We start from the raw sequence: 57,671 nt of genomic DNA, 5'->3' as shown, positions 1-57,671 counted from the left end.
GAAGTCGGCGACCATCCGCCACGGCGTGCGGGCGATGGCGGCGGTCAACCAGTCGACCGTGCCTTGGTGCACCATCATCGTGCGCAACGCGTTCGGCGTCGCCGGCGTCGTGCACCAGCCGGCCAACCGCTATTCGATGCGCTATGCCTGGCCGTCGGCCTATTGGGGCTCGCTGCCGCTCGAAGGCGGCATCGAGGCCGCCTACCGCGCCGATATCGACGGGTCGGATGATCCGGCCGCGAAGCTGAAGGAGATCGAGGACCGCCTCAACAAGCTGCGCTCGCCGTTCCGCTCCGCCGAGAAATTCTGGGTCGAGGAGGTGATCGACCCACGCAAGACGCGTTCGCTGCTGTGCGAGTTCGCGCGATTGGCGGAGCCGATCCGCAGCGTAGGTCCGCCGAGCAACATGTCGACGCGGCCGTAGCGCACCGATGGTAGGGTGGGCAAAGCGAAGCGTGCCCACCACAGATGTCGACGATGCGGAGAGATGGTGGGCACGGCGCAAGTGCGCCTTTGCCCACCCTACGGCAGTGGTTATGCCGCCACGGGCTTCGGCCGCGAGATCGCCAGAACAATCAACGCCGCCACCACGCAGAGCGCACCGGCGAACGCCGGCAGATAGGTCTGCAGTACCGTCCGCGACAGGCCCGCACCGAAGGCGGCGACACCCGCCCCCAACTGATGGCCGGCAAAAATCCAGCCGAACACCAAGTTGGCGCGTTCGGGGCCGAACCGCTGGGTAGTGAGACGCACCGTCGGCGGTACGGTCGCGATCCAGTCGAGTCCGTAGAACATCGCAAACAGCGACAGGCCGTAGAGCGTGAAATCGGAGAACGGCAGAAACAGCAGCGATAGGCCGCGCAGCCCGTAATACCAGAACAGGAGCCAGCGATTGTCGTAGCGGTCCGACAGCCAGCCGGAAGCGATGGTGCCGACGAAATCGAATATGCCCATCGCAGCCAGCAGGCTCGCCGCCTGCACCTGCGGAATGCCGAAATCGAGGCACATCGGAATCAGGTGAACCTGGACCAGGCCGTTGGTAGAGGCGCCGCAGATGAAGAATGTGGCGAACAGGATCCAGAACACGCCCGATTTCGAGGCATCGCGCAGCGTGCCGAGCGCCGCCGCCATGATCGGAGTGTTGTTTGGGGGAGGCGCCGGCAGCGGCTCGGTGCCTTCGTCGCCGAACGGCCTTAAACCCACATCGCTTGGCCGGTCACGCATGATCATCAGCACGGCGAAAGCCGCGACGCCGAGCATCACGCACACCAGCGCCAGTGCGATCCGCCAGCCATACGTATCGGTCAGGCTCGCCAGCAGCGGCAGGAAGGCGAGCTGCCCGGTGGCGACGCTCGCGGTCAGGATGCCAACGACGAGACCGCGGCGCGCCACGAACCAGCGTGCAGCAATCGTTGCGCCCAGCACCAGCGCCGTCATGCCGGTGCCGAGCCCGATCACCACGCCCCACAGCAGCATGAGCTGCCAGACCTGTGTCATCGCCAGCGACGCCACCAGGCCGGAGACGACGATCAGCAGTGCCAACAGCGTCACATTGCGCAGGCCGTAGCGGTTCATCAGCGCGGCAGCGAAGGGCGCCATCAGCCCGAACAGAATGAAGCGGATCGACAGCGCGGAAGAAATCTCCGCCGTCGTCCAGCCGAATTCCTTTTGCAACGGCACGATGAAGACGCCGGGCGCGCCGACCGTGCCGGCGGAGATCAGGGCGGTGAGGAAGGTCACGGCGACCATCACCCAGCCGTAATGGATATTGCGGCGGGCGAGGGCGGCTGAAAGCCAATTCGAGATCATTGGTCCTCGGGGAATTCGGGTGGGAAAGTTTGCTTAAGGCGGCTTTACGTATTCTGACGTGACGTTGGTCCGACTTGAATGTCGTACTTCCCTCATTTCAGGACACGACGACGCCAGCGGCAATCCGCGCAAGCCGGATATTGAATTATGAACATAATATTATACGCGGCGGTATCGCAACCAGGCAATCCGATTAAAAAATCTCACCGTCCGCATGAGAGAATTGATGGATCGGCAGGCGCGAGCCGCCGCTATTGCAGCCCGTCAAGGGCGGTCTCGATGGCCTTCCGGAAGGCCGCGACATCGCCGAGTTTGTGGCCGAGCACGAGCGCAAGCCGGGTCAGGAACAGCGCTTCACGCTCGGGCCCGGCCTGGTCGATCGCCATCGCAAGCGTCTCATAAGCGGTCTCGAAGTCCTCGAATGGCATGGCGCTCATGGCGTCTCGCTTCCCAGGCAAAGGCTTGCGGTTTTCAGGATCTCGTCGGGAGCGACAGACTTCCATCGCCCGGCAATGTGCAGATCGGGCCGCAGCAGGTAGAGCGTGCCGGGATCTGCGGCGAATAGGCGGGCGATTTCGCCGTCTTGATCCACAAGGGCTTTCGTTTCGGACGCAGGGCGACGCGAGGCGACCAGCACCGCAACGAAGCGCTTATCGATCCGGCTGAGTTGCGCCAGCAGCGCCGCCTGTTCGGCGGTGAGCTTCTCCTCGCAGAACAGGATCGCGGTCATGCCGTTGCCGGCGCGATCCAAGAGGTAGGTTCCGTCGGAGAGCTTGGAGTTCGGCGCGGCGCTGCCGCAACGAGGACCGCCGACGAATTCGGCATCGCGTCCGGCATAGGGCGTCAGCGGGCTTTCCGAATAGGTATAGGGCTGCATCTGGCGCGGATTGGCGAGCCCACGGGGAAATTCATGCTTCAAACTGAGCGACAAGGCCGCCTCGCGCGCCAACCGCCAGCCGCGCGTCGGCGGCGTCATGAAGCGCGTGCTCTTGGTGGCATTGGCGAACACGTCGAGCGTGGCGCCGCGCCGCTCCGGCGAGTAGCTGTCGAGCAGCCGCTCATCCGCCTCGCCATGAAGAACGAGCGCCAGCTTCCAGCCGATGTTTTCGGCATCTGCCAGGCCATTGTTCAGCCCGCGCACGCCAAAAATCGGCACGATATGCGCGGCATCGCCGATGAAGAAGACGCGGCCGTGCCGGTAATCGTCAAGGCACAAGGTGTTGGCGGAGTAGACGCTCCACCATTCGAGGTCCCACGGTGCGGTGTGGCCGATATCCGCAAGGATCGCGCCAACGCGGGCGCGGAGGTTTTCTTCCTTTAAAGCCTCTTCCTCGCTCTCGCCTTCACGGAGCTGGTAATCCACGCGCCAGATATCGTCCGGCTGCTTGTGGATCAGCACCGTGCCGCCGGGATTGCCGCTTGGTTCGAAAAAGGCGCGGCGCTCGGTCGGAAAATCGTGGTCCATGCGGATGTCCGCGATCACATAGCGGCCTTCGTAGTTGTCGCCCTTCAGCCGCAAGCCGAGCATCGACCGGACCTGCGAGCGCGCCCCGTCGGCGGCCAGCACATAGTCGGCATCGAGCCGATAATCGCCCTCTGGCGATGAAATCCGAACCGAGACGCCATCATTGTGACGCTCGATGGCCGACAGTTCGCTCTGCCAGCGCATGTCGACGAGGTCGCAGGCCGCGACCGCATCATGCAGGAATTTCTCGATATACTGCTGCTGCAGATTGTACATCGGCAGATATTTTTCGCCCGGCGGTTGCGGCATCTCCAGCCGAAAAATCTGCTCGCCGCGATAGTAGCTGCGGCCGAACCGCCAGCCGAGCGCCTTTTTGACGAACGGCGTGACCGCGCCGAATCCGCTCCAGGATATGCATGCTCGGCCGCGCGATGCAGATGGCGCGGCTGCCGTCATTAAAGGTATCCTTGCGGTCGATCAGCACGCTCTTGATGCCGCAGCGCGCCAGCACCAGCGCCGCCGTCATGCCGATCGGGCCAGCGCCCACGATCAGCACCGGATGCCGCGTCGTCTCGCCGTCAAGCTCGGGGACGCGCCGTGCCGCAAAGCGGGGATAGTCGAAATAGAGCGACTCCAGCGGTCCCTTGCCGGCAGGCCTCATGCCTCCCTCCGTCTATTTCTTGCGGTCGAGAAATCCCTGCATCAGCCGCTGCGGCTCGCCGGTCAGGAACGATTGTCCGAATACGCCGACACTTAAGTTGACGGATTCGGTCAGCGGCAGTTCCTCCCATTGCCGCAGCAGCGCCTTCTGCGAACGCAACGCTTCGGGTCCGCAGTCGAGCAGCGCCTTCACCGTATGCTCGACCGCGGCATCGAGCCCGCCTTCCTTCACGACCACATCGACCAGGCCCCAGGCGAGCGCGGTGGGCGCGTCGATATTTTCCGCCGTCATAACCAGCCAGCGGGCGCGGCCCCAGCCGATCAGCCGCGGCAGCAGCGCGGCATGGATCACCGAGGGGATGCCGACGCGCACTTCCGGCATGCCGAATTTGGCAACGTGGGCCGCAATCCGGAAATCGCAGGCGGCGGCGACTTCCAACCCGCCACCGAGACACCAGCCGGGAAGCCGTGCGATCACCGGCGCCGGAAAGTGGCGCACGGCCTCGCAGAGGTCGCGCAGCCGCGTGATGAAGGCTTCCGCCGACTTCTGGTCGAGGCGCGCCATCTCCTTGATGTCGGCGCCGCCGATCATGCTCTTCTCGCTCTGTCCGGCGAGGATGATCGCGCGAATGGTTTTGTCGCCGGCGAGCCGCTCGAACCCTTCGCGCACGCCGTCGGTGACGGGGGAGGAGAGGATGTTGAGAGGGCCCGCATTGCAGATCGCGAGGCGAACGACGCCTCTGTCGTCGCGGTCGATGCCGCAATGAGGATTGAGCATTTCCATTCTGTTTTTCCGGGCTTGTTCTGGTCGGTGATCTCACTTCCGGGACATTGCGCCGGCTTGTCAAGGGCGGGCGAGGGGCGTTGCGCGACCGCTTGCACCGATATAGAATTATGATCGTCATCTAAAGGGCCGCCATGACCATAACCGAGACTGTCGATCTGTTTTCGTTCGATACGCGCAGGCATCGGGTGGTGGAATGGCAGGCGCCGGGGCCGATTGCCCGGGCGGCATCCGGAATGTCCGGGCTCGAGACCATGTGCGCGATCCGCGACGGCATCCTGCCACCGCCGCCGATGGCGCGGCTGATCGGCTTCGAGATGCGCATCGCCGAGCCCGGCCGGGTCGTGATGGAACTGGATCCGGATGAAAGCCTCGAAAACACCATCGGACTGCTCCACGGCGCGACGGCCGCGGCACTCCTGGATACTGCCATGGGTTGTGCCATCACCACCATGCAGCCGGCGGGGCAAACTTCGGTCACGCTGGACCTCAAGCTGACCTATCTGCGGCCATTGTCGGTGCGCTCGGGCGCGATCTCGGCGGAAGGCGAAGTGATAAAGTTCGGCCGCCAGACCAGCTATGCCGAAGGCTTCGTCCGCGACCGTGCAGGCAATCTTGCAGTGCACGCGACCGGAACGTTCACGATGATCGGCGTTGAAAAGACGAATTAGATGCAGCTTTTCCTACGCGCAACTGCTATTATATGACCAGGGACATTTAATGGGATGCGTTGATGCGTTATTCGAGAGAGCACAAGCAGGAGACCCACGCACGGATCGTGAAAAAAGCCTCGGTGCGGCTTCGCGAAAAGGGCGCGCATGGCATCGGCGTCGCCGACCTGATGAAGGAAGCGGGGCTGACCCATGGCGGTTTCTACGCGCATTTCGATTCCCGCGAGGCGCTCGTCATCGAGGCTTTTGCCTATGCGATGGACCGCTCGGTCGAGCACTGGCGAAAAATCGCCGCTGAAACGCCGCCTGAAAAGCGGCTGTCGACGATCATCGATTCCTACGTCTCGACGGTTCATCGCGACGATCCCGGCCGCGGTTGCGCCGTTACGACGTTAGGTGCCGAGATCGCCCGGGAAAGCGCGAAGACGCGCAAGGCCTTTGCCGCCAAGCTGGAGCAGTTGATCGATGTGATCGCCGACCAGATTCCCGACGTGCCGCGCAAGACGGCCCGCCGGCAGGCCATGGGTACGCTGGCGACGATGATGGGCACCCTGGTGATGTCGCGCGTTGCCGGCAGCGGCGAACTGTCCGACGAAATTCTCCTCGCCGGCCGCGAGGCGGCGCTGACGCGTGCCGAGGCGAAGCCGGCCGCGAAGAAGACGCGGGCGAAGGTGAATTGATCGCGGAATCGTAGGGTGGGCAGAGTGCAGCGTGCCCACCATTCCAGCCAACGCGCCGAAAGATGGTGGACACGCTTCGCTTTGCCCACCCTACAGCTCACCGCCCGCCAAACAGCGCGCGCTCGCTCTCCACCGTCTCGTGGATGTAATCGGCCACCGCCCTGATCCGCGCCAGGTCCTTGCTGTCGGCGTGCATCAGCATCCAGAACGTGCGCGAGATCCTGACCTCGTCGGGTAGCACCGCACGCAGTTCGGGATGCGCCTTCGCCATGAAATGCGGCAGCACCGCAATACCAAAGCCGGCAATGGTGGCGTTGAGCTGCGCGATCAGATTGGCGCTGCGGAATTTGGCCGAGATCTTCGGCGAAACTTGGGGCAGGTAATCCAGCTCCGGCGTGAACAGCAGTTCCTCGATATAGCCGACGAAGCGATGCCCCGGCAGGTCGCCGCGGGAAGTGATTTTCGGTGCCCGGTCGAAATAGGCCGGCGCCGCATAGAGCCCGAGGCTGTAGTCGAGCAGCTTGCGCCCAACGATCCGGCCCTCCTTGGGCATGGAGAGGCTGATCGCGATGTCGGCCTCGCGCTTCGACAGGCTGAAGAGGCGCGCGGTGGCGACGAGCTGCAGGTCGAGATCGGGATACCGCTCGGTGAATTTCAGAAGCCGCGCGGCCAGGAAATGGCTGCCGAACCCGTCGGGGGCGCCGATCCGGACCGTACCGGTGAGCTGGGCGCGCGAGCCGCCGACCGCCTCCTGGTTCGCGACGATGGTGGATTCCATCGCCTCCGCGCTGTCGGCCACGCGCTGGCCGGCTTCGGTCAGGAGGTAGCCGGTCTTGCGGCGGTTGAACAGTTTTGCGGAGAGATGCCGTTCCAGCCGGTCGACACGGCGGATCACGGTGGCATGGTCGACCGATAGCTGCTTGGCGGCAGCGGAAACCGAGCCGCCGCGGACGATCGCCAGCACGAAACGGAAGTCATCCCAGTCGATCGTCTTGGTGCCTTGATCCAGCATTTCCGCACATCTATGGTGCAATATATCGGACTTGTATCCCAAGAAATGCAGGTCAAAAAGGGGCTCGAAAGCGATCCCAGACGGGACCTTAGGGAGATCATTCATGCGCTCAATCGGACACTTTATCGGCGGCAAAGAGGTCAAGGGAACGTCCGGCCGGACGGCCGATGTGTTTGAGCCGATGACCGGCGACGTCCAGGCCAAGGTGGCGCTGGCCTCAAGGGCGGAAGTTCGGGCGGCCGTCGAAAACGCCGCGCTTGCCCAGCCCGAATGGGGCAACACCAATCCGCAGCGCCGCGCGCGGGTGATGATGAAGTTCCTCGAACTGGTGCAGCGCGACTATGACAAGCTCGCCGAGCTGTTGGCGCGCGAGCACGGCAAGACCGTTCCCGACGCCAAGGGCGACATCCAGCGCGGCCTCGAAGTCGCGGAATTCGCCTGCGGCATTCCGCATTTGATGAAGGGCGAATACACCGAAGGCGCCGGCCCCGGCATCGACATCTATTCCCTGCGCCAGCCGCTGGGCGTCGTCGCCGGCATCACGCCGTTCAATTTCCCGGCGATGATCCCGATGTGGAAGTTCGCGCCCGCGATCGCCTGCGGCAACGCCTTTATCCTAAAACCTTCGGAGCGCGATCCCGGCGTGCCGATGCGGCTGGCCGAGCTGATGATGGAAGCGGGGCTGCCGCCTGGCATCCTCAACGTCGTCAACGGCGACAAGGAAGCCGTCGACGCCATCCTCGACGACCCCGATATCAAGGCCATCGGCTTCGTCGGCTCGACGCCGATCGCGCAATACATCTATGAGCGCGCCGCCCAGACCGGCAAGCGCTGCCAGTGTTTTGGCGGCGCCAAGAACCACGCCATCGTGATGCCCGACGCCGACATGGACCAGACGGTCGATGCGCTGATCGGGGCTGGTTACGGCTCGGCCGGCGAACGCTGCATGGCGGTCTCCGTCGCCGTTCCCGTCGGCAAGACCACCGCTGATCGCCTGATGGAAAAGCTGATCCCGCGCGTGGAGTCGCTCAAGATCGGCACCTCGGTCGATCCGTCCGCCGATTACGGCCCGCTGGTGACGCGCGAAGCGGTCGAGAAGGTGAAGAACTACATCGATATCGGCATCAAGGAAGGCGCCACGCTTGCCGTCGACGGCCGCGGCTTCAAGATGCAGGGCTATGAAAAGGGCTTTTATCTCGGTGGCTCGCTGTTCGACAACGTCACCAAGGACATGCGGATCTACAAGGAAGAGATTTTTGGCCCGGTGCTCTCGGTGGTTCGCGCCCACGACTACAAGGAAGCCCTCGCACTGCCGTCCGAACATGATTACGGCAACGGCGTTGCGATCTTCACCCGCGACGGCGACGCGGCGCGTGACTTTGCCGCCAAGGTCAATGTCGGCATGGTCGGCATCAACGTGCCGATCCCGGTGCCGATCGCCTACTACACCTTCGGCGGCTGGAAGAAGTCGGGCTTCGGCGACCTCAACCAGCACGGTCCGGACTCGGTCCGCTTCTACACCAAGACCAAGACGGTGACCTCGCGCTGGCCGTCCGGCGTCAAGGAAGGCGCGGAGTTCTCGATCCCGTTGATGAAGTAAGCCCGCGAGCGAGAGCAAGATGCAGTTCGCTCTCAACGAGGATCAGATCGCGGTTCGCGACATGGCGCGGGCGTTTGCGGCCGAGAAAATCGCGCCGCATGCGCTCCGTTGGGACGAGGAGAAGCATTTTCCCATCGATGTGATGCGCGAGGCCGCAGGCCTCGGCATGGGCGGCATCTACATCAAGGACGATGTCGGTGGCTCCGCGATGACCCGTTTCGACGCCGCCCTGATCTTCGAGGCGCTGGCGACCGGTTGTCCGACGGTGTCGGCCTTCATCTCGATCCACAACATGGCGTCCTGGATGATCGATGCCTATGGCAATGACAGCCAGCGGCAAAAGTGGCTGCCAAAGCTCTGCACCATGGAACTGCTGGCAAGCTATTGCTTGACCGAGCCGGGCTCCGGCTCGGACGCCGCGGCGCTGCGCACCCGCGCGGTACGCGACGGCGATCACTATGTCCTCAACGGCCAGAAACAGTTCATCTCCGGCGCCGGTGGCGGCGACCTCTATGTCGTGATGGTGCGGACTGGCGGCGAGGGGCCCGGCGGCATCTCGACGCTTGTCGTTCCGGCCGAAACGCCCGGTGTCTCGTTCGGCGCCAACGAGCGCAAGATGGGCTGGAACGCCCAGCCCACGCGCGCGGTGATGTTTGAGAACGCCCGCGTGCCGGTCGAGAACAGGCTGGGCGAGGAAGGTATCGGCTTCAAGATTGCAATGGCCGGCCTCGACGGCGGCCGCCTCAATATCGCGGCGTGCTCGCTCGGCGGCGCGCAGAGCGCGCTCGACAAGTCGCTCGCCTACATGAAGGAGCGAAAAGCCTTCGGCAAACGTCTCGATGAATTCCAGGCGCTGCAGTTCCGCCTCGCCGACATGGCGACCGAGCTGGAAGCGGCGCGAACGTTTGTATGGCGCGCGGCGGCTGCGCTCGACCGCAAGGATGCGGACGCCACCATGCTGTGCGCGATGGCCAAGCGTTTCGGTACCGATGTCGGCTTCGAGGTCGCCAACCAGGCGCTGCAGCTTCACGGCGGTTACGGCTACTTGAGCGAATACGGCATCGAAAAAATCGTGCGCGACCTGCGCGTACACCAGATTCTGGAAGGCACCAACGAAATCATGCGGCTGATCGTGTCGCGCAAGCTGATCGAGGGCGCGCGATGACGGATGCGGCCATTGCAGACGGCGACCTGATCGCGCGCAAGGAAGGCTCAGTCGGCATCATCCGCCTGAACCGGCCGAAGGCGATCAATGCCGTGACGCTGGAGATGTTCCACGACGTCGACAAGGCGCTCGATGTCTTTGAGGCGGATCCCGATGTGGCCGTGATCGTACTTGAAGGCGCGGGCGAGCGCGGGCTGTGCGCCGGCGGCGACATCCGCGCGCTCTGGGAAAGCTCCAAGGTCAGGGGCGATCTCGGCAAGATCCTGTGGCGCGACGAATACATCCTCAACGCCCGCATCAAGAAGTTCCCAAAACCCTATGTCGCTTTCATGGATGGCATCGTGATGGGCGGCGGCGTCGGGCTGTCGGCGCATTCGAGCCATCGCGTCGTCACCGAGAAGACGAAGCTCGCGATGCCCGAGGTCGGCCTCGGCTTCTTCCCTGACGTCGGCGGCACCTGGCTGTTGTCGCATTCGCCGGGCGAGATCGGCACGTATTTTGGATTGACCGGGCAGACCATGAACGGTCCGGATGCCATTCATGCAAAGTTTGCCGATGCGGTGGTGCCGTCATCAAAACTGACGGCCTTGCGCGAGGCATTGACGAAGGTGGCGTCAAGCACGACGTCGGCTGACGTCAGGAAGCTGATCGACGGCTTCTCGACTGGAGAAACGGCCGGGCCGGTAGCTGCGCAGCAGGCGAAGATCGACGCGTTGTTCTCCCACGATCGCATGGAAGACATCTTCGCGGCGCTGCAGCGCGATGGCTCGGACTTCGCGCAGGCGACGCTGAAGACGCTGAACGAAAAGTCGCCGCGCGGCATGGTGGTGACGCTCAAGCTGCTACGGCTGGCGCGCAACGCGCGCTCGCTGGAGGAATGTCTGGTGCGAGAATATCGCGCCGCGCTGGAAGTGTTCGCGAGCGACGATTTCCGCGAGGGCGTGCGCGCGGCCGTAATCGACAAGGACCGCAATCCGAAATGGTCGCCGCCGAGAATCGAGGACGTGACGCCGGAAATGGTCGCGCCTTATTTCGCCGAGATCGGCGCCGACGAACTCAGATTTCCCTGATCAGAACAAGAAAGTTTAGCGGAGGATTCGAGATGGCAAATATCGCATTCATTGGCCTTGGCAATATGGGCGGCCCGATGGCGGCCAATCTGGTCAAGGCCGGCCACAAGGTGACGGCGTTCGATCTGGTCGAAGCCTCGCGCGATCAGGCCAAGGCCGACGGCGCAGGGATCGCCGAGAGTTCGGTCGCTTCCGTCAAGGGCGCCGATGTCGTTGTCACCATGCTGCCGGCGGGCAAGCATGTGCTGTCGGTCTGGAACGAAGTGGTCCCTGTCATGTCCAAGGGCACGCTGATCATCGATTGCTCGACCATCGACGTCGAAAGCGCCAAGCAGGCGCACGCGCTGGCCGGAAAGCACGGCATGCTCTCGGTCGATGCGCCGGTCTCGGGCGGAACCGGCGGCGCCAAGGGTGCGACGCTGACCTTCATGTGTGGCGGCGAGGAGAAGGCCTTTGCGGCGGCGAAACCGGCGCTGGAGAACATGGGAAAGAAGATCGTCCATTGCGGCGGCGCTGGTGCGGGGCAGGCGGCCAAGATCTGCAACAACATGATCTTAGGGATTTCGATGATCGGGGTCGGCGAGGCCTTTGCGCTCGCCGAAAAGCTTGGGCTGTCGCATCAGGCGCTGTTCGATGTCGCCTCGACCTCATCGGGGCAATGCTGGGCGCTGACGTCCTATTGCCCGGTGCCCGGCCCGGTGCCGACGTCGCCCGCCAACAACGATTATAAGCCGGGATTCGCGTCGGCCCTGATGGTGAAGGATCTGACACTGGCGCAGGATGCGGCGAAGGCTGCAGGCGCGGCGACGCCGCTCGGCAAGCACGCGCAGGAGATCTACAAGGCCTTCGACGCCGCGGGTCACGGCGGGGTGGATTTTTCCGGGATTATCCAGCACGTTAGGAGTCTCGCTGCGAAATAACGGAGACCTGATGACGACCTTCCAGGAAGCGCGCGCCTTTCTGCTCAAGCATCGCACCGACTACGATGCGGCCGTGAGGGGATTTCGCTGGCCCGATCCGGTTCCATTCAACTGGGCGCTCGACTGGTTCGACGCGGAGCTCGCGCGCAATCCTGACAGCCGGGACCGCCCGGCGCTCTGGATCGTCGATCCCGGCGACAAGGAGACGAAACTTTCCTTCGCCACGCTGTCGCGCCGATCCAATCAGGTCGCAAACTTCCTGCGGGCGCAGGGGCTGAAGCGCGGCGATCATTTGTTGTTGCTGCTCGGCAATGTCGTGCCGCTGTGGGAGACCATGCTGGCGGCGATGAAGCTCGGTGTCGTCGTTATCCCCGCCACCACGCTGCTCACGCCGGACGAACTGCGCGATAGGCTCGAGCGTGGCAGGGCGCGGGCGGTGGTTGCCTCGCAGGATCAGGTCGCGAAATTTGCGGGCCTCGGCGGCGACGGACTGGTGCGCGTCGTGGTCGGCGCGACATCGAAGCACGATGGCTGGCTGCCCTATGAACAGGCCGCCAGCGCCTCGGACGACTTTACCCCTGATGGCCCGACAAATGCCGACGATCCGATGCTGCTCTATTTCACCTCGGGCACCACGGCGAAACCAAAGCTGGTGCGGCACAGCCAGCGCAGCTATCCGGTCGGCCACCTCTCGACGATGTTCTGGCTCGGCCTGCAGCCGGGCGACGTGCACTTGAACATCTCCTCGCCAGGCTGGGCCAAGCATGCCTGGAGTTGCTTCTTCGCGCCGTGGAATGCGGGGGCCACCGTGTTCGTGGTCAACCAGCCGCGCTTCGACGCCAAAGCCCTGCTCACCACGATCGGCCGTTGCGGCGTCACCACGCTGTGCGCGCCGCCGACGGTGTGGCGGCTGTTCATTCAGGAGAAGCTCGCGGATTTCAAGGTCAGCCTGCGCGAGGTCTGCGGCGCCGGCGAGCCGCTCAATCCGGAAGTGATCGACCAGGTGCAGGCGGCGTGGGGGCTAACCATCCGCGACGGCTATGGCCAGACCGAGACCGCCGCGCTCGCCGGCAACTCGCCGGGCCAGAAGGTGAAGGTCGGCTCGATGGGCCGGCCGCTTCCAGGCTACCGGGTGCGGATCACCGACAGTGACGGCCACGTCACCAAGGAGGGCGAGGTGACGCTTGTGCTCGGCGCCGACCGCCCCGCAGGCCTGATGCAGGGCTACCAGGGCGACGACGGCAAATTGGGCGGGGCAGACGGCGATCTCTACCGCTCGGGCGACGTGGTGTTTGCCGATGACGAGGGCTATCTCACCTTTGTCGGCCGCTCCGACGACGTCTTCAAATCTTCCGACTATCGCATCAGTCCATTCGAGCTGGAGAGCGTGCTGCTGGAGCATGAATCGGTTGCGGAGGCCGCCGTCGTTCCGAGCCCCGATCCGATCCGGCTCGCGATCCCCAAGGCCTATGTGCTGCTGGTGTCGGGCGCAGAACGGACGCCCGAGACCGCGCTGTCGATCTTCATGCATCTGCACACCCGGCTCGCGCCGTTCAAGCGTATTCGCAAGATCGAACTGGTGACGGAGCTGCCGAAGACGATTTCCGGAAAAATCCGCCGCGTGCAGTTGCGCCGGCTCGAGCATGATAATAACCGCAGTGATGCGTTGCGCGGCGCCGAGTTCCGCGAAGAAGAATTCCCGGAGCTGCAGAAGGTGCGGACCGCCGGGTTGGAGAGCTAATCAAATGAATGAAGTCTGGAAGAAGCCGCCGGTCTCGTTAGAGGCCTATCAGGCCATGGTCGGCAATGAGATCGGCGTGTCGTCGTGGCACCTTGATCGACCAGAGCCGGATCAACCTCTATGCCGACGTGATCGAAGACCATCAGTTCATCCATGTCGACCCGGAACGGGCAAAGAAGGAAACAGCGTTCGGCAATACCATCGCGCATGGTTTTCTGACGATGTCCTTGATGAGCATCATGTCGTATGAGGTGATGCCGGTCATCGAAGGCACGTCGATGGGCGTCAATTACGGCTTCGACAAGCTGCGTTTCCTCTCGCCGGTCCGCGCCGGCTCGCGGGTCCGCGGCCGCTTCTCGCTTGTTGAAGCCAAGCTGCGCAAGCCGAAGGAATTGCAGTCGCGCACCAACGTCACCGTCGAGATCGAGGGCGAGGACAAGCCGGCGTTGGTCGCCGATTGGATCGGGCTGATCTATTTCAACTGACCTCTGCCGTCATGGCCGGGCAAAAGCGCGAAGCGCGTCTTCAAACCAGTTGACCCGGCAATCTATCGCTGCTCAAAAATGGTCAATCTCCGTGGAGCCGCGGTACCCTCTCCCCTTGTGGGAGAGGGTGGCTTCGCGAAGCGAAGACGGGTGAGGGGTTCTCTCCGCGAACTCGTCTCTTGGAGAACCCCTCATCCGGCGCCGTAGCCGACGCTACGCGTCGGCGTTGTACTATGAAGAACGGCGGCCGTAAGGCCGCCTATGCCACCTTCTCCCACAAGGGGAGAAGGGAAGAAAAACAGGATTTCGCATGGCAATCAGGTTTGACGGACGCGTCGCAATCGTCACAGGCGCGGGCAATGGTCTGGGACGGGCGCATGCGCTGGGGCTGGCGAGCCGCGGCGCCAAGGTGGTGGTCAACGATTTCGGCGGCGCGCGGGACGGCACCGGCGGTTCGCTGACGCCGGCCGAATCCGTGGTCGAGGAAATCCGCAAAGCGGGCGGCACGGCGATGGCCGACGGCGCCGATGTCTCCAAGTTCGGACAAGTCACGGCGATGGTCGAGCGAGCCACGAAGGAGTGGGGTAGCGTCGATCTGCTCTGCGCCAACGCCGGCATTCTCCGCGACAAGTCGTTTGGAAAAATGGATGTCGCTGACTTTGCCAAGGTGCTCGACGTCCATCTCGTCGGCACGTTTTACTGCTGCAAGGCGGTGTGGGATGGCATGCGCGAGCGCAACTATGGCCGCATCGTGCTGACCACTTCGTCGTCTGGCCTGTTCGGCAATTTCGGCCAGGCGAATTACGGCGCGGCCAAAGCCGGCATGGTCGGCCTGATGAACGTGCTGGCCGAGGAGGGCCGCAAGAACAACATCCGCGTCAACACGATCTCGCCGACCGCGGCCACCCGAATGACGGAAGAGCTGCTGCCGCCGCAGGCGCTGGCGCTGATGAAGCCCGAGGCGATCACGCCCGCGGTGGAGTATCTCCTCAGCGAAGATGCTCCGACCCGCACCATCATGGGCGCGGGCGCGGGTTCGTTTGCGGTGATCAAGATCATCGAGACTGAGGGCGTCAACTTAGCCCAGTCCGACTGGACGCCGGACGCGATCGCGGCACATTTTGCCGAGATCGACGACGTGTCGAAGGCGAAGGCGCTGCAGGGCGCATTCGAGCAGACGCAGAAGTATGTCGCCCAGGCCGCGGCACGGGCGGGGATCAAGCTGTAGCGAGGGCGGGGCGTCGTAGAATTCGTAGGGTGGGCAAAGGCGCACTTCGCGCCGTGCCCACCATGCATCTCCGATGCCGGTGAACATTGGTGGGCACGCTTCCGCCTTCGCTCGTTGAGCTACGGCGGACAAGTCGCTTTGCCCACCCTACGGGACCATCGATCCGGCTACACTCTCGCCATGTCATCGCACTCCAAAAAAGTCGCCATCATCGGCGCCGGCCCCGCCGGCCTGATGGCGGCTGAGGTGCTCGCGCAAGGCGGCACCAGCGTCACCGTCTACGACGCGATGCCTTCTGCCGGCCGCAAGTTCCTGATGGCCGGGCGAGGCGGGCTCAACCTCACCCATAGCGAACCGCTGCCGCAATTCCTCGCGCGCTACCGCGAGGCGATGCCGCACTTGAAAACCGCCATCGAAGCGTTTCCGCCGCAGGCGTTGCGCGACTGGAGCGAGGCACTGGGGCAGGAGACATTTATCGGCTCCAGCGGCCGCGTCTTCCCGAAAGCCTTCAAGGCCTCACCATTGCTGCGGGCATGGCTACGGCGGCTGGACTCAATGGGCGTAAAATTGGCGCTGCGCCACCGCTGGATCGGCTGGGATGAGCAGGGCCGCCTGCGCTTTGAAACGCCTGGTGGACCGCTCGTCGTCGAGCCTCGCGCAACCGTGCTGGCGCTTGGGGGCGCGAGTTGGCCGCGGCTCGGCTCGGATGGCGCGTGGACACAGATTCTAGCGGCAAAAGGGGTGAAGATATCTCCGCTCCGGCCGGCAAATTCCGGCTTCACCGTTGCTTGGTCGGAAATTTTCCGCGACCGCTTTGAAGGCCAACCGCTCAAGGGCGTGGCGTTGAGCTTTGGAGCGCATACCGTGCGCGGCGAGGCCATCATCACGCGCATCGGCATCGAAGGCGGCGCGATCTATGCGCTTTCGGCTGAGCTGCGCGAGGCAATCCTGCGCGATGGACAGGCTACGCTCAGCATTGCCCTGCGTCCCGACGCGGAGATCGGCGAACTGACAGCGAAATTGTCCGCCGCAAAAGGCAAAAAGTCCTTCTCGAATTTCCTCCGCAAGGCAGCAAATCTCTCGCCCGTCGCTATCGGACTGTTGCAGGAGGCCGCCAAAGCATCCGGGATGTCGCCATCTTCGCTGTCGCCCGCTGATCTCGCCCGCAGGATGCAGGCAGTGCCTGTGCAGCTTGATGGTGTGTCACCAATCGCGCGCGCGATCTCGACCGCAGGCGGCATCGCCTTCGATGAACTTGACGACGCTTTCATGCTCCGCCGCTTGCCCGGCGTGTTCGCGGCCGGTGAGATGCTCGACTGGGAAGCGCCGACCGGCGGTTACCTCTTGCAGGCGTCGTTTGCGACGGGGATGGCAGCGGGGTGCGGCGCGTTGGAGTGGCTGGAGCGTAAAATCTAACCTCCGTCATTGCGAGCGAAGAGAAGCAATCCATTGCGCCGCAAGTGGAGAGGTGGATTGCTTCGCTGCGCTCGCAATGACGGAGGACACGCGGGCACGCCTACCGCAACTTCCCCCTTGCCGCGACCGGCAGCGTGCCGATGATCTCGTCGCCGCGCACCATCACCACCTCGTCCATCATGTTGACGACGACGCAGACATGGTTGGGCACGATGCGAACGACGTCGCCGACATTCGGCCGCGTGTTGCTGCGGGCTAGATCAAGAAAGCCGTGCTCTTCCGCGAAGCGCGCGATCTTGGCTTCCGGGTGCTCCAGGATCAGCCCGTAGCCGTCGAGGCCGCCGCCGGGATCCGAAGTCAGCGTCTTCGAGCCGGCGTCCAGAATGCCGCGGTCCGGTCCGGCGCGGCTCACGACGGTGGAATAGATGTTCAGCGCGCAATCGTCCCATTCGGCGACCCCGGCCGCGACCTGCATGCGGTCGTTGTAGATATAGGTGCCGGGCCGATGCTCGGTCGCGCCCTTCAGCTTGCCGAGATTTTTCAGATTGGGCGAGCCGCCGGTCGAAACCATCGTCGCATCGAGCCCGTGCGCGCGGACGCCCGCCAGCGCCTCGTCGAAAAACTGCTGCGCCTCAGTCCAGCCGGTCTCGGTCGGGTACAGCATGAAGCCTGCAAATTGCAGCCCCTTCGAGCCAGCGATCTCGCGCGCCAGCGCAATCGCTTCGGCCGGCGTTTCGACGCCGGCGCGCTTGCGCCCCGTATCGCACTCGACCACGACCGACAGCGGTCGGCCCGAAGCTGCGGCGGCCTGCGGCAGACCGGCGATCACGGTCGAATTGTCGGCAGCGACCGTCATGTTGGCCTTGGCCTGCAGCGCCGCGAGCCGGGCCATCTTTTCCTCGCCGATCAGATTGTAGCTGATCAGGATGTCGTCGATGCCGGCTTCCGCCATCACTTCGGCCTCGCCGAGCTTCTGGCAGGTGATGCCTTTTGCGCCGGCCGCGACCTGCATCTGTGCGAGCAGCGGGCTCTTGTGGGTCTTGATATGCGGTCGGTTGGCGACGCCGGCGGTATCGCAGGCCACCTGGATGCGGGCGATGTTGCGCTCGACGCGGTCCATGTCGATGACCGCGCAGGGCGTGCCGTATTCACGGGCGATTTTTGCGGCGAGGGGCGTTGTCATGCTCTTATCTCTGTTCGAAGCCGTATGGTCTCGTAGGATGGGTGGAGCGAAGCGATACCCATCAAATCCCGTCGATGCATCATGATGGGTATCGCCGCGCTCCACCCATCCTACGAATTACGCTTGTTCTATCTCTTCCCGCAAAACCTCAAGCTCCAGCCACCGGTCTTCGGCGGCGGCCAGCTCCTCCTGCGCTTTGGCCATCGCCGATGACGCCGCGTCGAACTTCTTGCGATCCTTGGCGTAGAGGTCGGGATCGTCAAGCAGCTTCTGCTGCTTTTCGATCTCGGCCTGCAGTTTCGCGATCGTTTTCGGCAGCGTTTCCAGCGCGTGCTTTTCGTTGAAGTTCAGCCGGCGTTTTGGCGCGGCGGAAGGGGCGGTAGCTCTGGTCTCTTTCTTTTCCTCAACCGGCGCCGGTCCATTGACAGATTCCCGCGACAAATCTTCGCCGCGCTGGGCCAGCATGTCGGTGTAGCCGCCGGCATACTCGATCCAGCGGCCATCGCCTTCAGGCACGATCACCGACGTCACCACGCGATCGAGGAAGTCGCGGTCGTGGCTGATCAGGATCACCGTGCCCTCGTAATCGCCGAGCATCTCCTCGAGCACGTCGAGCGTTTCGAGATCGAGGTCGTTGGTCGGCTCGTCCAGTACCAGGAGGTTCGACGGCTTTGCCAGCGCCCGTGCCAGCATCAGCCGGCCGCGCTCGCCGCCGGAAAGCACCTCCAGCGGCGTGCGCATCTGTTCTTGCGCGAAGAGAAAGTCCTTCATGTAGCTAACCACGTGTTTCGGCTTGCCGCCGACCATGACATGGTCGCCGCGGCCGCCGGTCAGCGCTTCCGCCAGCGTCGATTTCGGATCGAGGCTTTCGCGGTGCTGATCCAGCGTCGCCATTTCGATATTGGCGCCGAGCCGGATCGTGCCGCTATCAGACGGATCGTTGCCGATTAAAAGATGAACCAGCGTGGTTTTTCCGGCGCCATTCGGGCCGACGATGCCGATGCGGTCACCGCGCTGGACCCGAATTGAGAAACCATCGACGATCTTGCGGTCGCCATAGGCCTTGGCGATGTTCTTCGCCTCGATGACCAGCCGGCCAGATTTTTCAGCTTCGGCGGCCGCGAGGTTGGCATTGCCAGCAGCACCGCGATAATTACGCCGCTGGTCGCGCAGCGCGTGCAGATTGCCGAGTCGCTTGACGTTGCGCTTGCGGCGGCCGGAGACGCCATAGCGCAGCCAGTGTTCCTCGTTGACGATCTTGCGGTCGAGCTTGTGCTGTTCGCGTTCCTCTTCCGCCAGCACTTCGTCGCGCCAGGCTTCGAATGCGGAAAAGCCGCGGTCGATCTGCCGGATCTGGCCGCGGTCGAGCCAGGCAGTCGAGCGCGACAGGTTAGAAAGGAAGCGGCGGTCATGGCTGATGAGCACGAGCGCGCAGCGGCGGCTTTCCAGTTCACCTTCCAGCCATTCAATGGTCGGCAGGTCGAGATGGTTGGTCGGTTCGTCCAGCAGCAGGATATCCGGCGAGGGCGCCAGCACCCGCGCCAGCGCCGCGCGGCGGGCTTCCCCGCCGGAAATATGCGCAGGGTCCTCGTCACCGGAGAGCCCGAGCTGTTCGACCAGATAGCGCGCCTGGTAGTGATCGTCGCCGGGGCCGAGGCCTGCCTCGACATAGGCCAGTGTCGTCTTGTGGTCGCCGAAATCAGGCTCCTGCGGCAGATAGCGGATGGTGGCGCCGGGCTGCACGAAGCGGCTGCCGCCGTCGGGCTCGACCAGTCCGGCGGCGATTTTCAGCAGCGTTGATTTGCCGGAGCCGTTGCGCCCGATCAGGCAGACGCGCTCACCCGACGACACCGACAGTTCCACGCCCGACAACAGCGGCGTGCCGCCAAACGTCAGCCTTATGTCCTTCAACTGGATCAGCGGCGGCGCCATCGTTCAACCCTGGTTCGGCGCAGGCTGCTGCGCCCGCAGGCGCTGGATGCGGCGGATGGTCTGGTCGAGCGCAGACAAAAACGTCGAGCGGTCGCGCGGTGCAAAGGACTTTGGACCGCCGGTCACTTCGCCGGACGAGCGGAGATCGGTCATCAGATTGCGCACCGCGAGTGTCATGCCGATCGATGCTTCCGTAAACGGCTTGCCGTTCGGCGCGATCACCTCGGCGCCGGCCTTCACGCAGCGGCTGGCGAGCGGGATATCCGATGTGATGACGATGTCGCCGCGGCCGGCGCGCTCCGCAATCCAGTCGTCGGCGGCGTCCATGCCGGAACCGGCAGAGATGCGTTCGATCAGCGGATCCTGCGGCACGCGGATGAAATTTCCCGCAACGACGCTGACGGGCAGGCCGTGGCGAATCGCGACGCGATAGATCTCGTCCTTCACCGGGCAGGCGTCGGCATCGACATAGATGCGGGTCGGGTTCACGTCAGGCATATCGGTTCGACTGCGGTTCTCTTGCCCGCGCGTGGTAACCTATTCGATGCCGGAATGCGAGGAAAACAGGGACCGGGAACACGCTTGCCTCGGCACATTCTTCGCGTACCATAACCGGCGGAAAACAACCAAAAAAACAGGAAACCGGCATGCGCATCGAGCCGTATCGCGTCCAGGCCTACAACACCGCCAAACAATCCGAAAACAAGATGCATGACGACACCGTGGCAAAGCGGTTCGGATTCTCGGGTGGGCTGGTCCCCGGCGTCGACGTGATGGCCTACATGATGCATCAGCCGGTGATGAAGTGGGGCCGTGCCTTTCTCGAACGCGGACTGATCGAGGCGCGTTTCGTCAAGCCGGTCTATGACGGCGAACTGGCGGAGCTGACGGCGAACGAAAGTAACGGCGTGCTGTCGATCGAGGTGCAGAGCCGCGGCCAGCTTTGCGCCACCGGCACCGCGTCCCTGCCGGTCTCCGCACCGGCGGTTTCGATCGGAGACTACCAGGAAGTCGCGGCGGTCGCGGAGCGCAAGCCGGTCAACGCATCTTCCTATGAAGTCGGCAAATGGCTCGGCACCATCCCGCGCGACTGGGCAGGCGAAGCGGCCGCGGGATATCTCGCCGACGTCAGGGAAACCGATCCGATCTACGCCACGGAAGGTCTCGGTCATCCCGGCCTGCTGCAGCGGGTGATGAACCGGGTGCTGGTCGATAACGCCATCCTGGGCCCGTGGATTCATGTCGGCAGCCGCATGCAACTGCTGTCAGCGGTGAAGGCCGGCGACGTCATCACCGCGCGTGCGAAGGTGGTCGGCAATTACGACAAGAAGGGCCACCGTTTCGTCGAGCTCGACGCGCTGGTCGTCGGCAACGGCAGGACGCCGCTGGCGCATTGTAACCACGTCGCGATCTACCAGCCGCGCGAGCAGGCAGCGGCGTAGGGCGCGCCGCCCTACGCCGCCGCCTTCGCCTTTGCATCCAGAATCGCCTGCCACACCCGTTCCGGTGTCAGCGGCATGTCGATATGGGTGATGCCGTAATCCGACAGCGCGTCGATCACCGCGTTGACGATGCAGACGAGGCTGCCGGCGCAGCCGGCTTCGCCGCAGCCTTTGGTGCCCAGCGGATTGGATTTTGCCGGCGAGGGGTGGTCGCCGATCTCCATCGGCGGAATATCTTCGGCCCGCGGCAGCGCGTAATCCATGAATGAGCCCGTGATCGGCTGGCCGCTGGCATCGTAGCTGACCTGTTCCATCAGCGCCTGCCCGATGCCCTGCGCGACTCCGCCATGCAACTGGCCGGCGACGATCATCGGATTGACCACGGTACCGAAATCATTGACGGCGAAATAGCGGATGATCTTCACGACACCGGTTTCGGGATCGATTTCCACTTCCGCGACATGGCAGCCGTTGGGGAAGGTGGACGGCGTGTCCTTGGTGGCATGGTCGACGTCGAGCGACGGCGGCACGCCTTCGGGCATCTTGCCATCACGCAGGCGCTTCGCCAGATCCATGATGCCGATCGAGCGGTCGGTGCCCGCGATGGTGAAGCGGCCATTGGAAAATTCGATGTCGCCTTCGGACGCTTCCATCAGATGCGCGGCCGCCTGCTTGCCCTTTGCGATCACGAGCGCGGAGGCCTCCACGATCGCCTGGCCGGTCGCCGTGATCGAGCGCGAGCCGCCGGTGCCGTTGCCGAAGCGGACGAGATCGCTGTCGTTCTGCTCGATAGTGATTTTTTCGAAGGGAACGCCGAGCTGCGCCGACAGCACCTGGGCGAACGGCGTGGCGTGGCCCTGGCCGTAATCAAGCGTGCCGGTGGTCAGCTTCACTGAACCGTCCGGCTCGAAGGTGATCTTGCCGAGTTCGCCGCTCGGCGGCGCGGTGACTTCCAGATACGACCCAACGGCGATGCCGCGGAGCTTGCCGTTCTTCCTGCTCTCCTTCTTGCGCTTGGCAAAATTGGCGTGGTCGGAAATCTCCAGCGCCTTGTTGAAGACGCCTGCAAAGTCGCCGCTGTCATAGGTGACGCCAGAAGCCGCCGCGAACGGCAGTTGCGACGGCTTGATGAAGTTGCGCTTGCGCAGCGTCAGCCGGTTGATGCCCATCTCGTCGGCGGCGCGGTCGATCAGCCGCTCCATGTAGTAGTTCGCCTCGGGCCGGCCGGCACCGCGATAGGCGCCCATCAGCGTGGTGTTGGTCAAAACCGTCTTGATGTCGACGCCAAGCAGCGGCGTGCGGTAGACGCTGGCGAGGTTTTTGCCGGTGTTGAGCGACAGCGGCCCCGGCGCGACGCCGGTGATATAGGCGCCGAGATTGCCGTAACCGGAAAGGCGCACCGCCAGAAACTTGCCGTCGGCATCGAGCGCCAGTTCGGCGTGGATGAGCTGCGCGCGGCCGTGACTGTCGGAGAGGAAACTGGTCGAGCGCTCGTCGGTCCACTTCACTGGTCGGCCAAGCGCCTTCGCCGCGTGCAGAATGCAGGTATATTCGGGATAGCTGACGTTCTTCATGCCGAAGGAGCCGCCGACATTGGCGGTCAGGATCCGCACCTTGTCGTTCGGCACATTGAGGATTTTTGCCAGCGTCACCTTGTTGCCGGAAACGCCTTGCGTCGGCACCTGCAGCGTGAAGCGCTCCGCCGCCTTGTCGTAGGCTGCCAGCGCCACGCGCGGCTCCATCGACACCACGGCCACGCGGGTGTTGACGATGTCGAGCCTGGTCACATGGGCGGCGGCAGCGAACGCGGCGTCGATCTTGGCAGCATCGCCATAGTGATAATCGAGCGCGACATTGTTCGGGATGTGATCGTAAAGTTGCGGCGCGCCGGGCTTTGCGGCTTCCGCCGCGTTGGTCACGGCGGGCAGCGGCTCGATGTCGAGTTCTATGGCCTCCGCCGCATCGCGCGCCTGCGCCAGCGTTTCCGCGACCACGAACGCCACGGGGTCGCCGACGAAGCGCACCTTGTCGGTCGCCAGCGCCGGACGGTTGGTCTGCAACAGCGGCGAGCCATCCCGGCTCTTCAACGGCAGGCCGCAGGCGAAGGGCCCGTAGCCGGCGGCCTCGAGGTCCTTGCCGGTCCAGACGCCGAGCACCCCCGGCATCGCCATGGCGGCGGCCGTGTCGATCCCCCTGATGATTCCGTGGGCATGGCTGGAGCGCACCATCCAGCAATAGGCCTGGCCGGCCAGGGTGAAATCGTCGGTGTATTTGCCCCTGCCGCGCACCAGCGTGTCGTCTTCCTTGCGGCGCACCGGCTGCCCCACACCGTATTTTTGCAGTGCGATAGCGTTGTCCAGAGAGGGGGCCGACGTATGATCTTGCATCGAAAACACCTGAAATGCTTGGGATTCTCTTGGATTTCTGTTGGATTCTTGGTTCCGCGGGTTCCCGCTCAGATAACGTACCGTGTAATCCCGGACAACGCCTGATTGGGCATAGTCCTATGTGATGGGTTGTTGCGTAGCCCCTTGGCGCTGCTAAAGTTTCCGTGAACGGTGATTTTCTTCGGCGGCCCGGACGCGGCCTGCGGAAAGACAGTTTTGATGAACCACGATACGCGGCTGCGCGAAGCCCTTGAGGCCTGCGCCAGCCCGTCAGGGTCGGTTGCGGCGGCCACGGCAAACGGTGTCTATGCCGCGCTGGACCTTGGCACCAACAATTGCCGGCTATTGATCGCCAGCCCGACCGGCGACGGTTTTCGCGTGGTGGATTCGTTTTCACGGATCATCCGGCTTGGCGAGGGCATTTCCGCCACCGGTTCCATCAGCGAGGCGGCGATCGAGCGCGCCATCGCGGCGCTCAGCATCTGCAGCGACAAGATCCGCTACCGCAAGGCCAAACGGCTGCGGCTGATCGCAACCGAAGCCTGCCGGGCCGCCGCCAATGCCGACAGCTTTCGTGCCCGTGTCGCCAGCGAAACCGGCATCCGGCTCGAGGTGATCGATCGCGAGACCGAAGCAACCCTGGCCGTGATCGGCTGCTCCCCGTTACTTGATTCAAGGGGGCGGGGCGCGATCCTGTTCGACATCGGCGGCGGCTCGACCGAACTGGTGCGGATCGAGCGCGATCCGGACGAGCAGAACGCGGTGCCGCGCATCAAGGCGTGGATGTCGGTCCCGCTCGGCGTCGTCACGCTGGCCGAGCATTTCGGCGGACGTGACGTCACGGCGGAATCCTATGCGCGGATGGTGCGCGAAGTCGCGCACTATGTGGCGCCGTTTGCGGCCGAGCACGGCAACGATTTGCGCGACATGCATATGCTGGGCACCTCGGGCACCGTGACGACGCTTGCCGGCATCCATCTCAATCTGGCGCGCTACGACCGCCGGCGCATCGATGGCATCTGGATGAACGGTCCCGACGTCACGGCTGTGATTCAGCGGCTGCTCGGTATGAGCTATCAGGAGCGGGCCAACAATAACTGCATCAGCGTCGAGCGCGCCGATCTGGTGCTGGCCGGCTGCGCCATTCTCGACGCGATCCGCGACGCCTTCCCATTGCCTCGGCTCCGCGTCGCCGACCGCGGCCTGCGCGAGGGCATGCTGGTGGAGATGATGCGCGAGGACGGCGCGCTGCGGCCGTGCTGATGCGTAGGCTCCCGGCTATGCCCGAAAATGGGAAGAGCGGCCGAAGCCAGCCGCTCTTCCCTTAAAGCTGAGTCACAGGTCCGCGCTAGGCGGCGCGCCGCACCTCTTCCATATTCTGCTTAATCTGCTTTCCGGCATCGTCGGCCAATTTGAGCGACATATCGGCGATCCGCCGGCTGCTCTCCAGAACAGAACCCACGGTCTCACGGACCAGGTCCGTCTGAACGGCTGCAACCTCCTGAGGAGTTCGGCAGGCCCACAATTCATTCATGCGGTCCATGTTCGTCTCGACTTGATGCCGAACTAACTGCAGGTATTCCTGCGAAATGCCGCCCATCACTTTGGCAGCCGTTGTGCCGGTATATAGGATGGTTTGCGCGTTGCGGGCCGATCGTTCGGTTGCCTGTTGCACTCCGTCTCCTGACAGGCCGAGCGAGCGACCAAGTTGCTCCGTGGACCGCCCCATCATGGTCGTCGCCATATCCAGGCCGAAGCGCCAGGTGCTCTGTAACGTCTCGGCGTTTTGCTGGAATAGGGTAGCACCTGCCCGGACCACTTCCTCGCCGGCTTCAGCCGCAGCATGTCCGATTCGCGTTGTCTGCTCGGCTGCAGCTTGTCCAAAGCGGCTGGTCTGTTCGGCAGTCCTCTCGCCGGCGCGGCGGGCGGCGTCTTCCATGCCTTGGGTAGACTTTTCCTCTTGGCGTGGGTTGGCCATCTGAACTTCTCCGCTGATTGCAGGTTGATGACTCCCCCAGCTCCGACCCGAGCAACGCAATCGCTGTGCGACCGTTCCAAGCCTTCCGATCTTTTCTGCACACCTCGCTTGGTTCGCAACGACTGCTTACGAACGTCGGCAAACATGTCGCTCTTATGCCGCAGACTGGCTCTTCACCCGCCGCAATTCGGATCGCTAGGCACGGCACGAGGCTCAGCGAATGTCCACTGCCTAAGCATCTTAGGGGTCTCCTCCTTGTTCTGGTGATTGGGAATATAGTGTTCTCAGGTCACGGCCGAACGGAAAGAACCCACCGATCGGCAATTTCATCGACCTGCGATGGCGTGCGGCTGCATTGCCTCGAATGGGGTGACCCGGCAGCCCGGTGCGTCGTCCTGTTCCATGGCAACGGGGGGCTGGCGCTGAGACGGTGGGTCCGGCGATCTCATCATACTCGCTTCAATGCGTATCCACTTCCGTGCTACTGATTCCAGGCTCCGGGTCCGGGCTGGCATTTTCAAGACAAGTATCGATATGGCGAAAGACACTACCGGACGGCTGCACGTCACGGTCAAGAGCGCGGGCAAGCGCAAGCTGTCGTCAAAGCTCTGGCTGGAGCGGCAGCTCAACGATCCCTACGTGGCGAAGGCCAAGCGGGAGGGCTATCGCTCGCGGGCGGCCTACAAGCTGATCGAAATCGACGACAAGTATCGGTTTCTCAAGCCCGGCAACGCCGTGGTCGATCTCGGCGCTGCCCCCGGCGGCTGGAGCCAGATCGCGGCCAAGCGCGTCGGCGCGATCAATGGCAAGGGCAAAGTGGTCGCGATCGATCTGCTGGAAATGCCGGAAATTCCCGGCGTCGATTTCGCGCAGCTCGACTTTCTGGCCGAGGACGCACCCGAAAAGCTGATCGCAATGATGGGCGGTCGCGCCGATGTTGTGATGTCCGACATGGCGGCCAACACCACCGGCCACCGCAAGACCGATCAGCTCCGCATCATCGGCCTCGTCGAGACGGCCGCGGCCTTTGCCGCCGAGGTGCTCAATCCCGGCGGGACGTTCCTGGCAAAAGTCTTTCAAAGCGGCGCCGATGCCGAACTCGTCGGCCAATTGAAGCGCGACTTTTCCAGCGTGCGTCACGTCAAGCCGGCCTCGAGCCGGCAGGATTCCTCGGAGCGCTACGTGCTGGCGACGGGATTTCGAGGGCACCGCAACTAGAGCGTTTTCCAGCGAAGTGGACACCGGTTCGCGTCAAGAAAACGCGTCAAAACAAAAATCTAGAGCCCGGTTCTGATCAGAACCGGGCTCCTGCAACCTGGACGGCGCGAGGACTGGACAGCGTCTCCAACGGTTGCAGTCCTGGGCGGGATCACGCGTCGAATCCCTGGAACTTTCTCCCGTAGCGGCGTATTTCAGTACTCAGTATTTGTATTTCAGTACTCAGGCGCGGTCTGTTTGTCGCATGCAGCCCCAACGCCGGGAATTTTCTGCAAGCGAGCCGCGCCTCCGTCTGGGAAGGAGTATTCCCGTGATGGAGCAGAGGGCCAGAGTTGGCAATCGATTGTTAGCTGCGTTGCCGCCGGCAGACCTCGATTTGCTTGTGCGTCATTTCCGACTGGTTACCCTCGAGCGTGACGCCGTGCTGGTGCGGTCGGGCGATCCAATAGAGCGGATTCATTTCCCGCTTAGCGGCCTGATCGCTTTCGTGATGGATATGCCGAGCGGACAAACCGTTGCGACCGCCGTCGTTGGCAATGAAGGAGCCGTGGGCATCCTGACGACGCTGGGGCCTTACCGCTCTCCGTTGACGGCGGTGGTGCGGGTGGCGGGGACCGCGCTGCAGATTTCGCCGGCACAGTTTCAGGCGGCGCTTGAACGCAGCAATGCCTTGAGGGGAACGGTTCAAATCCACACCAGGGCGCTAATGGCCCAATTCCAGCACGTCGCAGCCTGCAATGCGCTGCACTCGGTGACGGCCCGCCTGGCAAGATGGTTGCTGCAAATCCGCGATCGTGCCCACGACGACATCCTGCCGTTGACGCAACAGACGCTTTCGGAATTGCTCGGTGTGCGCCGCCCGACGGTGACGCATGTCGTATGCAAGCTGCGCGAGTCGGGCGGAATCCGATCCAATCGGCGGGGCTCGATCGAGATTGACAGGCCGGGGCTCGAAGCGGCGACATGCGAGTGCTACCAGCTAATGCGCCGTAGAATCGATCGCATCGTCCTGACGGAAGACATGAAAGTGCCGCCGCTTGGCGCCGAAGCTTCCCTGTCTGCCAATGCGGACGAAGTGCGGCAGCGCACTCCGACGCGGGGAGCGACCGGCCAACGGCCAAGGGGTCATTGAGAGGTCATTGACCGGATTGCTGGGCCTCAACGGTCGACGGGTGCAGGATAGTCGGCGAGGCGCGGAAACGGGAAAATCCGGCATTTGGGCGTGAAAGCGCGCCGTGAGTTACCCCAGCCGCTGGTCCCGCGCGTCCTCGGTGCCTTCGCTGGCGGCCTTCTTGGTCGCTGCCTTTTCCGCACCCTTGCGGCTGGAGATCTCGACGACCTTGCGCCCTGAAATCTCGTGGCCGGCATCGTCGGGCATCTGCCAGAAGAAGTATGCCGACGCCGCCGAGATGATCGCAACCACGAGGAACGCGGGCGGGAATACGCCGGCACTCAGCTCCGTGATATGCTGGTACAGCATGGTCGATTCCACCGAGAACGCGCCCACGGCGACGCCTGCCGATATCGCCAATTGCTGGTTGACGCTGACGAGCGTGGTGGCTCGGCTCATCTGCGCCGGCTCGACCTCGGCATAGGCGACGGTGTTGATCGCGGTGAACTGCAGCGAGCGGAAGAAGCCGCCGACCACGAGGATGATGAAGATCAGCAACAGCGGCGTCGTCACCGTGAACAATGCGCAGGCGGCGAGAAAGACCGCGCTGATGACGGCGTTGACCGTCATCATGTAGCGGAAGCCGAACGCACGGATGATGCGTGCGGCCAGCGTCTTCATCCCCATGGCGCCGACGGCCGAGGCAAACGTCACCAGGCCGGACTGGAATGGCGTCAGCCCAAAACCTTCCTGCATCAACAGCGGCAGCAGGAACGGCAGCGCGCCGATGCCAAGCCGGAACAGGAAGCCGCCGATAATGCTGGCGCGCATGGTGGACAGTCGCAGCAGCGAGAAATCCAGCACCGGCGAGCCGGTTCGTTTCGCGTGCATGACATAGAGCGTCATCGAGATGGTGCCGATCGCGACCAGGCCGGCGATAATCGGCCAGGGCAACAGATTGAGACCCGCGACCGAGAGACCGAAGGCGATGCCGGCTAGCCCAATCCCGGCCAGCACCAGCCCATAGAGATCGAAGCGCTCGGGATCCTCGCTCTTGATCGGGTCGATGTATTTCATCGCCATGAAGATGCCGAGCAGCCCGATCGGAATGTTGATCAGAAAAATCCAGTGCCAGGAGAAGTAGGTGGTAATGAAGCCGCCGAGCGGCGGGCCGATCACCGGCCCGACCAGCGCCGGCACCGTCACCCATGTCATCGCATTGACCAGCGCGCTCTTGTCGATCGAGCGCAACAGCACCAGCCGCCCGACCGGCGTCATCATCGCCCCGCCCATGCCCTGCAGGATGCGGGCGATGACGAAATGGGTGACGTTCTGCGACAGCGCGCACCCGATCGACCCGATCATGAACACCCCAATGGCGATCGAGAACACCATGCGCGCACCGAAACGATCGGCGGTCCAGCCGCTGGCCGGAATGAACACCGCGAGCGAGAGCAAATAGGACGTGATCGCCAGCTTCAGCGTCAGCGGGCTGGTGCCGATGTCAGCCGCGATCGCCGGCAGCGAGGTCGCAATCACCGTCGAGTCCATGTTCTCCATGAACAGCGCGGTGGCGACGATCAGCGGGATCAGGCGTTGCTTGTCCATCGGGATAGGGGGATTGAAGAAAGAGGCAGGCGAGGGCGCTGTATCACCCCACTGTCACACAAGCCATTGCGAAACCGGGCATACCAGCTAACTCCTGCGTGACATCCTCGCCGGTCGACACGCAATGCGGCAATTGGGGGCGCGGCCGTAGGCCGTGTATCGCATTATGCGAAATTGCTTGATTGTTGTATCGCGTTATGCGATACATGGGATGTGAAAGAGATTGAGTTTACCTCTGCCGCCGTTCGCCAATGGCGTAAACTCACCGCCACTACGCGCGCGCAGATTGATCTCAAGCTAAAAACGTTCGCGGAAACGGGTATCGGTGACGTGAAGGCGCTCAAGGGGGTGTCGGGCCTGCGGCTGCGGTCTGGTGACTGGCGCGTCTTGTTCACGATCGAGGGCAATACCATCACGATTCACGCCGTCGGGCACCGCCGCGATATTTACGAGTGAGGACACTATGGCAAAGGCCGGTACCGTAAAAGGCAACGTCCAGTTCATTCATACGCCGGGCGGCGACGATCTCGCGGTGCTGCCGCGTAGCGAATATGATCGGTTGGTCACTTTAGCCGCTGAGGCTCAGGAGGATGCCGCCGCGGGCCGGGTCGTCCGCAATTCCGTGCGTGCGCTCCGGGAAGGGCGGGAAGTTGTACTGCCCAAAGCTGTCGCCGATCGACTCGCAAATGGCGAGAACGCCGTACGCGTCCTCCGTGAGTGGCGCGACATGATTCAAGGTGAGTTGGCGGTGGCGGTCGGGATCAGTCAGAACTACCTCTCCGAAATCGAAACCGGCCGGCGCAAAGGACCCGCTGAATTGCAGAAAAAGTTCGCTCGCGCGCTTGGTGTGCCGATAGACCTTCTGATCGATTAGAACGGCGTTGGTGCAGGTCGTCGGTTCTCTGCCCGGGTTCAGCTATTGTTCCTGGCGGACTACCACCTAAATCCTGCGTGACGCTGGTATGCACCGCGCCAGTCGCTGGAGGTCATGATGATCTACGTTCTCGCCGCGCTGTTGCCGCCGCTCGGGCTGCTCCTGAACGGGCAGCCGTTTTCGGCGATCTTCAACCTGGTCCTGATCGTGTTTTGCCTGGTTTTCGGGCTGATCTTCCACGTCCTGTTCCTGGTGCCGTCGGCGCATGCGCTGATCGCGGTTCACATGAAGCGGGAGGACCGCCGGCACCGCGAGATGGTGGAGGCGATCCGCCAGCACGGGCCGCCGCCGGGCTATCGGCCGTAAGGCCTTGCCGTAAGCTCTTCCCCTAAGCCCTTGGGATTGCGGCGTTTCCCGAAAAGTCTGTGCATAGCCGTCAAACGCTTTGATTCGGCGTGCTGCCATGCTATCGACCACCGTCAACCCCACCGATGGGCTTCGATTCGACGGCGATGCCGGTAGCATCGCCGAAGGCGGCGTTCATCCATAGAACTGATCGCGGCGGCGAGCCGCCGAAAGGAGTTGGCAATGGCGCAGGGCCTTCAGGGTATCCGTGAAGCCTTCACGTTCGACGATGTGCTTCTGAAACCCGGTCTCTCGGATATCTTGCCCTCGGAGGCTGATATCCGCTCCTACGTGACCCGCGCGATTCCGCTGAACATTCCGATTATCGCGTCGGCGATGGACACGGTCACCGAAGCGCGCATGGCGATCGCGATGGCGCAATCCGGCGGCGTCGGCGTCATCCACCGCAACTTCGATCCGGAAGGGCAGGCTGCCCAGGTGCGGCAGGTCAAGAAGTATGAATCCGGAATGGTGGTCAATCCGCTGACCATCGGTCCCGATGCGATGCTGTCGGACGCGCTGGCGCTGATGAAGGACCACGGCTTTTCCGGCATTCCCGTCGTCACCGGCGCCGGCAAGAATTCGCCCGGCAAGCTGATCGGCATTCTCACCAACCGCGACGTCCGCTTTGCGACCAATCCCAAGCAAAAGGTCTCGGAGCTGATGACGCATGAGAACCTCGTCACGGTTCGCGAAGACGTCAGCCAGGACGAGGCGAAGCGGATGCTGCACACGCACCGCATCGAGAAATTGCTCGTTGTCGACGACCAGTACCGCTGCGTCGGGCTGATCACCGTCAAGGACATGGAAAAGGCGGTTGCGCATCCGCTCGCCTGCAAGGACGAGCATGGCCGCCTGCGTGTGGCTGCCGCGACCACGGTCGGCGAGGGTGGCTTTGAGCGCACCGAGCGGCTGATCGATGCCGGCGTCGACCTGATCGTGGTCGACACCGCACACGGCCATTCCTCGCGGGTGCTCGACGCGGTCAATCGCATCAAACGGCTTTCCAACGCGGTGCAGGTGATTGCCGGCAACATCGCAACGAAAGAGGGCGCGCAGGCGCTGATCGACGCGGGCGCCGACGCGATCAAGGTCGGTATTGGCCCGGGCTCGATCTGCACCACACGCATCGTCGCCGGCGTCGGCGTGCCGCAGCTCACCGCGATCATGGATGCGGTGGAAGCGGCGAAGAAGGCCGACGTGCCCGTGATTGCCGATGGCGGCATCAAATATTCCGGCGATCTGGCCAAAGCGCTTGCCGCGGGTGCCGACATCGCCATGGTCGGTTCGCTGCTCGCCGGCACCGACGAGACGCCCGGTGAAGTGTTTCTGTGGCAGGGGCGCTCCTACAAGGCCTATCGCGGCATGGGGTCGGTCGGTGCGATGGCGCGCGGCTCGGCCGACCGCTATTTCCAGCAGGACATCAAGGACACGCTGAAACTCGTGCCCGAAGGCATCGAGGGCCAGGTGCCCTACAAAGGCCCGGTCGCCAACGTCATGCACCAGCTCGCCGGCGGCCTGCGCGCCGCGATGGGCTATGTCGGCGCACGCAACCTTGCCGAATTCCACGCCAAGGCTCAGTTCGTCCGCATCACCGGCGCGGGCCTGCGCGAAAGCCACGTCCACGACGTGACGATCACGCGGGAGAGCCCGAATTATCCGGGCGGGGCGTAGTTTCGACACGCGCCGTCATTCCGGGGCGATGCGCAGCATCGAACCCGGAATCTCGAGATTCTCAGGTGCGCAATTGCGCACCATAGTTCGCTTCGCGCCCCGGAATGACGGTCTTTGCTTGACGAAGATGGATTGCTTCGCTTCGCTCGCAATTGTGCAAGTTCACTAATTCGCTGATTGGATCGCTCCTCTGGAGGACGATCCGATGCGCGATAACAGCTATGACCGGACGATTGAACGCAATTACCTGCAGAAGTGGCGGTTTCTGATCCCGGAATATGAGGCGGTCAAGGCGGGCCGATCGGCGGTGTTCAAGAGTGTTGGGGATTTCTACCGCCATCACGGAACCTGTTCGCAGACCTTCCGCAAGTATTACAACCGCTATCTGCAGAGCGGCGATGGAGCCGACCTGTTGCCGCGTCGTCGTGGGCCCAAATGGCGGGAACGGCGCGAGCCGAACGGGATCGAGGCCGAGATCATCGCTCAGCGCCAACGGGGGATGAACCGCTACGAGATCCATGCCGTCTTGCGTGAGCAGCGCGCCACAGTACCTTCGCCATCGACCATCTACCGGGTGCTGAAGCGCCATCAACTGAACCGCCGCACGCCGGCGATGCGCGAGGAGAAACGCCGCATTATCAAGGACAAGCTCGGGGAGCTCGGCCACGTCGATCTGCATCAATTGCCGCGCGACATGTTCCTCGCGCCACCCCCTGTCACGCCCTACATCATCTGCCTGATCGACAGCTGCTCGCGCCTGGCCTGGGCCGAGGTGCTGACCTCCAAGAAGGCGCTTCCGGTGATGTTCAAGACGCTGAAGATGATCAATACTCTCAACGTCACTTACGGACTGATCTTCGCCGAGATTCTGTCCGACAACGGGGCCGAGTTCGCCTCCCGCAACACCCCTCAGGAGCATCCCTTCGAGGCCATGCTGCTCGAACTCGGCATCAAGCATCGCTACACCAGGCCCTACCGGCCGCAAACCAATGGCAAGGTCGAGCGCTTCTGGCGAACCCTCGAAGAGGACGTCATCGAGGGCGCAACCTTCGACAATCTCGACCACTTCGCCAAAGAGCTGTTCGAGTACCTGATCTACTACAATAACCACAGGCCTCATCAGGCCCTTGCAGGGCTGACCCCGAAGGCCTTTGCAGCCACCAAGACCACCGCGATCCAATCAGCGAATTAGTGAACATCGACAGCAATGACGAAGAACAAAGACCGGAGGAACATCCATGTCCCAAGCCAAACGCATCGTTCTCGCCTCGCGCCCCGTCGGCGAACCAAAACCCTCCGACTTCCGCCTCGAGGATTGCCCCATCCCCACGCCGGGCGCCGGCGAGGTGCTCCTTCGCACAATCTGGCTGTCGCTCGATCCCTACATGCGCGGGCGCATGAGTGAGGGGCCGTCCTACGCCCAGCCGGTGCCGATCGGCGGCGTGATGGAAGCAGGCACTGTCAGCGAGGTGATCGCTTCGAACAATCCCGGCTTCGCCAAGGGCGACATCGTGCTGTCGCGCGCGGGCTGGCAGACGCATGCGGTCTCCGACGGCAAGGGTCTTGCAAAAATCGATCCGAAAATCGCGCCGATATCGACCGCGGTCGGCGTACTCGGCATGCCCGGCATGACGGCGTATACGGGCCTGCTCGACATCGGCAAGCCGCAAGCGGGCGAGACCGTCGTCGTCGCGGCCGCTTCCGGCGCGGTCGGCTCGGCGGTCGGCCAGATCGCGAAGATCAAGGGCGCCCGCGCGGTCGGCATTGCCGGCGGCAAGGACAAATGCGCTTACGTCAAGAATGAACTCGGCTTCGACGATTGCCTCGATCACCGCGATCCTGATCTCGCGGCCAAGCTGAAGGATGCCTGCCCAAAAGGCATCGACGTCTATTTCGAAAACGTCGGCGGGGCGGTGTTCGAAGCCGTGTTCCCGCTGCTCAATGCGTTTGCGCGCATTCCGGTCTGTGGCCTGATCGCGCATTACAATGACACGCAGGCGGTGGCGCCGAAATGGGCGCCGTCCCTGATGCGCGCGGTATTGACCAAGCGGCTCACCATCCGCGGCTTCATCGTCAGCGATTTCGCCGCGCGTCACGGCGACTTCCTGCGCGACATGTCGGCGTGGGTGCGCGAGGGCAAGGTCAAGCACAAGGAGTTCGTCACCGAAGGCCTCGAGAGCGCGCCGACCGCGTTCATGGGACTTCTGAAGGGCGCCAATTTCGGCAAGCAGTTGGTGCGCGTCGGGCCGGACAGGATTTGAAGCCGGCGCGCGCGCCCCGAGTTCTGGGGAACCCTCAACGAGGAAGCTCACGCCTACTTGAGGTGGCGGAACGTCCCTTCGAAACTGTCGTTGGCCCTGACATCTAATGGAGAAGCCAAATGACGATCTGCAAGAAACTATCGCTCGGCCTGGTTGCCGCCACGATGCTGGCCACTCCTGCGATGGCTCAGGCGGTTTATCAGGAACCCGGCATGATCGGGTTTAACTATCCGAACTCCGCTTACACGACGGGAGGTTACGGTGTCACTGTGACGCCCGGACCCGGCTACTACGGTAACCGGTTTCAGCCGGCCCCACGCGTAGGTGCCTTTGCGACAGCACCGTGGACCGATGGTGGCTCCTACTACGGCTACGTTGAGCGGGAATACTGAGCTGCTCTAGGGTTTCCTGCCAATCAGTGAATCCAGATCAACATCGGTTTGTCCCGGTGCCTTGACGTGCCGGACTTCAAGGGCGTCGGGCTGGAAACGATACTCTACCAGCCCGACTTCCTTGACACCGATCACTTCCTGCATCCGATCGGGAATAATGAAGCCGGCGGAGGGCGCCCAGACATGGCGGGTGTGGCCAAAGGTAAAGTCGCGCCGCTGATGAACGTGGCCTGAGGCGACCAGCCGCAGATCGACCGAGGAAAACATCTCGATCAAACTCCTGCGCCGGGGCTGCGGCACATAGCGGATTGCCGTTCCCGCCGTCTCGGGATCATCAGGCGTGTGCAGGTAAAGCGGCTTGTGCAGGAACAGCGCAACCGGCCTGCCATTGATGCGCCCAAGCTCCGACGCCAGCCAGCCGAACTGCTCGGCCTCGCTCTCGATTCCCGTGTTCATGATCAGCGAATTCAGGCCGATAAAGCTCCAGCCGGCCGCATCGAAGCGCCAGCGGTCTTCGCCGATCACGGACAGATAATTCTGCCGCTCTTTCTCGGTCGCCGGCGGCTTCGGCGGGGCGCCGACGGCCGTCGGGTTGTCGCCGACGTCGTGATTGCCAGGCAGATGCCGGCACGGCACCGGCAGCGCGTCGTGCAGTTCCTTCGCGAAGCTGAGATCATCCGGGCTGGTCGGCGCGTCGAAGGCGAGATCGCCGGTGTTGATGACGAGATCGGGACGTGTCGCGTCGATATGCTCGCTGACGCGGTGAAAATTGTCGGTGAGTTCTTGCAGACGGCGGGCGAGGTGGGTATCGGAAATTTGTGTCAGGCGAAATTCGGACATGCAGTAATCCTTTTGGACGGATTATCGCCGCGTCTGGAGTCAGAACGATGACGATATCTTAAGTCGCCGTCGCCGCCCCACTTTCCATTGTCGTACCCCGCCACCGGGTCTCGCCTTCGGCGAGCCCGATGACAGGCTCCGGCGGGGTACCCAGTACGCCGCGGCCCATCAGTTCAATCATTGCTGTCTCTGGAATACTGGATCACCCGCTTTCGCGGGTGATGGCAGTTTTCGGGATGGCAGCGATTCTCACCCCAACGTCCGTCGCCAAAACGCCAGCATGTCCTCCCGAAACAATTCGGCATCGCCGTCGCGGCTTCCAATCTTCGCGCCCTTGCGGCCATAGCCGGCTTTCAGCGCATAGATCATCAGGTCGCGGTCGGTGAGCTTGCTCTCCGCGACGCCCTGAAGCGGATGGATGAAGGCGCCGTCATTGGCGATATAGGCCGTCGGCGCGGCGGGGGAGACGGACGCGTCAGCGACGTTTTCGATTCCGGTGCCGCGGTCAAAACTGTGCTGCGCGCCGCCGATCAACAGCATCGTCGCCTTGCCGCCGGAGAGGCGGATGGCCTGGCAATGGCCCTGCACCTGCATCGGCGAGCACCATTCATCGGCATCGCCCATGATGACGCGGATTTCGGTTTCGTCGACGGACGGATCGAGGAACTGATGACCGCTCCAGGGATAGGCGGCCAGCACGCTTCGAAAACCGGCGCCGGCGCCGACCACCGCATCGGCAAAGCGGCGCGTCGCAGCCGTCAGCACGGCCGAGCCGCCGCGGCTGTGGCCCTGCGCGCCGATCCGGGATGCGTCGATCTCCGGATGGGCTGACAGCACCATCCAGGCCGCCAGCACGTCATAGGCGCTGGCGGCAAAGGAGAATTGGGTCTGGTTGGCGACGGTGGAGGTCACATTGCGCGCGCCGAAACTGTCGAGGACAAACGCCGCAAAGCCGTCACCGACCACCGTTTCGGCATGCGCCAGGTGCGAGGCCGCAACGCCGAGGCTGCCCGGCACCACCATCACCAGCGGAAGCTTTCCATTGCGTTTGCGATGATCCGAGGCCGGCAGGAACAGCTTGCCGTCGATCACAAGTCTGGGCAGCTCGGCTGCATTGCTGATGACGTGGAAGTAGTTGACCGGATTGGCGGTGAGAATGTCGAAATTCTGCCCTTTGGCGCCGCTGGCGAAGACAATGTCCTGATCGCGAAATCGCAAAGTTGCACTCCTCCCGCGGCCGCTCTTTTTCGGCGACCGTCAGGGATACAGTAGAGCGCTGGTTGTTGGCGTCAAAGCAAATGTGCCCAGCGGTCATATCTCAATGGGCACTAGAGCACGCGGTAGCGGATCGCGAAGGCGTCATGACTCTCCGGTGTCACCGTGTCGCCATTGGCGGGGACGATGCCGTCGGCCAGATGCCATGGCCCGAACTGCTCCGAATGCGAGGGGCTTGCCGGCAGCCGCAGGCGGAACGTGCTTTGGGCCCGGCCGGGGAGGTTCAGCACCATCATGCGCTCGGTGGTGCGATAATCGAGCGTCACGGTCCCGCGCAAGATGCTGCGGCCGTCGGGCGCGGAGGCCAGCGCCTCCTGGACCTTCGCCAGCCTCTGGTTCCGGTCAGTGAGCAGCTCGATCTGGATGTCTGCGGCGGTCGTCAACGTCGCCTTCGGCAGGCGGATTTCAAATTCCACCGCGGGCTTTGCCGGATTGAGGCCGAGATAGGCCTGCGCCGCGTGCCTGATGTCCGAGATCGCGAAAGCGAGCAGGACCAGCACCGCGGAAGCGGCAAGCCCGTGTTTGAGCAGATCGTGGCGGCTGCGGTGGCCACCGTGAAAATAGACGGAGAGCATGATCGCGACCGCCAGCGCCGCGGCGATGCCGGCCAAGGCCGACATGACGATGCCAAGGCCGCCGTCGGGGCCGTCGCTGAATCCGACGGCCCGGAGCAGGGAGGTCACGGAATCGCCGGGCAACTCGGCGGCGCGGCCGGCGCCGGTCAGGATCGGGGAGGTGATGTTCATCGCCTGCTCGCGGATTGCTTCAAGGCCGGTTCGAGACCAGAACCTTCGGAATTCTCGATAGTTGGTCGTCCGGGCTCTCCTTGTGGTTCAAGCGAGCCTGGTTAAGTGCATTTGTCAGGTGAGGGGCGTCTCGCTATTGCTGTAAGGCCTCACGCGGGCTTCGGGGGAGATTCTCATGTCGGTTCAAATGGTTTTGCTGCCGGTCTTCGTTCTGATCGGGCTCACTTTCTTCCTGATGTTCTGGATGGTGACGGCCCGCACCAAGGCGGTGAAGGCCCGCGAAACCAGCCTGAAGGACATCGCGCTGGGACAGCCGAAATATCCGCCCCGCGTCGCCCAGATCGGCAATTGCTTCTCAAATCAGTTCGAAGTGCCGCTGCTGTTCTACCTCCTGATCGCGCTGGCGCTGCCGCTGCGCCGGGCCGATCTCTTCATCGTGCTGATGTCCTGGGTGTTCGTGGTGACACGCTTCGCCCATGCCGGCATTTTCGTCACCTCGAACAACATCCAGCAGCGCAGCCTGGCGTGGTTTGCCGGCGCGCTGGTGCTGCTTGCGATGTGGATCTACTTCGCGCTGAAGCTTCTGCTTCTGATCTAGTCCGAACCCGTGCGGCCAGCCGTTGGCCTGTCGCGGCGTGGCCTCTTGCCTATGGGCGAGGTGTCTCCGGCACATAGATCAGCCGCCCGTCCGGCAGGCGGTAGGTGATACCGGCGCGCATTCCTCGCCCTTCGCCGATCTCGCCGCTCGTCTCATATTGCGTCATCGACTGTGCGTCCTTCACGACGATGCGCATGTCCGGCTTGCCCGGATTTTCGACGACGACAACGTCCTTGTTCGAGAATGGATTGAGCGGATTCTGCACGATGACGATCATCAACATCGCGATGACAACGAGAAATACGTCGATCAGATTGACCACCGAAAGAATTGGATCGTCTGCATCCGTCTCCGACAGGAATCTCATGACGCAGTCTCCTGGGCGCGTTCTACAGCGCGCAACTCCTGCAACAGCCAGCGGCGGCGTACCGTCAGGATCGCAAAGGTGATGCTTGCCGTTACCAGCGCCAGGATCACGGACGAGAAGGCGAGTGCCAGATTTTCCCCGACGGCTCTGGCGTTATTGTTGGACAGCGCGAGCAGTGCCGGTCCCATCGGAATCATCGTCGCGACAAGTCCAAGCATGGGCGCAGTGCGCGACACGATCCTCAGCCACTCAAGCCGCTGCATGATCCATAGTTCGAGATCGGCACTGCCGGCGCGTGTTGCCGCATGATAGGCGGAAAGGCGAGACCGGTGTTGGCCGCGTCCGCGTTGCAATGCCTCGGCGGCAAACGCTCCCAGCGCGACGAACGCGTAGATCAGGGAGGCCAGGATCAGCGCCAGGATCGGATACAGAAACACCGTCGTAAGAACATACAGAGTGGAATCGATAGTCTTCATGCGCCTCGCCCCAAAGTCGACATCTGCCGGTTGGTGCGCGTCTGAACGCCCGCGCCGGCAAGGAAACAAGCAAACAGGAATGCAGCGCCAAGCAGGGCGCGCCAGCCGACGTCGGCACCGGCCGGCGCAGGGGGCGTCGGCTGAAGGACGGGGCCACGAACCGGCTCGGATCCATCCGCCAGCTCTTCTGCCGATTTCGGTTGGTTCGAGGCGGCGCCGCCGGCCGCGGCGTTCAAGCCAAAGCCGGCTGCTGTTTTTGCAATGAAGGCGACGGTCTCCGGCTCGCCGAGATTGATGTCGTGACGGGCCGCGAGCTCCTGCCAGCGTTGGATCAACTCCTTGCGGGTCTGCTCGGCAGCGTCCCAGTAGCCTTTTCGGATCGCTTCGATCATCCGTTCGACGATCTGCGCCTGCGCAGTCGGGTTGTGCGTCTCGAACCAGGCAGCAAGGTCCAGATTGCGGACGTCGCGAACAAAAGTGTCATGCATCGCCTGCCATTGATCGGCGCGCACCGTGTTCGGATCAGTCACCTGCCATCCGAAGAAATTGTTGACGACATTCAGTATCTCCAGTGTTCCCGCATAACCCTCCTGCCGCATTCCCTCGATCCAGTGCGGGTTGAGGTAGCGCGAACGCATCTCGTCGGCGAGGAATCTGGCCGCTGAGGTGGTGCGGGAGTTCTGTTCGCGCAGGTTGGCGATATAGAGCGAGGGACTGCGGCCATCGAGATGTCGAACCGCAATTGACAAGCCGCCGAGATATTCGAACGGGTGGTCGGTGGAGAGGATGCCGTGCAGCTTCGAGGAGCGTGAAAGGACTGCAGCTTGCGTACCCTTCAATTGCTCGGCAAACAGGTTTCCGCCTTCGATCTGTGTTCCCCATTCCTTGTCGCCGTAGGCGTATTGCAGTCGCGACAGGAACGCTTCCGCGAGCGGCGCGTCCTGTTCCCAGGCCGTGGACTTTAGGATGGCGCCCGGCAGGCTTGTTCCGTAATCGCCGGGCGCATTGCTGAACATTCGCATGGACGCAAGGCGGCGCGCTTGCGCTGTCCCCAGTTGGGCGGTCAGCCTGCCGGCGATCGCTTCCGTGTTGTGGGCAATCGTGTTCCCGGCCTCGTCGAGAGTGCCGAGCCGCGCAATGGTGCCGGCAAGCAGCCGCATGAAGCCGTCAAACTGGTCGCGATAAACGCTCGTCACCTGCAGCACCGCGTCGATGCGGGCGCGGCCGAGTTCCGCACCGGGAATGATCTCCATCGCAACAACACGTCCACCCGGATCCCAGACCGGGCGAAGGCCCAGCGCATGCATCGCCTGCGCTTCCATCACCCCGAGGTGACGCATGGTCTCGCCCGACCACAGGCTGAAGGCCAGCTTTGTCGGGATCTCGCCGCCATGCTCTGCACGATATGCATCGAGAAGCTGCGTGAGCGCCACGCCGCCTGCCTCGTAGGCCTCTCTGGTCGGAATCTTGTCGGGCTCAAATCCAAACAGGTTGCGGCCGCTAGGCACATCGGGATTACGGATGGGGTCGCCGCCGGGGCCCGGACTGACGAAGCTGCCGGCAAGGCTCGCAAGCAGCGCCTCGATTTCGCCCGTCCCGACGAGATGGCGATCTAGAGCCATGGCGCGCTCAAGCATCGTCCGCAGTTCCGGATCCGCTACTTCGTCGAGCGAGACGCCTTGCCTCAGATGCCGTCGCAGCAGCCGGTAAGGCGGGCTGTCCTGCAGTTTGCTCGAATCGACTGCGAAAAACTCCTTCGGATCGGCGCCAAGCTTCCGATAGAACGGTGTGCCGAGCTGCTGCATGACGGTCGCGACGCGTTCCTCATCGCTGGCCGGCTCACCAAAAGTATGCAGGCCGTGCGGCATGGCATGGTCTGCGAGCGCGTGCACATGGTCATGCAGTTCTGCGAGGAAGGCGGCAAAGTCGTCCTGCATTCGTTGCTCACTCCATCCCATATCGCGGTGCATGTTGGCGGCCAGCACGGTCTTGCGAAGCTGGGCCGCGACCCGGTCGCGGACGGCGCCTTCGTCGAGCTGCGCATGTTCGTGGATCTTGGCATGCAGGTCGCGCAGCTCGTCGTAGAGACCGGCCGGCGAGAAGGGTGGCGTCTGATGGCTGACCGTCACGGCGCGGCCTCGGCGTTTGGCCTGGATCGCTTCCGCAACATTGTCCTGGATGTAGGGATAGAACACCGGCAGGGCGCCGATGGCGAGATAGGGATAATCGTCGACGGACAATCCGCGATCCTTGCCGGGTGTCCATTCCTGTGTGCCGTGGGTACCGAAATGGATGAGCGCATCGGCGCCGTGGGCTTCGCGCAGATAAAGATATGTAGCGAGATAGAGGTGCCCGGGCGGTTGCTTGGTGTCGTGATAGTCGGCGCCCGGCTGCCCGCTACGGGGCGGCTGCGGCATAATGACAAGATTGCCGAGCGCAAGGCGCGGAATGACGAAATGCTTTTCGCCTGCGATCTCGATGACGTCAGGTTGAGCGCCTGGATCGCCCCAGTGCGCCAGCAGTTCTTCGCGGCGCCTCTGCGGTAATTCGTCCAGCCATGTGCGATAGCGGGCGAGGGGCAGGGTGGCGGCGAGGCCTTCGTCGCGCAAGGCGGGCAGCCGTTCCGGATGATACAGGGCGCCCATCATCGCGTGGGCAGATTTGATAAGCCGTGCCTCGTCCGCGGCAGGTACGTTGTAGCCGGCCGAGGCAAGCGATGCGGTCAGGCGTTCGAGGCTGCGTGGAACGTTTAGATTGGAAGCCGAGACGTTTTTTTCTCCCGGCGGATAGTTCCAGAACATCAACGCCAGCCGCTTGTCCGCCGCTGGCTTGCGACGGAGAGCGGACAGTTGCGCCGCCTTGTGCAACAAGGCATCCACCTGCGGGGATATCGGCACCGGCTCGCCTCTGCGGACGGCCTCGATCACCATGGGGTCGCTGATACCCCAGCTTTCCGGCTGCGCGAGGAACGTCGCAACAAGCCTCGAGTTCATGCCCGTGTCGGCAACTGACCAGGCTTCCGGATCGCCCTCCCGGAAGCTTACCGTCTGGACCACGGGAATATTGAGGCTTGCAAACTCGGCGCGTCGGGCCCTGCCGTTCTGCATATGCGTGGCTACGATCAGCAGATCGGGTTTTGCTGAGCCGACGCTCTTTTGCAGCGCTTCCGGATCCGCGGCATCGAGCCAGAAGGGGATTGGCACCAGGCCGAGACTCTCACTGCGCGCGACCAATGCATCGAGCACCTGCGTCTCCATCCCGGATATCAAGCCTGGGTGGATATTGATGGCGATACGCGGTGCACCTTCCTTCCATCGATCGGCCCCCCATTGCAGGTAATCTTCGACGGACTTGAATAGCGCACCGGCTTGTGGGTGATAGAATCCCGTCTGCGGGATGGGTGTAGGCGCAGGGATGGAGGAACTGCCCTGTGCAACAAGGGATGCAAACATCGCGCGAAGGTTGGATTCTCCTCCGCCGGAATAATAACCGATCAGTCGCCGTGCTTCGGTCGGCAGAAGATTGCCGAATCCCGGCGGGCCGCCGCCGACGCGGATCCAGGGCGTCCGACTTTCCGTCAAGGCAGTGCGAATCCGCTCCTGAACCTTCGCGAGGTCCATCGGGCGAGGCGTATCGAGAATCACGAGGTCAACGCCCGCGATCCAGGCCTTGGGATCGCCAGCGTCGGCCTCGACATAGACGTGATCGAGTTTCAAGCCGGCATCCTTGGCGAGGCGCGCAAGCTTGTCGAGTCTTCCTGGCAGCACAAAATCGGTCGTGATGACACGAAGGTGCGAAACAGGACGTGAAGCAGGCGCATCTTGCGCTCTCGTCGCAGGCGATGGAAAGGCAACGAGGGCCACGATCGCTACAAGGCAGTTCAAAGCGAAGCCGATACGGTTCAACATCGCGCGCGATCCCGCTAGTTGAATCGCTTGGTGAAGCCAGCATAGAATGCCCGCCCCGTACCGGGATAAACTGACGGCGTTCCGGATGCCGCATCGCTGGATTTCAGCAGCGGCACGAAGTCACCCACATAGGCGACGTTCGTCAGGTTGCGTCCTTCGAACCACAGCGTCCAGGAATTATCGGGAGCTTTCCAGCCTGCCTTGATGCCATACAGCGCGTACGCCGGGACGACGAAGGCGTCGCCACCGGAGCCGTCGAAGGTCACCTGACGCTCGCCGACGTAGCGGATATTGCCGGAAGCATAGAAGCCCGAGGGATGCCGGTATCCCAATTCTCCGAACAGTTGATGTGTCGGCAGCACCGGCAACCGGTTGCTGCCGAATACCGGATCGTTGTCGAAGCGAAAGTCGGTATAGTTCCAGATGGCGTTCAGAAAGATATGATCGCGGTGCGTAAACACATCGACGAAAGGCCGCGTCTTGAAGCCGGTCTCGATTCCGCTGTGAATGGTCCGGTCGGCGTTGTAGGCGACAAGATTGCCCGACTGGCTGCAGGCGAACTGGCCATTCATCTGCGCCCGCTGTCCCGGCGTCAGGCGGTTCAGCGGAATCAGTCCCAGCGCGCATTGAGACAATATCTCGTCCCGCAGACGCATATGATAGAGCGTGATGTCGTAACCGAAGCGTTCCCAACCGCCGCGAATGCCCGTTTCGGCAGTCCAGGCGCGCTGCATGCGCAAGTCTTGCGTAAGGTTGAGCTGCACAGCCGGATTGTTCAATCCATTGACGGCTTGCTCTATGCCCAACAACGAGAAGATGTCGCCGCTGTTGGGGACCTCGGTGCTTCGCGAAATGTTGGCGAACCAGAAATGATCCCTGGTGTGCTCCCAGTTCACGCCGAGTTTGGGATTGAGCGCGCTGAACTCGCGATCGTAGTTGCGACGACCGTTTGAACTGGCGGGCCCGAGCAGGCCGCCCGAGGGGACCACGGGTCCGGAGTACTCGTCGCGGAAGATTCGGTTGGTCCAGAATACCTGTGCGCCGGCGAACAGGCGCACGCGCGGGACGATCTCGATTGCGGCTTCAGAGAATCCTTCCGTTAGCCATGAACGAAAGCTGTCATTATAGACGAGCTTGGATTTCTGATTGCCCGCCGACCCAGCAGCCCATTGCCAGTCGCGATACCTGGCGGTTTCGTAGGTCGGCCGGAAGCCCGCCACGAGCTCGGTCGGCAAGCCGGCAATCTCGGTCTTGCGTTCGGCGCGAAGCGAAATTCCGCTGTCCTGCCATTTGACATCGACGATTCCGGCACGCGGCGAGGGGAGATGGTCAAACTGGGATGCCATGAAATACGGCGCGATCTCATAGGCCGTATCGCCGGCGCGGATGACGGTCTTGTTCACGACGCGCTGATAGTCGTAGTCCGCACGCAGATTGAAGGGAAATGACGCGTTGGTCGGATCGTAACCGGATCGCCGGTAGGTATCGAGCTGCTTCAGCGGCACCGACGTCGGCAATTGCTGTTCGCTCTTGCTGAAAGACACAAAGGTCCGGTTCTCGACGTTCTCGCTCGGCCGCCAACCGAAGTTTCCGCTGGCCTTCGTCGATTCGCTGCGCGAGTGGAACTGGTATCCGTCGTTGCGATACTGGTTGACCTGACCGTAGTAGTCGAACTGTCCCTTCGCGCCGCCGACCTCGAACTGGCCGAACGCGTTGCCATAGCTCCCGCCGGAACCCGAGAGCGCCACTCCGGGTGCGGTCAATCCCGTCTTGGAAACGGCGTTGATCGCTCCGCCGGTCGCGAGCGCGCCATAGCGCAGACTGTTCGCGCCGCGATAGACTTCGATGTAGTCGATGGCCTTCGTATCGAAGAACGGTTGGGTGATGCCGCTCTCGATGCGACCGATCGGCACGCCATCCATGTAGCCGCGCACGCCGCGGCCGCTTCGCGGGCCGGTTTGCGAACTATCGCTGCCGCGCATCGATATCGTGCCGAGCGAGTTCTCGCCCCGATCGGTGATGTAAACACCCGGCGTTTGCTCGAGAACCTCCCTCAGGTTCGCCTGATTGCCCTTGTCTTGCTGTGTCACCGAGACGACGGTCTCGGCGCCGGGGCGTCGGATGAAGCGCTCCTGCTGCGCCTGAAAGGGCGGTGGATTCAGGCTTGCGTTGGCGGCCTGAGGCGACGTTTCGCTGGCCGGCGTCACCGAACTGGACGGCGCCGAAGCCGACGGGACCCGGGGGACAGCCATCCGGCGCCGCGGCGCAGTGACGGAGCGCGGTGGCGCGGCCACTGTGATGGCTTCGAGCAAGACAGAGGGTTTGTCGGGGCTAGTCGGTGTCTGGCCGTGAGCAAGCGTTGCGTAAACAGCCCCAACACTGGCGAGCAGCGTCAGCCTCGAGGCTCGCCACACCTGATGACTCAATCCGCCTGATCGATGCGTTGCGCAAGAAACTACCGAAATCGGCGCAGCCTCAGTCCCCCGCACCCACGCGTCCGCCACGCCAACCATTCCCGCCACGCCCATGCCATTCCCCAATCCCGCCATTCGGGTAACACCCTACCGAATGTAACGTTATAACGTAACGTGTACGGAGTGGAGGCATCCGTTGTCAACGGGATGTTGGGCCCAATCAAAAGCAGCGGCGCACGTTGAATGTCGTGAAGGTAGCGGTGAATGCACGACGCTATCGGCGATCGCTTCCATGGAGCGTGGTCGGTGGCGCCAGTCCTTGTTGTCAAACCGAGCGCGTTTGCTGGTTTTCCTTTTGGTGCAATGTGCTAGCCCGTTGTCTTGAATTGTTTTCGTTCGACAACGCTCTGACGCCGAAAGTTCTTGATGACCCCCGCTGCCCGCCTTTCCGCCGCCATCGAACTGATCGACACCATCGACGCGCAACGCGTTCCGGCGGCAAAGGAGCTGAAGGAGTGGGGCACCGCGCATCGTTATGCCGGCTCGGGCGACCGCGCGGCGATTTCGGGCCTGATCTGGGACGTGCTGCGGCGGCGGGCATCGAGCGCCTGGCTGATGGACGCCGATACGTCGCGGGCGCGTGTGCTCGGCATGATGAAGCTCGAGCGCAAGCTCGATGTGGAGGCGATATCGGCTCTTTGCGACGGCGGGCGTTTTGCGCCGGAACCGCTGACCGAGGCCGAACGATCGGCGCTCACCTCGCGGACCCTCGACGACGCGCCGCCGCACATCGCCGGCGACTATCCGGAATGGCTGGATCCGCATCTCGTCGCCGTGTTCGGTGATGATCGCGTAGCGGAGGCCACCGCGATGGCGAGCCGCGCGCCGCTCGATCTGCGCGTCAATACGCTGAAGGCCAAGCGCGAAAAAGTGCTGGCCTCGCTCATCCATCTCGGTGCGCAGCCGACGCCGTGGTCGCCGATCGGGCTGCGCATCGAACTCGGCGCCGACGCCCGCAATCCCGGCATTCATGCGGAAGAGGATTTCATCAAGGGCGCGATCGAAGTGCAGGACGAGGGCTCGCAGCTTGCGGCGATGTTCACCGCTGCAAAGCCCGGCGAGCAGGTGATCGATCTCTGCGCCGGCGCCGGCGGCAAGACGCTGGCGCTGGCGGCGATGATGCAAGGCAAGGGGCGATTGATCGCGACCGATCGCGACAAGCGCCAGCTCGCCCCGATCTACGAGCGGCTGTCGCGGGCCGGCGTCCACAACGCCGAGATTCGTGCGCCGAAGGGCGACACTGATCCATTGGCCGACATCAAGGCATCCGCCGATCTCGTGCTGATCGACGCGCCCTGCACCGGCACCGGCACCTGGCGCCGCAACCCCGACGCCAAATGGCGGATGCGCCCCGGCGCGCTGGAGGTTCGCTTGAAGGACCAGGCCGAAGTGCTTGATCGCGCAAGCCGCCTGGTCAAGCCCGGCGGCCGCATCGCCTATGTCACCTGTTCGGTGCTGCCGAGCGAAAACGGCGAACAAGTCCGCGCCTTCGTGGCACGTCATCCCGAGTTTTCGATTCAGCCACTGAACGAGACGGCGAGCGTGCTGTGGGACAGAGCGGAGGATTTTGCGAAGGCTGCGCTGGCCTCGCCAGAGGGTTGGCTGATGACGCCGCGAAGGACGGGCACGGACGGATTTTTCGTGTCGGTGCTGAAGAAGGGGTGACGCTCTTTCCGCGTCATTGCGAGCGAAAGCGAAGCAATCCATAGCGCGGCGTAAAGAAAGATGGATTGCTTCGTCGCTTCGCTCCTCGCAATGACGGGGAGAGATTCTCAATCCACGATGAACAACTTCGCTCCGGTCTTCGTCGACGAGCGATGCGAAGCATCGCCGAAATCCGACACCTGGTAGCTCATCCCCGCACGAAGCTTGAACGTCCGCCCGTCGCGCAGTTCGGTATCGAGCTCGCCTTCCAGCACATAGAGCACGTGACCGCGGTCGCACCAGTGATCGGCGAAATAGCCCGGCGAATACTCGACCATCCGCACGCGCAAGTCGCCGACGTTGAGCGTGCGCCACAGCGCTTCGCCTGAAACGCCCGGATGCGTGGTCGCGGCGACCTGGCTCCAGTCAGTGACGGTGAAGGGCAGGGTGGGAATTTTCATGCGGGAATGTCCTGCGATCGTTCATAAGAGGCCCCGTCATCGTCATTCCGGGGCGCGAAGCGAACCCGGAATCTCGAGGTTCCGGGTTCGCGCTTTTGCGCGCCCCGGAACGACAGCGCGCGGCTGGCCAAATTAGGTCAATAATACTTACCCAATCTCCATCTGTCCATGCCCGAGAAAGAATGTGGGTCAGCCCGTTGCCGCGGTTGCGAGGCCGCGCCCCGTCGCGTAATTCCTGTCCATGACAGCAGCACAGAAAGCCCGCGAGTCGACGCCCTCGGTGGCCTCGGCGCATGACAAGATTCTGATTGTCGACTTCGGCAGTCAGGTGACGCAACTGATCGCCCGCCGGGTGCGCGAGGAGGGCGTCTATTCTGAAATCGTGCCATTCCAGAAGGCCGAGGCCGCCTTCAAGGAGATGAAGCCGAAGGCGGTGATCCTCTCCGGCGGGCCGGAGTCGGTGCACGAAGAAGGCTCGCCGCGCGCGCCGCAACTGATCTTCGATTCCGGCGTCCCCGTGCTCGGCATCTGCTACGGCCAGATGACGCTCGCCGCCCAGCTCGGCGGCGAGGTCGAGGGCGGCCACCACCGCGAATTCGGCCGCGCCGATGTCGAGGTGAAGACGGCGAGCAAGCTGTTCGACGACACCTGGTCGATGGGCGAGCGCCATCCGGTGTGGATGAGCCATGGCGACCGCATCACCAAAATGCCGCCGGGTTTTACCGTCGCCGCCGTCTCGCCGAACGCGCCGTTCGCGGTGATCCAGGACGAGAAGCGCAAATATTACGGCCTGATGTTCCACCCCGAAGTGGTGCATACGCCTGATGGCGCCAAGCTGCTGCGCAATTTCGTCCGCAAGGTCGCTAGGCTGACCGGCGACTGGACCATGCGCGCCTTCCGCGAGGAAGCGATCGAAAAGATCCGCGCCCAGGTCGGCAAGGCAAAAGTGATCTGCGGCCTGTCCGGCGGCGTCGATTCCGCGGTCGCCGCGGTGCTGATCCACGAAGCGATCGGCGACCAGCTCACCTGCGTGTTCGTCGATCACGGCTTGCTGCGGCTGAAGGAAGCCGAGACGGTGGTCGACCTGTTCCGGCATCACTACAATATCCCGCTGGTGCATGTTGATGCGTCGAAGCTTTTCCTCGGCGAGCTCAAAGGCGTCAGTGATCCCGAGGCGAAGCGCAAGACCATCGGCCGTCTGTTCATCGACGTGTTCGAGCAGGAGGCGAAGAAGATCGGCGGCGCCGAATTTCTGGCGCAGGGCACGCTCTATCCCGACGTGATCGAGAGCGTCTCCTTCACCGGCGGCCCGTCGGTGACGATCAAGTCTCACCACAATGTCGGCGGCTTGCCTGATCGCATGAACATGAAGCTGGTCGAGCCCTTGCGCGAACTGTTCAAGGACGAGGTCCGCGTCTTGGGCCGCGAACTCGGCCTGCCCGAAATCTTCGTCGGCCGCCACCCGTTCCCCGGTCCCGGCCTCGCGATCCGCTGCCCCGGCGACATCACCAAGGAAAAGCTCGACATCCTCCGCAACGCGGACGCCGTCTACATCGACCAGATCCGCAAAGCCGGCCTCTACGACAAGATCTGGCAGGCCTTCGCCGTGTTGCTACCGGTGAAGACCGTCGGCGTGATGGGCGATGGCCGCACCTACGAATACGTCGTGGGCTTACGCGCCGTGACCTCCACCGACGGCATGACCGCCGACTTCTATCCCTTCGACATGAGCTTCCTCGGCGCGACGGCTACGCGGATCATCAACGAGGTGAAGGGGGTGAATCGGGTGGTGTACGACGTGACGAGCAAGCCGCCAGGGACGATTGAGTGGGAGTGAGGGGACTTAGCGTGGGTATCGGCGGTCTCTAACTGAAATCTTGGCCGAAGCATCAGATGGCTAAGTTTTCGGGCGTGGGCGGGGCGATGACACGTAGCCTTTCAGTGCCCCAACCTTGATTGCGCTCATTTGGGTCAGGGTGCCTATTCGTGCCGGCTCCCCTTGTCAGAATCGATCAGGTAGAACACAAACAGAACAGTCTGCATGGGTAATTCGAGGCTGAGAAGGGAGATGCCCGTTGCGCAGCTCCAAGAGTGGGTGGGCAATGGTAACAATGGCTTCAAATCAACTCATTGGAGTTACAGTCAGGGTTCCCAAGACCTTGTCAATGTTCGAAAGCTTAGCTTCCCTCAAACCGCAATGTTTGAGCAGTCGAGCTTGCACGGATATTAAGATCGTAAGCTCAGTTAAATGATGGCGCTTGCAGACACACTTCGTGACTTCGGTGCCGAGGTGGAGGCGCTATGCGCCTTTGACCAGGACAGCCCTAGGCTGTTGCCATATGCGTCGATGCTCGCAGCCAGGGGACGTGGCAACTCGGACCTTTCCCTAATAGAGGGCGTGTACGAGTGGCAGAACGAGCCGCTTGCTTTTTTGGTGGATGGTACTCGTCTAAAAAACGATGAATTGCGCTTAGATCGTCTCCGGCGCCTAGTCGCTATGCGCGGTGATGCTCCGTACCTTGCTGTATTCGTGCCAGGTTCAATCGACGTCTATCGCGTCACCCTCGACGCGGCTGCATCTAGTCAGGCCCGCGTAGATCTCAATCTGCCACCAAATGAGAAGGTGTCGACCTTTGCGTATCTCGGCAACAAGAGACCAGGTATCGTGCCGGGCCAGCAGCAATGGATATCCCAAGTCATCCTAAATTTGTTGAGTTCGTCGATCGATCGCCTCAAGAAGACGGGCGTTGATGATGAGGATGCTATATCTTTGGTCGGCCGCGCCCTGTTTACACGGTTTCTAGCGGATCGTTATTTGATTCCAAAGAGCGTCGCGGCAACAGACTTGGAGGCAGCACGCCTATTTGACACTGCTGCAAAGGCCCAAACTACGTCAGCTTGGCTCGACCGTACGTTCAATGGCGACTTCTTGCCGTTGGCAAGGCGCGTATTCAGGAGCTTACCAACGTCGGGTTACCATGTGCTCGGCGACATGCTGCGTAAAGCACATGAGGGGCAACTGCTCCTTGGGTGGGAGCAGCGGTGGGACAACCTCGATTTTGCGCATATACCGGTTGGAGTGTTGAGCCAGGCATACGAGCATTATCTTCGCCAGCATGCGCCTCGCCAGCAGCGTAAAGAAGGTGGATACTACACCCCGCGCGCTATTGCTGATCTCATGGTTCGTGGTGCTTTTGCCGCGGCAGGCGTTGATGATGCAGTTCACGACACAAGAGTATTGGATCCTGCCGCGGGAGCGGGCGTATTCCTTTTGACGGTGTTTCGAGAGCTTGTTGCCGCGAGGTGGCGTCACGACGGTAAGCGGCCGGAGACGAAAGCGCTCCGTGAGATTCTCTATCGTCAAATCGTGGGTTTCGACATCAACGAGGCAGCGCTGCGGTTTGCGGCTCTTGGCTTATACCTTATGTCGATTGAATTGGATCCGCATCCCGAGCCGATTCGAAAATTGCGGTTCAAGAATTTGCGCGGAACAGTTCTATTCAAGGTATCGAGAAGCCGCACAGACAAACTAGGTAGCTTAGGCCCCGCCGTTGGACCCGAACACAACGGGAAGTATGATCTAGTGGTGGGAAATCCGCCATGGTCCAGCGGTACGGGCCTTCCTAGTTGGTCGTTTGTCGAGAACACAGTCAAGTCTATTGCAGCGAAGCGACTTCCAGCGGACTGGGGCGCGCCACCTTTGCCCAATGAAGGCTTGGATCTACCGTTCGTTTGGCGTGCGATGGAGTGGGCTAAGCAAGGCGGACAGATCGCTTTCGCACTACACGGGCGACTGTTGGTTCAACAGGGCGATGGAATGCGCGAGGCACGGCGCGCGCTGTTTGCCGCGCTGGATGTTAGTGCTGTTCTGAACGGTTCAGAGTTGAGGCAAACGAAGGTTTGGCCAGAAGTTTCGGCTCCATTCTGCTTACTTTATGGCTGTAACAGGATGCCTCCGCCGGGGAGCGCATTCCGCTTTGTAACCCCGCGCGTCGAAACTGCACTAAACGATTCTGGGACAATGCGTGTAGACGCGCAAAGCGCGGGCTTCGTCACTTCAACTGAAGTTATTGAGCAGCCTCAAATCCTTAAGATACTAGCGCGTGGCGGTGATGCAGATCTGGAAGTATTTCGCGCCATCCGTGGCGCTGGTCTGCTCTCGTTGCGCGAATGCTGGATCAAGGAGTTTGGTAAGGCACGTGGGCGTCCACGCTTTAGTGGGAACGGCTATCAGCGACTGCGGCCGAGCAGTCGCACTAGGAAGGACGGAGATGGGTTGCCGGGAGTAGATGCCAGTTATCTGCGCGGAATGCCTGAAGTCACTGGTGACTCTGTAAAGGATCTGTTGATAGATGAATCGACATTGCGGGAGTTTGATGAAGCGCGAATCCACGATCCTCGGCAAGTCGAGTTGTTTCGCGGGCCGCTTCTGATCCTCCATAAGTCGCCGCCTGCAGGTAATAGTCGTATTCAGATGACTGTTTCCGATCACGACGTCGTATTCAATGAAACCTACTACGGTTATAGCGCCAGCACTCACCCGGATGGCGCGTCGCTTGTGAGATATCTTGCACTGATTTTATCGAGCCAAGTTGTTATGTGGCTCTCACTAATTTTGAGTGGAGAGTTCGGCTTTGAACGAGAGGTCATTGAAAAAGCTACAATCGATGAATTTCTTATTCCCTCATTTGCACTGCTAGCGCCAGAAGATCGTGAACGGTCAAGAATACTGTTTTCTCAGGTGGCGACAGGGGGCTCCGTCGAAGCGTGGCGCGAGGTAAACGAATGGGTGGCGAAACTGTATGGTCTAAGTAAACGGGATTTGCAGGTAATCGCCGACACTCTGGAATACAGTCTCCCCTTTGCTGAAAACCGGCGTAAAGCGCAAACTCGGGTCTCAAACGCAGAAATTGAACGTTTTCGGGAGAGCTTGGTCGCCGAACTTTCGCCTTGGGCGAACCGATTTGGACGAGAAATAACTATTGTCAATGAGCAAGAGCCTTCGCTGTCTCCGTGGCAATTTCTCCGGCTGACCACACACGAAAGTCGTTCGGTAACCACCAGCGGGAAAGGAGATTGGACGAAGTTTATTGGGTTGGCCGACGAACTTGCTGCAACGGAACTCATTGTTGAGGATGGTAGCCTAGATAGCCTTTGGATCGCGCGACTCGCTCAAGCCCGATATTGGAGCGTGACGGCAGCGCGACGCGTAGCGCAACGAGTGATTTGGGAGCACGTTCGATGGCTCAGCGGTCGGTCGGCCGCATGACGTCAATCATACCTCGTCAAAACCAGATTAAGGAACTCGTTGGGCGGCTTGAACTGCCGCTGGCTGCGCTCGATGTCGAGCACCTACGGGTCATCGCGGAGGTCATTGAACGCGCATGGCTAGAACTTTGTACGGCGCAGGCCGTTACAATCGCTACTGGCACGGAAGCGGAGATTAATGCGCTGCTGGCCACGAAGTTGAATGCACTGTTGGACATTGATCCGCTTTGGTCCCAACTTGTACGAAGTGTAACGCGAGGCTCTGAAAGCATAAGCTTCGACGGAAGTCATTTGGAAAAAAGGCCAGACCTGTCCATTCATCTCACAGGCAGAAATCCTTCGTTCCCCCTAACTATTGAGTGCAAGATCGTAGATGCGGCAGGACAGAAGAGTGTCGGCGTATATTGCAATACTGGGCTAAAGCGTTTCTTGAATGGTGAGTATGCGTGGGCTGCGCGTGAGGCATTTATGCTCGGTTACGTCCGGGATGGCTCTTCGATTGCCATCTCGCTAGCTCCTCTACTGACTAAGAGTAAGCGTGGGAAACCAAATCCATTTGGTATCGGGAGTGTCCTAGCGCCATTGACGCTCGACGATCTTGATGGCGCCCATTCTCATCATTCGCGTTCATTCAAGTATCTGATTCCGGCAAATAAGAATCCGGGACCAATAGGAATTTGGCATCTTTGGATGACGGGTAATCCGGTTTAAGGTGCTGGCTTTGGAATTATGGTAACAGTGCACCAAATTGCACGGTGACTTAAGGCCGCGTTTCACTCGCTGCTTGGTCCGGTTGATGCATACGGAATCCGGCGGCGCTATGGACTGCGTCGCTTCGCTCGCGATGACGAAGTTGACTCATCGAGTGCGACAAATTGGGATGACGGGCAAATCACTTCTGATTTTCCGAAATCGTGTCAAGCCTGAGAATCAAAAATATTCCGCTTTCGTTCTCACCCAAATCAGTCGCATAACTCCGCCCGTCTCACGGCGGATGAGGGGCGCTCGCGATCGTCACGAACGTGCGGTGAGATGCGGTGGACGCTGATGGCGCGCGAGACGTACGCGCCGGAAGCGTACGGCGAAGTCGTGTGGTTCGGGCGTCGCGGTGCTGGCGCTAAGTCCCAGGAGAAGCGAAGCTTCTCGGGGGCGACGGAGGCAAGAAAGCCGTTCTCCGGGAAGAGCATGAAGTAAGCCGTAAAGCCATTGCGCAGGGAAGGCCGGAATGCTCCCGCTGCCCTGTATGCTCGTGTGCAGTTTTGTTTGCGCAAATCGCACGCGAGACCGCGGGTGCAGCAAGCACCCGGTCTTCCCTGCGCCCTCTCAACAAGAGGAGGGCAAAAGAAAATGCAAAGCTCGGGCGCAACGCGCCGCGAGAATGCGGACCCATACTATCCCGCTGTTTGAATCTTGAATCAGAGAGATGCTTCCAGCTGCGCGCGCTTTCGGACTGCGTGCTGTTCCTTCAGGCGCAGAAACTCGCCTAGTATATTGACCGCGAATGTCGGCGGCTACGATATCCTGCTCCAACTCATCCCGACGGGGCGGGCGCTGTTTTACCGCCAGAAACGAGGCCACGGCCGAACTCAGACTGCCCGGAGGTGTAAGCGCAAAGATCGTCGCCACGCCGGCTGCTGTGGCATCCTGCTGATCATGGCACGAACTGCGATGGGTCAGGTTGCATGTCGCAACGCCTTGTGAATGGACGTGAGCTATTGTCATTTGATCCGATCGAAGGTGCTGACTAGTGACTGGTCTTCTGGGGGCCCCACAGTCAAGGGGAGGCGTCCATGACTGATCTCAGGGTCACAATCAAAAATACCTCCGAGAGCGGCGGCACATTTTTGACGCCGGCTTGGCTCGGTTTCCACGATGGAAGCTTCGATCTGTTCAACGTCGGCGAAGCGGCTTCGCCGGGGCTCGAGCAATTGGCCGAGGACGGCGCCGCCACGATACTTGGCACCGAGCTCGTCGCAGCCGATGCCGACGGACAGGGTTTGGTTGTCCCCGGCGCCGCCGGCCCCATCGCGACGCAGGAGACCACCTCGGCCATCCTCGACGTCGACGGTGTCTCCAACCCCTTCGCCAGTTTCGGATCGATGATTATCCCGTCGAACGATGCATTCATCGGCACGGATGAGGCGTTGCGGCTGTTCGACGCCCAGGGTCGCTTCCTCGGCGAGACGACAATCACATTCGCGGGCACAGATGCTTACGACGCCGGCACCGAAGTAAACACCGAACTTGACGCGGCCTTCATCAACCAGACCGCGCCCAACACTGGCTTGGATGAGTCCGGTGTCGTTCACCTGCATCCCGGATTCAACGGCTCTCTGGGCAACCCGGTCGGCGAAGGCGACCAGATGATCCTCGGCGGCGTCAATGAGGCCGGCGAGTTCATTGATCCGGTCGCGGCCGACTTCACCCGTCCGGGCGCCCAGCTCGCTGAAGTCCACATCAACACGGTTCGCGTTCGGGAAGGAACGGACGGCCGCGATCTGATCATCGGCCGCGGAGACGATGACCTTGTCACGGCGGGCGGGGGTGACGACACGGTGTTTGGCGGCGCCGGCTGGGATGTTGTCGATGGCGGCACCGGCGATGACAAGATTTTTGGTGGCCGAGGCGACGACCTGATCGCCGGCGGGGAGGGCGACGACTGGATAGTGGGCGGTGCGGGCGCCGACACGTCATGTTCCAAGGCGGCGACGGCAACGACGCGATCGTGGGATTCGGCAAGGACGACCAGATCGCACTCAATGTCGAGGGCGTCGACAGCTTCGAGGACGTGCTTACTCACGCGACACAACGCAATTCCGGCGTCGTCATCGACTTCGGCGACGACGGCAGCATTTTCCTGCCAGGAGAGTCGCTCCGTGGTCTTTCGGCCGACAACTTGCTGTTCGCCTAGGATAGACGCGGTTGATCGAGTTCGGACGTCATGCGGCGCAAAACCGTAAGCCGTACGGGCTCGGCAAGCGTAGCCCGGTGAGCGCAACGATAACCGGGGCCACTCTCCCCGCATATCGCTGCGCTCATGCGGGCTACAAATCTGCTCGCCGCGCCGATCACCCCCGCTAAAACGCTGGCTGCGCATTACGCATAGCCATGTTACGAGTTCGCATCGTCCCCCGGGAGCCAGCCTTCATGTCCGTCGCGACCGCCCCCAGTCAGACCGCCGCCCCCACTGCCGCCGAGACCGATCCGCAAACGCTGGGCTGGATGCAAGGCTTTCCCCCACCGCCGGACAAGACCATCACCTTCCAGAACGGCTCGTTCCGCAGTTTCCCCGAATTGCGCTGGGCATGGAGCAATATTCGCCAACTGGTGCCGACCGTAAACGTCTGGCGCGGGGCAGGGCCCGCGTCCGTGTTGCCGCGCGAGGAGCACGATATCGGCGCGTCCGCTTCGGTCACGATGGACGGACGTCCCATGACCTTCGCGCGCATGCTTGAGGAAACCTATGCCGACGGCATCGCCGTGCTGCACCGGGGCAAGCTGATCTACGAGCGCTATTTCGGTGCGCTGAAGCCGCACAAGCCGCACATCGCGATGTCGGTGACCAAATCGTTCACCGGCACGCTCGCCGGCATTCTGGTTGCGGAAGGCAAGATCGATCCGCAGGCGCCGATCACGGACTATGTCCCCGAGCTGAAGGCCAGCGCGTTCGGCGATGCGCGCGTGCACGAGGCGATGGATATGACCACGGGCCTCGAATACACCGAGGTCTATACCGACAAGAATTCCGGCGTGTTCGGGCTGCGGCGCGCGAACGGCATGGCGCCGATCGAGGCGAGCTACGAGGGCGCGACCAATATTTTCGATTTCCTGTGTGCGCAGCGCAAGCAGGGCGAGCACGGCAAGGCCTTCGCCTACAAGACCGTCAATTCCGACGTGCTGGCCTGGATCTGCCGGCGGGCGAGCGGAATGACCCTGTCCGATCTGCTGTCGGAGCGGATCTGGATTCCGATGGGTGCGGAAGAGGACGCGCATTATCACGTCGACCGCATCGGCACCGAAAGCGGCGGCGGCGGGCTTTCGACCACGCTGCGCGATCTCGCCCGCTTCGGCGAGACGATCCGCAATCACGGTCGCTTCAACGGCCGCCAGATCGTGCCGTCTCAAGTGGTCGAGGAGATCGCACGCGGCGGCGATCCCGAAAAATTCAAGCCGGCCGGCTACACCACATTGCCCGGCGCCTCGTACCGGAACCAGTGGTGGGTAACACATAACGCGCACGGTGCCTTCATGGCGCGCGGCGTTCACGGGCAGGGCATCTATATCGATCCGAAAGCCGAGATGGTGATCGCCCGCTATGCCTCACACCCGGCCGCCGGCAACGCCGCCAACGACCCGGTGACGCTGCCGGCTTACATGGCGCTGGCGAAGGATCTGATGGCGGGAGGCTGACGCCGTTGGCGCTCACGCCGATCCGCAGGGGGC

At 62.4% G+C, this 57,671-nt stretch carries 47 protein-coding genes and 2 pseudogenes (1 of these 49 running past the window's edge); 29 read left to right on the top strand and 20 right to left on the bottom strand.

Translation table 11 applies throughout. The features are described from left to right. Window positions 1–424 carry the end of an acyl-CoA carboxylase subunit beta gene (locus V1277_RS00245; RefSeq protein WP_334414554.1) on the top strand. It extends 1,136 nt beyond the left edge of the window, so only the last 424 of its 1,560 coding nucleotides appear in the window; its start codon lies beyond the left edge, outside the window; its stop codon occupies window positions 422–424. A gap of 110 nt (window positions 425–534) precedes the next feature. Here V1277_RS00245 and V1277_RS00240 read toward each other — a convergent pair whose 3' ends face one another. The 5 genes and pseudogenes from V1277_RS00240 to V1277_RS00220 form a co-directional block, all read right to left on the bottom strand. After that, the gene (locus V1277_RS00240; protein WP_334414553.1) at window positions 535–1,809 is read right to left on the bottom strand and encodes an MFS transporter; all 1,275 of its coding nucleotides are present in this window, start codon (window positions 1,807–1,809) and stop codon (window positions 535–537) included. A gap of 251 nt (window positions 1,810–2,060) precedes the next feature. Beyond that, on the bottom strand, window positions 2,061–2,246 hold the full coding sequence (locus V1277_RS00235) for a hypothetical protein (protein ID WP_334414552.1): 186 nt from the start codon (window positions 2,244–2,246) through the stop codon (window positions 2,061–2,063). After that, window positions 2,243–3,730, bottom strand: a complete 1,488-nt coding sequence (locus V1277_RS00230) for an FAD-dependent monooxygenase (protein ID WP_334414551.1) — start codon at window positions 3,728–3,730, stop codon at window positions 2,243–2,245. Before V1277_RS00230 ends, V1277_RS00235 begins: the two co-directional genes overlap by 4 nt. Continuing rightward, window positions 3,687–3,800 (bottom strand): annotated as a pseudogene (locus tag V1277_RS00225) (hypothetical protein); the annotation flags it as partial. The pseudogene V1277_RS00225 and the gene V1277_RS00230, both read right to left, overlap by 44 nt. A gap of 147 nt (window positions 3,801–3,947) precedes the next feature. Continuing rightward, a complete protein-coding gene (locus V1277_RS00220; RefSeq protein WP_334414550.1) occupies window positions 3,948–4,718 on the bottom strand; it encodes an enoyl-CoA hydratase in 771 nt (256 codons plus the stop codon). Window positions 4,719–4,852: 134 nt separating this feature from the next. Between V1277_RS00220 and V1277_RS00215 the strand changes: the two genes are divergently transcribed. Further along, complete coding sequence (locus V1277_RS00215; RefSeq protein WP_334414549.1) at window positions 4,853–5,389, top strand: PaaI family thioesterase; 537 nt, start codon at window positions 4,853–4,855, stop codon at window positions 5,387–5,389. A 62-nt stretch (window positions 5,390–5,451) separates the two neighbouring features. Next, window positions 5,452–6,069 (top strand): TetR/AcrR family transcriptional regulator, encoded by a 618-nt coding sequence (locus V1277_RS00210; protein ID WP_334414548.1) that lies wholly within the window; start codon window positions 5,452–5,454, stop codon window positions 6,067–6,069. Between the two features lie 97 nt (window positions 6,070–6,166). Here the strand turns inward: V1277_RS00210 and V1277_RS00205 are convergent, their stop codons facing one another. Next, window positions 6,167–7,081 carry a LysR family transcriptional regulator gene (locus tag V1277_RS00205; RefSeq protein WP_334414546.1) on the bottom strand — a complete coding sequence of 305 codons (915 nt, stop codon included), beginning with the start codon at window positions 7,079–7,081 and terminating at the stop codon, window positions 6,167–6,169. A gap of 103 nt (window positions 7,082–7,184) precedes the next feature. Between V1277_RS00205 and V1277_RS00200 the strand changes: the two genes are divergently transcribed. The 8 genes and pseudogenes from V1277_RS00200 to V1277_RS00165 all read left to right on the top strand — a co-directional run bounded on the left by V1277_RS00200 (window position 7,185) and on the right by V1277_RS00165 (window position 16,706). Next, window positions 7,185–8,681, top strand: coding sequence for a CoA-acylating methylmalonate-semialdehyde dehydrogenase (locus V1277_RS00200; protein ID WP_334414545.1), 1,497 nt, complete (start codon window positions 7,185–7,187; stop codon window positions 8,679–8,681). Between the two features lie 19 nt (window positions 8,682–8,700). Continuing rightward, on the top strand, window positions 8,701–9,846 hold the full coding sequence (locus V1277_RS00195) for an isobutyryl-CoA dehydrogenase (protein ID WP_334414543.1): 1,146 nt from the start codon (window positions 8,701–8,703) through the stop codon (window positions 9,844–9,846). After that, the gene (locus V1277_RS00190; protein ID WP_334414542.1) at window positions 9,843–10,916 is read left to right on the top strand and encodes an enoyl-CoA hydratase/isomerase family protein; all 1,074 of its coding nucleotides are present in this window, start codon (window positions 9,843–9,845) and stop codon (window positions 10,914–10,916) included. The genes V1277_RS00195 and V1277_RS00190 overlap by 4 nt, the downstream gene beginning before the upstream one ends. Window positions 10,917–10,948: 32 nt before the next feature. After that, entirely contained in the window at window positions 10,949–11,836 is an 888-nt protein-coding gene (gene mmsB / locus V1277_RS00185; RefSeq protein WP_334414541.1) for a 3-hydroxyisobutyrate dehydrogenase, read from the top strand. 10 nt (window positions 11,837–11,846) lie between these two features. Continuing rightward, the gene (locus V1277_RS00180; RefSeq protein ID WP_334414540.1) at window positions 11,847–13,577 is read left to right on the top strand and encodes an AMP-binding protein; all 1,731 of its coding nucleotides are present in this window, start codon (window positions 11,847–11,849) and stop codon (window positions 13,575–13,577) included. A 4-nt stretch (window positions 13,578–13,581) separates the two neighbouring features. Next, window positions 13,582–14,062 (top strand): annotated as a pseudogene (locus V1277_RS00175) (MaoC family dehydratase). Window positions 14,063–14,372: 310 nt separating this feature from the next. After that, the gene (locus V1277_RS00170) at window positions 14,373–15,290 is read left to right on the top strand and encodes an SDR family NAD(P)-dependent oxidoreductase (protein WP_334368333.1); all 918 of its coding nucleotides are present in this window, start codon (window positions 14,373–14,375) and stop codon (window positions 15,288–15,290) included. 180 nt (window positions 15,291–15,470) lie between these two features. Continuing rightward, window positions 15,471–16,706: an NAD(P)/FAD-dependent oxidoreductase gene (locus V1277_RS00165; protein ID WP_334414538.1), complete on the top strand. Its 1,236-nt coding sequence runs from the start codon at window positions 15,471–15,473 to the stop codon at window positions 16,704–16,706. A 100-nt stretch (window positions 16,707–16,806) separates the two neighbouring features. Here V1277_RS00165 and V1277_RS00160 read toward each other — a convergent pair whose 3' ends face one another. The 3 genes from V1277_RS00160 to V1277_RS00150 all read right to left on the bottom strand — a co-directional run bounded on the left by V1277_RS00160 (window position 16,807) and on the right by V1277_RS00150 (window position 20,319). Beyond that, a complete protein-coding gene (locus V1277_RS00160; protein ID WP_334414537.1) occupies window positions 16,807–17,889 on the bottom strand; it encodes a D-TA family PLP-dependent enzyme in 1,083 nt (360 codons plus the stop codon). A 117-nt stretch (window positions 17,890–18,006) separates the two neighbouring features. Continuing rightward, window positions 18,007–19,821: an ABC-F family ATP-binding cassette domain-containing protein gene (locus tag V1277_RS00155; RefSeq protein WP_334414536.1), complete on the bottom strand. Its 1,815-nt coding sequence runs from the start codon at window positions 19,819–19,821 to the stop codon at window positions 18,007–18,009. A 3-nt stretch (window positions 19,822–19,824) separates the two neighbouring features. Then, the gene (locus V1277_RS00150; RefSeq protein ID WP_334414535.1) at window positions 19,825–20,319 is read right to left on the bottom strand and encodes a YaiI/YqxD family protein; all 495 of its coding nucleotides are present in this window, start codon (window positions 20,317–20,319) and stop codon (window positions 19,825–19,827) included. 149 nt (window positions 20,320–20,468) lie between these two features. Here V1277_RS00150 and V1277_RS00145 point away from each other — a divergent pair, with 149 nt between their 5' ends. Beyond that, window positions 20,469–21,263: a hypothetical protein gene (locus V1277_RS00145; RefSeq protein WP_334414534.1), complete on the top strand. Its 795-nt coding sequence runs from the start codon at window positions 20,469–20,471 to the stop codon at window positions 21,261–21,263. An 11-nt stretch (window positions 21,264–21,274) separates the two neighbouring features. Here the strand turns inward: V1277_RS00145 and V1277_RS00140 are convergent, their stop codons facing one another. Continuing rightward, window positions 21,275–23,650, bottom strand: a complete 2,376-nt coding sequence (locus tag V1277_RS00140; RefSeq protein ID WP_334414533.1) for a xanthine dehydrogenase family protein molybdopterin-binding subunit — start codon at window positions 23,648–23,650, stop codon at window positions 21,275–21,277. A 219-nt stretch (window positions 23,651–23,869) separates the two neighbouring features. Here V1277_RS00140 and V1277_RS00135 point away from each other — a divergent pair, with 219 nt between their 5' ends. Next, window positions 23,870–24,913, top strand: a complete 1,044-nt coding sequence (locus V1277_RS00135) for a Ppx/GppA phosphatase family protein (RefSeq protein ID WP_334414532.1) — start codon at window positions 23,870–23,872, stop codon at window positions 24,911–24,913. 85 nt (window positions 24,914–24,998) lie between these two features. Here the strand turns inward: V1277_RS00135 and V1277_RS00130 are convergent, their stop codons facing one another. Continuing rightward, a complete protein-coding gene (locus V1277_RS00130; RefSeq protein WP_334414531.1) occupies window positions 24,999–25,628 on the bottom strand; it encodes a phasin family protein in 630 nt (209 codons plus the stop codon). A 534-nt stretch (window positions 25,629–26,162) separates the two neighbouring features. Between V1277_RS00130 and V1277_RS00125 the strand changes: the two genes are divergently transcribed. Both V1277_RS00125 and V1277_RS00120 read left to right on the top strand, forming a co-directional pair. Beyond that, entirely contained in the window at window positions 26,163–26,846 is a 684-nt protein-coding gene (locus tag V1277_RS00125) for an RlmE family RNA methyltransferase (protein WP_334414529.1), read from the top strand. A 133-nt stretch (window positions 26,847–26,979) separates the two neighbouring features. Next, window positions 26,980–27,978: a Crp/Fnr family transcriptional regulator gene (locus tag V1277_RS00120; RefSeq protein WP_334414528.1), complete on the top strand. Its 999-nt coding sequence runs from the start codon at window positions 26,980–26,982 to the stop codon at window positions 27,976–27,978. A gap of 108 nt (window positions 27,979–28,086) precedes the next feature. Here V1277_RS00120 and V1277_RS00115 read toward each other — a convergent pair whose 3' ends face one another. After that, window positions 28,087–29,565, bottom strand: a complete 1,479-nt coding sequence (locus V1277_RS00115) for a DHA2 family efflux MFS transporter permease subunit (RefSeq protein WP_334414527.1) — start codon at window positions 29,563–29,565, stop codon at window positions 28,087–28,089. Between the two features lie 213 nt (window positions 29,566–29,778). Between V1277_RS00115 and V1277_RS00110 the strand changes: the two genes are divergently transcribed. From V1277_RS00110 to V1277_RS00080, 7 genes are all read left to right on the top strand, one after another. Beyond that, window positions 29,779–30,021, top strand: coding sequence for a type II toxin-antitoxin system RelE family toxin (locus tag V1277_RS00110; RefSeq protein WP_334414526.1), 243 nt, complete (start codon window positions 29,779–29,781; stop codon window positions 30,019–30,021). Window positions 30,022–30,028: 7 nt separating this feature from the next. Further along, entirely contained in the window at window positions 30,029–30,439 is a 411-nt protein-coding gene (locus V1277_RS00105; RefSeq protein ID WP_334414525.1) for a helix-turn-helix transcriptional regulator, read from the top strand. A 117-nt stretch (window positions 30,440–30,556) separates the two neighbouring features. Next, on the top strand, window positions 30,557–30,805 hold the full coding sequence (locus V1277_RS00100) for a hypothetical protein (protein WP_334414524.1): 249 nt from the start codon (window positions 30,557–30,559) through the stop codon (window positions 30,803–30,805). A gap of 222 nt (window positions 30,806–31,027) precedes the next feature. After that, a complete protein-coding gene (gene guaB, locus V1277_RS00095; protein ID WP_334375938.1) occupies window positions 31,028–32,518 on the top strand; it encodes an IMP dehydrogenase in 1,491 nt (496 codons plus the stop codon). Window positions 32,519–32,723: 205 nt separating this feature from the next. Next, window positions 32,724–33,710, top strand: a complete 987-nt coding sequence (locus V1277_RS00090; protein ID WP_334414523.1) for an integrase core domain-containing protein — start codon at window positions 32,724–32,726, stop codon at window positions 33,708–33,710. A gap of 46 nt (window positions 33,711–33,756) precedes the next feature. Further along, window positions 33,757–34,779, top strand: coding sequence for an NADP-dependent oxidoreductase (locus V1277_RS00085; protein WP_334414522.1), 1,023 nt, complete (start codon window positions 33,757–33,759; stop codon window positions 34,777–34,779). Window positions 34,780–34,898: 119 nt separating this feature from the next. Continuing rightward, window positions 34,899–35,171, top strand: a complete 273-nt coding sequence (locus tag V1277_RS00080; protein WP_334414521.1) for a hypothetical protein — start codon at window positions 34,899–34,901, stop codon at window positions 35,169–35,171. A 6-nt stretch (window positions 35,172–35,177) separates the two neighbouring features. Here V1277_RS00080 and V1277_RS00075 read toward each other — a convergent pair whose 3' ends face one another. The 3 genes from V1277_RS00075 to V1277_RS00065 all read right to left on the bottom strand — a co-directional run bounded on the left by V1277_RS00075 (window position 35,178) and on the right by V1277_RS00065 (window position 38,032). After that, the gene (locus V1277_RS00075) at window positions 35,178–36,011 is read right to left on the bottom strand and encodes a metallophosphoesterase family protein (RefSeq protein ID WP_334414520.1); all 834 of its coding nucleotides are present in this window, start codon (window positions 36,009–36,011) and stop codon (window positions 35,178–35,180) included. 249 nt (window positions 36,012–36,260) lie between these two features. Then, window positions 36,261–37,229 carry a dienelactone hydrolase family protein gene (locus V1277_RS00070; RefSeq protein ID WP_334414519.1) on the bottom strand — a complete coding sequence of 323 codons (969 nt, stop codon included), beginning with the start codon at window positions 37,227–37,229 and terminating at the stop codon, window positions 36,261–36,263. Window positions 37,230–37,339: 110 nt separating this feature from the next. Next, on the bottom strand, window positions 37,340–38,032 hold the full coding sequence (locus V1277_RS00065; RefSeq protein ID WP_334414518.1) for an acriflavin resistance protein: 693 nt from the start codon (window positions 38,030–38,032) through the stop codon (window positions 37,340–37,342). Window positions 38,033–38,207: 175 nt separating this feature from the next. Here V1277_RS00065 and V1277_RS00060 point away from each other — a divergent pair, with 175 nt between their 5' ends. After that, window positions 38,208–38,630, top strand: a complete 423-nt coding sequence (locus V1277_RS00060; RefSeq protein ID WP_334414517.1) for an MAPEG family protein — start codon at window positions 38,208–38,210, stop codon at window positions 38,628–38,630. Window positions 38,631–38,679: 49 nt separating this feature from the next. On the opposite strand, the gene V1277_RS00055 is transcribed toward V1277_RS00060, so the two are convergent. The 4 genes from V1277_RS00055 to V1277_RS00040 are packed head-to-tail and all read right to left on the bottom strand — an operon-like array spanning window position 38,680 to window position 45,633. Continuing rightward, on the bottom strand, window positions 38,680–38,997 hold the full coding sequence (locus tag V1277_RS00055) for a DUF2149 domain-containing protein (protein WP_334375931.1): 318 nt from the start codon (window positions 38,995–38,997) through the stop codon (window positions 38,680–38,682). Next, a complete protein-coding gene (locus V1277_RS00050; protein WP_334375930.1) occupies window positions 38,994–39,473 on the bottom strand; it encodes a MotA/TolQ/ExbB proton channel family protein in 480 nt (159 codons plus the stop codon). The genes V1277_RS00055 and V1277_RS00050 overlap by 4 nt, the downstream gene beginning before the upstream one ends. After that, window positions 39,470–43,381, bottom strand: a complete 3,912-nt coding sequence (gene cobN / locus V1277_RS00045; RefSeq protein ID WP_334414516.1) for a cobaltochelatase subunit CobN — start codon at window positions 43,379–43,381, stop codon at window positions 39,470–39,472. Before cobN ends, V1277_RS00050 begins: the two co-directional genes overlap by 4 nt. 14 nt (window positions 43,382–43,395) lie before the next feature. Continuing rightward, the gene (locus V1277_RS00040; protein ID WP_334414515.1) at window positions 43,396–45,633 is read right to left on the bottom strand and encodes a TonB-dependent receptor family protein; all 2,238 of its coding nucleotides are present in this window, start codon (window positions 45,631–45,633) and stop codon (window positions 43,396–43,398) included. A 588-nt stretch (window positions 45,634–46,221) separates the two neighbouring features. On the opposite strand from V1277_RS00040, the gene V1277_RS00035 reads away from it, so the two are divergent. Continuing rightward, window positions 46,222–47,520: an RsmB/NOP family class I SAM-dependent RNA methyltransferase gene (locus tag V1277_RS00035; RefSeq protein ID WP_334414514.1), complete on the top strand. Its 1,299-nt coding sequence runs from the start codon at window positions 46,222–46,224 to the stop codon at window positions 47,518–47,520. Window positions 47,521–47,627: 107 nt separating this feature from the next. On the opposite strand, the gene V1277_RS00030 is transcribed toward V1277_RS00035, so the two are convergent. Then, window positions 47,628–47,960, bottom strand: coding sequence for a DHCW motif cupin fold protein (locus V1277_RS00030; RefSeq protein ID WP_334414513.1), 333 nt, complete (start codon window positions 47,958–47,960; stop codon window positions 47,628–47,630). A gap of 241 nt (window positions 47,961–48,201) precedes the next feature. Here V1277_RS00030 and guaA point away from each other — a divergent pair, with 241 nt between their 5' ends. The 5 genes from guaA to V1277_RS00005 all read left to right on the top strand — a co-directional run bounded on the left by guaA (window position 48,202) and on the right by V1277_RS00005 (window position 57,638). Further along, on the top strand, window positions 48,202–49,797 hold the full coding sequence (gene guaA / locus V1277_RS00025; RefSeq protein ID WP_334414512.1) for a glutamine-hydrolyzing GMP synthase: 1,596 nt from the start codon (window positions 48,202–48,204) through the stop codon (window positions 49,795–49,797). A gap of 411 nt (window positions 49,798–50,208) precedes the next feature. Continuing rightward, window positions 50,209–53,229, top strand: a complete 3,021-nt coding sequence (locus V1277_RS00020; protein WP_334414511.1) for an HsdM family class I SAM-dependent methyltransferase — start codon at window positions 50,209–50,211, stop codon at window positions 53,227–53,229. Then, on the top strand, window positions 53,202–53,939 hold the full coding sequence (locus V1277_RS00015; RefSeq protein WP_334414510.1) for a hypothetical protein: 738 nt from the start codon (window positions 53,202–53,204) through the stop codon (window positions 53,937–53,939). The genes V1277_RS00020 and V1277_RS00015 overlap by 28 nt, the downstream gene beginning before the upstream one ends. Before the next feature lie 1,079 nt (window positions 53,940–55,018). After that, window positions 55,019–56,188, top strand: a complete 1,170-nt coding sequence (locus V1277_RS00010; protein WP_334414509.1) for a spondin domain-containing protein — start codon at window positions 55,019–55,021, stop codon at window positions 56,186–56,188. A 187-nt stretch (window positions 56,189–56,375) separates the two neighbouring features. Next, the gene (locus tag V1277_RS00005; protein ID WP_334414508.1) at window positions 56,376–57,638 is read left to right on the top strand and encodes a serine hydrolase domain-containing protein; all 1,263 of its coding nucleotides are present in this window, start codon (window positions 56,376–56,378) and stop codon (window positions 57,636–57,638) included. Window positions 57,639–57,671 lie beyond the last annotated feature (33 nt).

Origin of the sequence: Bradyrhizobium sp. AZCC 1588 (assembly GCF_036924735.1) — a bacterium.
Lineage (GTDB): Bacteria > Pseudomonadota > Alphaproteobacteria > Rhizobiales > Xanthobacteraceae > Bradyrhizobium.
This window is presented reverse-complemented; position numbering and strand designations above follow the sequence as displayed.

Excerpts from the sequence above, each read along its gene's own strand:
- V1277_RS00240 (WP_334414553.1), bottom strand. The coding sequence starts at position 1,809 with ATGATCTCGAATTGGCTTTCAGCCGCCCTCGCCCGCCGCAATATCCAT.
- V1277_RS00235 (WP_334414552.1), bottom strand. The coding sequence starts at position 2,246 with ATGAGCGCCATGCCATTCGAGGACTTCGAGACCGCTTATGAGACGCTT.
- V1277_RS00230 (WP_334414551.1), bottom strand. The coding sequence starts at position 3,730 with ATGACGGCAGCCGCGCCATCTGCATCGCGCGGCCGAGCATGCATATCC.
- V1277_RS00220 (WP_334414550.1), bottom strand. The coding sequence starts at position 4,718 with ATGGAAATGCTCAATCCTCATTGCGGCATCGACCGCGACGACAGAGGC.
- V1277_RS00215 (WP_334414549.1), top strand. The coding sequence starts at position 4,853 with ATGACCATAACCGAGACTGTCGATCTGTTTTCGTTCGATACGCGCAGG.
- V1277_RS00210 (WP_334414548.1), top strand. The coding sequence starts at position 5,452 with ATGCGTTATTCGAGAGAGCACAAGCAGGAGACCCACGCACGGATCGTG.
- V1277_RS00205 (WP_334414546.1), bottom strand. The coding sequence starts at position 7,081 with ATGCTGGATCAAGGCACCAAGACGATCGACTGGGATGACTTCCGTTTC.
- V1277_RS00200 (WP_334414545.1), top strand. The coding sequence starts at position 7,185 with ATGCGCTCAATCGGACACTTTATCGGCGGCAAAGAGGTCAAGGGAACG.
- V1277_RS00195 (WP_334414543.1), top strand. The coding sequence starts at position 8,701 with ATGCAGTTCGCTCTCAACGAGGATCAGATCGCGGTTCGCGACATGGCG.
- V1277_RS00190 (WP_334414542.1), top strand. The coding sequence starts at position 9,843 with ATGACGGATGCGGCCATTGCAGACGGCGACCTGATCGCGCGCAAGGAA.
- mmsB (WP_334414541.1), top strand. The coding sequence starts at position 10,949 with ATGGCAAATATCGCATTCATTGGCCTTGGCAATATGGGCGGCCCGATG.
- V1277_RS00180 (WP_334414540.1), top strand. The coding sequence starts at position 11,847 with ATGACGACCTTCCAGGAAGCGCGCGCCTTTCTGCTCAAGCATCGCACC.
- V1277_RS00170 (WP_334368333.1), top strand. The coding sequence starts at position 14,373 with ATGGCAATCAGGTTTGACGGACGCGTCGCAATCGTCACAGGCGCGGGC.
- V1277_RS00165 (WP_334414538.1), top strand. The coding sequence starts at position 15,471 with ATGTCATCGCACTCCAAAAAAGTCGCCATCATCGGCGCCGGCCCCGCC.
- V1277_RS00160 (WP_334414537.1), bottom strand. The coding sequence starts at position 17,889 with ATGACAACGCCCCTCGCCGCAAAAATCGCCCGTGAATACGGCACGCCC.
- V1277_RS00155 (WP_334414536.1), bottom strand. The coding sequence starts at position 19,821 with ATGGCGCCGCCGCTGATCCAGTTGAAGGACATAAGGCTGACGTTTGGC.
- V1277_RS00150 (WP_334414535.1), bottom strand. The coding sequence starts at position 20,319 with ATGCCTGACGTGAACCCGACCCGCATCTATGTCGATGCCGACGCCTGC.
- V1277_RS00145 (WP_334414534.1), top strand. The coding sequence starts at position 20,469 with ATGCGCATCGAGCCGTATCGCGTCCAGGCCTACAACACCGCCAAACAA.
- V1277_RS00140 (WP_334414533.1), bottom strand. The coding sequence starts at position 23,650 with ATGCAAGATCATACGTCGGCCCCCTCTCTGGACAACGCTATCGCACTG.
- V1277_RS00135 (WP_334414532.1), top strand. The coding sequence starts at position 23,870 with ATGAACCACGATACGCGGCTGCGCGAAGCCCTTGAGGCCTGCGCCAGC.
- V1277_RS00130 (WP_334414531.1), bottom strand. The coding sequence starts at position 25,628 with ATGGCCAACCCACGCCAAGAGGAAAAGTCTACCCAAGGCATGGAAGAC.
- V1277_RS00125 (WP_334414529.1), top strand. The coding sequence starts at position 26,163 with ATGGCGAAAGACACTACCGGACGGCTGCACGTCACGGTCAAGAGCGCG.
- V1277_RS00115 (WP_334414527.1), bottom strand. The coding sequence starts at position 29,565 with ATGGACAAGCAACGCCTGATCCCGCTGATCGTCGCCACCGCGCTGTTC.
- V1277_RS00105 (WP_334414525.1), top strand. The coding sequence starts at position 30,029 with ATGGCAAAGGCCGGTACCGTAAAAGGCAACGTCCAGTTCATTCATACG.
- V1277_RS00100 (WP_334414524.1), top strand. The coding sequence starts at position 30,557 with ATGATCTACGTTCTCGCCGCGCTGTTGCCGCCGCTCGGGCTGCTCCTG.
- guaB (WP_334375938.1), top strand. The coding sequence starts at position 31,028 with ATGGCGCAGGGCCTTCAGGGTATCCGTGAAGCCTTCACGTTCGACGAT.
- V1277_RS00090 (WP_334414523.1), top strand. The coding sequence starts at position 32,724 with ATGCGCGATAACAGCTATGACCGGACGATTGAACGCAATTACCTGCAG.
- V1277_RS00085 (WP_334414522.1), top strand. The coding sequence starts at position 33,757 with ATGTCCCAAGCCAAACGCATCGTTCTCGCCTCGCGCCCCGTCGGCGAA.
- V1277_RS00080 (WP_334414521.1), top strand. The coding sequence starts at position 34,899 with ATGACGATCTGCAAGAAACTATCGCTCGGCCTGGTTGCCGCCACGATG.
- V1277_RS00075 (WP_334414520.1), bottom strand. The coding sequence starts at position 36,011 with ATGTCCGAATTTCGCCTGACACAAATTTCCGATACCCACCTCGCCCGC.
- V1277_RS00065 (WP_334414518.1), bottom strand. The coding sequence starts at position 38,032 with ATGAACATCACCTCCCCGATCCTGACCGGCGCCGGCCGCGCCGCCGAG.
- V1277_RS00060 (WP_334414517.1), top strand. The coding sequence starts at position 38,208 with ATGTCGGTTCAAATGGTTTTGCTGCCGGTCTTCGTTCTGATCGGGCTC.
- V1277_RS00055 (WP_334375931.1), bottom strand. The coding sequence starts at position 38,997 with ATGAGATTCCTGTCGGAGACGGATGCAGACGATCCAATTCTTTCGGTG.
- V1277_RS00050 (WP_334375930.1), bottom strand. The coding sequence starts at position 39,473 with ATGAAGACTATCGATTCCACTCTGTATGTTCTTACGACGGTGTTTCTG.
- cobN (WP_334414516.1), bottom strand. The coding sequence starts at position 43,381 with ATGTTGAACCGTATCGGCTTCGCTTTGAACTGCCTTGTAGCGATCGTG.
- V1277_RS00040 (WP_334414515.1), bottom strand. The coding sequence starts at position 45,633 with ATGGCTGTCCCCCGGGTCCCGTCGGCTTCGGCGCCGTCCAGTTCGGTG.
- V1277_RS00035 (WP_334414514.1), top strand. The coding sequence starts at position 46,222 with ATGACCCCCGCTGCCCGCCTTTCCGCCGCCATCGAACTGATCGACACC.
- V1277_RS00030 (WP_334414513.1), bottom strand. The coding sequence starts at position 47,960 with ATGAAAATTCCCACCCTGCCCTTCACCGTCACTGACTGGAGCCAGGTC.
- guaA (WP_334414512.1), top strand. The coding sequence starts at position 48,202 with ATGACAGCAGCACAGAAAGCCCGCGAGTCGACGCCCTCGGTGGCCTCG.
- V1277_RS00020 (WP_334414511.1), top strand. The coding sequence starts at position 50,209 with ATGATGGCGCTTGCAGACACACTTCGTGACTTCGGTGCCGAGGTGGAG.
- V1277_RS00015 (WP_334414510.1), top strand. The coding sequence starts at position 53,202 with ATGGCTCAGCGGTCGGTCGGCCGCATGACGTCAATCATACCTCGTCAA.
- V1277_RS00010 (WP_334414509.1), top strand. The coding sequence starts at position 55,019 with ATGACTGATCTCAGGGTCACAATCAAAAATACCTCCGAGAGCGGCGGC.
- V1277_RS00005 (WP_334414508.1), top strand. The coding sequence starts at position 56,376 with ATGTCCGTCGCGACCGCCCCCAGTCAGACCGCCGCCCCCACTGCCGCC.